Source organism: Nodularia sp. LEGE 04288 (assembly GCF_963896525.1).
Lineage (GTDB): Bacteria > Cyanobacteriota > Cyanobacteriia > Cyanobacteriales > Nostocaceae > Nodularia.
In genome coordinates this window covers 1-40,919 of sequence record NZ_CAWQOY010000132.1, presented here as the reverse complement: position 1 = coordinate 40,919, position 40,919 = coordinate 1, and the positions used below count along the sequence as shown (strand labels likewise).

The following is a 40,919-nucleotide window of genomic DNA, read 5'->3' as shown; positions in this document are numbered from 1 at the left end:
GGGGAGCAGGGAGCAGGGAGCGGGGAGCAGGGGGGAGAAGACGGTCACTTCCCAATGACTAATGACAAAGGAAAAATGACGACCCCCGCCATTTAACTTTATTTACGCCGACCTACTTATCCGTTTATGTCTTAACCTCCTTGGCGGTTGCTATAGTTCACACCTCAGACAAGGAACATATAAAAATTCAGGCATTTTTCAGCCTTTTTTTTCTAAAAGTTCATTCTAATGGTACAAGACAAATAAATAAACAAAGTGTGATGATTTAAGAATAGAGCAATGTAAATTATAGATGCTGCTAAAACTATTGCTAGTTTCAATTGCATCGGCTCTAGTTTTCAATTTGATATTTAAAACAGGAAATAGAATATTATGACACAGGAAAAAACTGCCCAACTTTTGGAAGCTGTTAAACAAGACCAAGCATTACAAGCAAGACTCAAAGCTACAGATCATCCAGAAGCTTTCATCAAGATTGCTAAAGAGAGTGGCTATGACTTTACAATTGAAGAATTGGAAGATGAAATTAGTCAATTGTCGGATGAAGATTTAGCAGCTATTGTCAATCCAGGCTGGGGAACTAGACGGCACATTCATCCTCGATAATGCTGATAGCGTTTCCAGGTATAATAGGTACTATAGGACTCCTATTTGATTTCTGTTGGCGTAGCCTGCGCTTTGCGCTTACAACTCAAAAAGTTGTTTCCTACTCCCCACCTATGCAAGTAAGTATGGCTACGCCACGCAAGCTATCAAAAATCAAAGCGGATTACTATAGAATTTCGGGGCTTGCCCGCTGTTGAGTTATTGGTCATGACTTTTGCGGCTGAGTTTTAATTATCAAATAATTGGGTTGAAAAACCCGTGCTTGCAGCACGGCTTGAATTTACTAGAGAAAATAGTGCTAGTAAATATGTGGTAGAATAGTGAAATGCTAACCATGAATTACCGCTATCGAATCTACCCGACTATCACCCAAGAACAGACACTTCTTGAGTGGATGGATATTTGTCGCGTTGCCTACAACTATGGGTTGCGGGAAATTAAGGACTGGTGCAATAGTCGTAAGTGCATGGTTGACAGATGTTCGATTAGTCATGAATATATCATAGCTGCGGACGTTCCTTTCCCTAGCGAAGTGCGCCAACTTAATGCTTTACCAAAAGCTAAAAAAGTATTTCCCCGATTAAGCGAAGTACCAAGTCAGGTTTTGCAGCAGGCACTCAAACAATTGCACCGAGCATGGGAGGGATTTCAGAAAGTTGGGCATGGGTTTCCCAGATTTAAAAAGTTTGGGCAATTCAAATCTTTGTTGTTTCCCCAGTTCAAAGAAAATCCTGTAGTTGGATTAAACATAAAACTCCCTAAACTTGGGTTGATTCCAATTAACTTACATCGCCCAATTCCAAATGGATTTGTGGTGAAGCAAGTTCGGATAATTAATAAAGCTAATGTTTGGTACGCTTCTATCAACATCCAATGTGATGTTAATGTTCCTAGTCCAATGCCGCATGGTCATCCGATTGGGGTAGATGTAGGACTGGAAAAGTTTTTAGCAACCAGTGATGGTGTTCTCATAAAATCGCCCAAATTCCTGAAAGTGATGCAAAGCCAGCTGAAATTGCTGCAACGCAGGCTGTCTCGGAAAAAGAAGCGTTCTAAAAATTACGAGAAACAACGCATCAAGGTTGCTAGACTTCACCACAGGATTGATAACACCCGCAAAGATTACCATTTCAAACAAGCTCATGCTCTTTGTGATGCTGGTGATATGGTCTTCATGGAAGACTTGGATTACCGGACTTTGGCAAAAGGAATGCTTGGGTTACAGATGCTTGACGCTGGGTTTGGACAATTCCGAACCATCACCAAGTATGTGTGTTGGAAACGTGGTAAATTCTTTGCTGAAGTTAGCGCTAGGGGAACTTCTATCGAGTGTCCTGAATGTGGTGCAGAAGTTAGAAAAGACTTGAGCGTTAGAGTGCATCATTGTCCTAGTTGCAATTACACGACTGATAGAGATGTTGCTAGTGGTCAAGTAATTAGAAACAGAGGAATCAAATTGATTAGTACCGATGGGCAGTCGGGAATCCAAAACGCCTATGCAGACGGTTTGCCGGGGATTGAAGAAACTCAGTCTAGGTCAAAGTCGAAAACCCGTAAGACTCGCCTTGAGCGCCGTCCAAAGGAAGCAACTAGGAAAACTAAGAAGTGATTCTTAGAAGCTCCGTACCTAAAGGTCGGAGTCATGTCACCGTCGTTACGATACATACAAAACGCCCCTGAAAGATTCATCGCCATGCTTCAGTACCCGAATCTCGAACAAGCGCTAAAACATAACTTTGGTTACGACCAATTTCGCCCCGGACAGAGGCAAATTATTGAAGATGCGCTACAAAATCGGGATTTGCTGGTGGTGATGCCCACTGGTGGGGGGAAATCTCTGTGCTTTCAGTTACCAGCATTGATCAAACCAGGCTTAACGGTAGTGGTTTCACCGTTAATCGCTTTGATGCAAGACCAAGTGGAATCACTACGAAATAATAATATTTCTGCCACATTTCTGAATAGTAGTCTGAATCCCCATAAAGTGCGATCGCGCGAAGAAGCCATCCGCAATGGTAAAATTAGACTCCTCTACGTTGCCCCAGAACGGCTGTTAAGTGAAAGATTTCTGCCATTCCTAGATTTAGTACATCACCAAATCGGCATTTCCACCTTCGCCATTGACGAAGCCCATTGTGTTTCTGAGTGGGGACACGACTTTCGTCCAGAATACCGCCAGTTGAAATCTCTGCGAAAGCGCTACCCAGATGTTCCCACCATCGCCCTCACCGCTACAGCCACAGATCGCGTCCGTGGTGATATCATTCAACAATTAGGGCTAAAGCAACCTAGTATTCACCTCGCTAGCTTTAACCGTCAAAATCTTTATTACGAAGTTCGTCCTAAATCGAAGTCTGCTTACGCCGAAATCTTAGAACTGATTCGCGAAACTGATGGTTCAACCATTATCTATTGTTTAACTCGTAAAAAAGTCGATGAACTCACATTTAAACTGCAAAACGATAAAGTTGTGGCTTTATCTTATCATGCTGGTTTAAGTGATGAAGAACGCTCGAAAAATCAAACGCGATTTATTCGAGATGATGTGCGAGTCATGGTGGCAACAATTGCCTTTGGGATGGGAATTAATAAGCCAGATGTGCGGTTAGTTGTTCACTTTGATTTACCCCGAAATTTAGAAAGTTATTATCAAGAATCGGGGCGGGCGGGTAGAGATAGCGAACCCTCCCGGTGTACGATGTTTTTTAGTTTCAGTGATATTAAAACTATTGAATGGAGTATTAACCAAAAAACTGATCCTCAAGAACAATTAATTGCCAAGCAACAGCTACGTCAGGTAATTGATTATGCTGAAGGTACAGATTGTCGGCGGACAATTCAGTTAGGTTATTTTGGGGAACGGTTTCCGGGTAATTGCGGTAACTGTGATAATTGCCGTTATCCCAAACCTGTACAAGATTGGACAATTGAAGCCATGAAGTTTTTATCTTGTGTGGCGCGTTGTCAGGAAAAATATGGGATGCTGCACATTATTGATGTGTTGCGCGGATCTAAAAGTCAAAAAATTACACAGAATAAACACGATAAACTTTCAACCTACGGTATCGGTAAAGATAAAACTTTGGATGAATGGCGAATGTTGGGGCGTTCTCTGTTACATCAAGGCTTGTTAGAACAAACCAACGATGGTTACTCGGTTTTAAAACTGAATCCTTTGAGTTGGGAAGTCATGAAGCGACAGCGCACAGTTTCTATTGCTGTTCCTGTGGCGCAAAAATTGAGTTTAGTCGGGGAGAGTGACAAAGCTGTTGAGGCAGAAATATTATTACAGAGATTGCGATCGCTCCGCAAAGAACTGGCTGATGAACAGTCTGTACCGCCCTACGTTGTCTTTCAGGATTCTACCCTGAAGTTAATGGCACAAGCCCAACCACAAACTTTAGCCGACTTTGCCAAACTTTCCGGGGTAGGTAGTCACAAACTAGCTCAGTATGGCAAAAAGTTCCTCGCAGAAATCACCGCCTACCGTCAAGAAAAAGGTGTCCCAGCCCAACAAAATTATTATCCAGGTTCTCTAGCTGGTAATAATTCACCGAATGATAGCGAATTGGTGACATTAAGGTTGCATCAAGAAGGTTTGAGTATTCCCGAAATTGCCCACAAACGCAATCTTAGCCCCTCGACAATTCTCACGCATCTTTCTAAATTAATGGCGAAAAATCAGCCTGTAGATTTAAATCAGTTAGTCCCCCTAGAACATCAACAAAAAATTTGGCAAGTGTTAGAAATTCTGGGTGATATTTCCCTGACTCCAGTTAGAGAACAATTGGGTGATAACTATACTTTTGATGAGATTCGCCTAGTCAGGGAAAAGTGGCGACGCGAAAAACGTAATTGATGGCGGAGATGTCACCGCCCGTACTCACAGCCGAGTCTTGAATTGCTGATGGCGATCGCTTAAAATCGTACAGTAAAGTTTTGCTAAGAATGAGTGATTTTTTGGACATTTATGCTCATTCTCAACGTAGATGAAAATCTTGCAGCAGCGCTGATTGCCCTAGAATAGATAGCCTGAATTGACAATGATTAAGCCACATCCATAAGACCGGAAATTTCGCCGCTAGACTCAGGCGATTCAATAGCAGGCGTTGATGGTTCCTGACTTTCGCTTTTAGCAGTTATTACAGATATTACTTTCGGCAGGGCAATACAGACAACAGTATTTAACAGTGTCATCAATAGACCATCCATCAAATTCATATATTATCCTCTTATCGAAAATTAGTTTTTACTATTTCTTAGTTTGACTCATAATTGGGTCATCATTTATATATATAATTTTGCTGATCTTCTCAACTGTATAAGTCAGATAAATATATTGACTAATTTATATACTAAGTATCAAAGTAAGTGGGACTTGGAAAAACCAAACTATATTACGAACAGTAAACATCCATGAAACCCTTACCAATGATCAATGACGATCCCCGCCAGTTAACTTTATTTACGCTTACTTACTAATTTATGTCTAAACTAAATAGTCAATGGAAATCATACCATAATTCTGATGTGTTTAGTCATCTAACTACAGTAGTAAAAAACCGTCAACCTCTAACCCCAAAGCGGTAAGTTGCAGGTAGTCTTTTCTTAACGGCACATCATCCAGTTGTTTGAGAGTTGCAAGTTTTAAGAAAACTTAGTCAGTAATCCTAATAATCGTTTCGATGTTGGTGTTAATAAAGTCCGGCGATAAGCGTCTGCGGCTTTTTTAATTGCTTCAGCTTGAGTTGGGTAAGGATGAATCACAGCAGATAACCCATTTAAACCAACTTTATTCACAATTGCTGTAGTTATTTCACTAATTGTTTCTCCAGCATGACGGGAGACAATTGTTGCTCCTAAAATTTGAGCTGAACCTTTTTTGTGGATAATTTTCACAAATCCATCCTCTTCGCCATCTGTAATCGCTCGGTCTACACTACTAAAAGGAATTTTGATTGTATTGATATCAATACCCTTTTTTTGAGCCTCCTGCTCATACATTCCCACATGGGCAATTTCTGGGTCAGTATATGTTACCCAAGGCATTACTAAATTACTAAGTTTAGATCGTCCTAAGCCAAAGGGAGAAAATAGAGTATTTTTAATCACAATTCGCGCTGCTGCATCCGCCGCATGAGTAAACTTCCAGTTCATGCAGATATCACCAGATGCATAAATTTTGGGGTTTGTTGTCTGGAGATAATCATTAACTTTCACTCCCTGACGCTGATCGAATTCTACCCCAACAGCTTCTAAATTTAAGCCTTCCACATTCGGTGCGCGTCCCACACCAACTAAAATCTGATCAACAACAATTGACATTTGAGAACCATTGCTGAGGAAGTTGATCAGCTTTCCTTCTGGGGTTTGTTCTACACTTTGGATTTGGCTATTCAAAACCAAATATATATTTTCCTGGATAAAACGATTTTGAATAATTTCTGCGGCTTCGCTATCTTCTTTATTTAAAATGTGAGAATCCTTATGAAACAAGATGACTTGAGAACCCAAACGCTGGAAAGCTTGAGCCAATTCACAACCAATAGGTCCACCACCAATTACAGCTAGACGTTGAGGAAGCTCTGTGAGAGAAAAGACTGTTTCATTAGTCAAAAATCCAGCTTTTTCCAATCCCTTAATCGATGGTCGCACGGCTCTAGCACCAGTAGCAATCACAGCTTTTTTAAAGCGAAGTTTTTGACTACCAACTTCAATGATATTCTCGCCCTCAAACCGACCACTCCCCAAGAAAATATCCACTCCCAGATCCTGAAACCGATGAGCAGAATCGTGATGGCTAATACCTGACCTTAAACGGCGCATCCGTTCCATCACAGCCGAAAAATCAACGTCTATTTTTTCTGGGGGATTAATTCCCAAAGCCTTCGCTTCCCACATTTCGCCCACAACGCGAGATGAACGAATAATACATTTTGAGGGGACACAACCGACATTTAAACAATCCCCACCCATTAAATATTTTTCAATTAAAGCAACTTTTAATCCCACATCTAGACCTGCTGCACCTGCGGCTACAACTAATCCCGCCGTACCAGCACCAATGACTACTAAATCATAACAATCAGCAGGTTGAGGATTTACCCAATCTGGTGGATGAACATAGGAAATTAATTTTTGGTTATACTCGTCCATTGGTGGAAGAGTAACTTGATCAGATGCAGAATTTGACATTAATAAACTCCTTCAACGATTAATATTTGATTTAGACATTTACTTTGTAGCACTTTGCGATCGCATCGTCTCAAATTAGTAATCAGTGCAGCTTTAATTCAGGTTAATTGGTGTATTTTTATCATTGTCTGTAGATTCTACAACTTCATCTTCTAAAGCCTTACGAGCAACTTTAGTAACATAAACCGTCACTGCAACTGTAGCAATAAAACCAATGATGCGAATTGCCCACTGTACACCGGGGTTATCGGGTTGAGCCTCAGTACCGATTGTGGCAATACTACCAGCCAAGGAACCAATATAAACATACATAATTGTGCCGGGAATCATGCCAACGGAACCAAGAAAGTAGTCCTTGAGGGAAACGCCTGTCACGCCATAAGCATAGTTCAAGAAGTTGAAGGGGAAAATAGGAGAGAGTCGCGTGAGCAGGACAATTTTTAATCCTTCCCTACCCACGGCTTCATCAATCGCCCGAAATTTGTGATTACCTGCGATTTTCTTAGCCACCCAACCCCTAGCCAAATAACGTCCCACGAGGAAGGCGGCGGTAGCTCCGATGGTTGCACCAATGAAGACATAAATCGAACCCATAACCACGCCAAAAACAACACCCGCACCGAGTGTGAGAATTGACCCTGGTAGGAAGGCGACAGTAGCAACGATATAAAGTAGGATAAATGCCAATGCTCCTACAGCACCAAGACTATCAATCCACTGCAAAGCATTTCGCAACCAGATTTGGGGATTAAATCCTGAAGCATTTTGAGCCGATTCTTGTCCCCAAGCTGGTTCGGCGGTAAATATCAAAGCAACGCTAAATGCTATCAGCATGAGGAAAGCAAATTTAACCAGCCTTTGCCAATTCTTCGTCGTTAGGATATCTGCAATAGTTGGCTTTTCACGTTGGGGAAGGATCAAATTAGTGATTGCAGGTTGTAACATAAGTAATTTTTCTCTATAAAATGATTGTGTTTACAGCTTTCTGGGCTAGGTGTGCTAATACCATTTAGGATTATTCTCAATCATCCTTGATACTACATCCAGATACAAGTAAGGTTTCTTGAAATATCTGCCAATGAATTTGAATTTGGGTATGATTAAATACACGATCCTGCATTGTTTGGGAAGCTCGCAGGCGATCGCGTCTCACCAGTAAATGCACCTGACGAGCATATTTAGTGAGATACAGAGCTTCTTCCACAGCCGAATCACCGCCAACCACAGCAATGTCTGCATTGGCAAACAAAGGATTTGCCCCAGCACTGAAACCTTCAAATACCAAAGGCTAGAGTTGAGCGCGTCCCGCATAGATAGCGGCAGTATAACCCGCAGGGACAGAACCAATAATCACCAGATTCTCGACCATGACTAACCTCCTACAAACCATTGAGTCCCTGTAAATAGGTAATATGCCCCAGTGAAAATGAGCGCCAGACTGCCAAAGCGGATAATGCCCTCGGAATGTTTTAACAATTGCTTACTTTGTTTAGCCAGCCCCGTAAATAAACTGGCGAGAAAAATTAGGAGAGTATAACCCAGCCCATAGCTAACCATCGTCAGCGTACCCAATACCTGGGAACCTGTAGCAGCGGCCGCAGCCAGCACAGCAAACAGCACCGGACTAGCACAGGGGGAACTCACCAGGGCAAAAGTCAAACCCACCCCATAAGGGCCAGCAGCCTGGGGAAGATTTACATTTATCTGCGGTAGTGGCAGTTGTACCACCCCCATCAACCACAGACCCATCACAGCCATAATCACTCCCACGACAATATTAATATAGCCCCGGTAATCCACCATCACGGCTCCGGCGAAGGATGAGACTAAGCCAAACAGACTTAAAATAGTCACTGCTCCCAGGACAAACAAACCAGCCTTACTAAAAGCATCCCAACGGGAGTTAATTTTTAATGTGCCAATGTAACTGAGGTTGACTGGTAAAAGTGCCAAAATACAGGGAGATATACTAGCAAGTACCCCACCAATAAACGCCAAAGGCATCAATACCAAGGGATTTGTTGTGTTTTGTTGGTCAAACCACTGTTGATAACGGTTTTCCACAATGGAAATTACCCGTTCAACAGGGTGACTAATTACAGAACCCAGGGTAATCACCAGAATCAAAGAGAGCAATCCTAATCCACCGTAAACTAGCCATTTTTTCGATATTTTAGAACGCCGAGGAGCTTTCTCCTCAGTGGAAGACTGAGATATCTGTTTCATTTTTCGTTGATTTATTGAGTCAAAGCAGTATCAAGAACCGTTTTGTAATCTGCTAAATTCGGATTATTGCGGTGCTGTGCTAAGATTTTCCCGGTTTTAGGCTCAACGATGGTCAACATTCCTGTTTGAGACTTATTGGCAGATAAAAATTCGCTTAGTCCTAGTTCTTTTGCTTTCGCTTCTGCTTGTGCTGTGGTGGCTTTATCGCTAACATCCAAAACTACAAAATGGACTTTTCCTTCATAATCTTTTTCCAGTTGTGATAATGTCGGGGCAATATTCTTGCAGGCGGAACACCAGCTAGCAAACACATCTACTAATACTGGTTTATCCTGAATTTCTTGGGCTAGGGGACCTCCTACAGTTTTGGCTTTAGCAGCACAGGGGTTTTTAGACGCGCAGGGATTTGACTGAGCAACATCTGTAGTGGATGGGGAGGCTTGATTTTGAGAAATATTATCTGGGTTCGTTGCGCTGCATGATACTGTCAAAACCAGTCCACTCAAACACAGTAGACTTAAGAAAAATTTGCTCGATTTATACATTGTTCTTTTCCTCACACTTGAATGGTATTGTTCTGCCACAATGCGCCTTAGTCCTCATTTCCGGTTGTTTCCCTGAATTTAGGGATGGAAACTGTGAATTGTGGCGCATCTGTTTATAAGACGTGTGAGGATCAGAATTGGATTTATTAAATTTAAAAATTCAGCAATCCGATCGCATGACACTAGTCGTCATCAGAATAGATGGTATTTTTCAGAGGAAATGGAGAGAGGTGATGGAACAAAGATTATCACTCACTGGCTCCGATATCTGTTCAGACCTGTTTTTAACACAGCATGGAGCCTAAACTTCCCCAGCCAAATTCCAAAGAACTTTCATCTGCTACAGATGAAGCTTTATTTGTGGCGCTCAAAAATGGCGATTCCTCAGCATTAAGCATTTTGTTTAATCGTCATGGTCGTTTGGTATATGGATTAGCGTTGAAAATATTGGCTAATTCCCAAGAAGCTGAAGATTTAACTCAAGAAATTTTTCTGACGTTGTGGCGAAAAGCATCTAGTAATCCAGATTGTCGCTTTTTTGTACGTTATCTGGTAACTGTAACGCGATCGCGCGCCATTGATAAATTACGCGATCGCCACAGACAACTCAAACTTGTGGAACGGTGGGGACAAACAATGTCGAGTCAAGCAACACCTTCTCCAACCCCTGTTGAGCAAGCAACCTTTGCAGAGAGATCAGGGCGAATTTACAATGCTCTGAAACAACTCCCCGAAAAACAACGCCAAGTAATTGAACTGGCTTATAACCAAGGATTAAGTCAGTCAGAAATTGCCAAACAAATTGACATCCCTCTAGGTACAGTCAAAACCTGCACCCGTCAAGGATTACTAAAACTCAAACGCATCTTACTAGATTCGGATTTATCAATATATGAATAAATCTTTCGATCCCGAATACATCAAAAACCTAGCTGCGGGGTTTGTCGTAGATGATCTCACCCCGGAAGAAATGGCAGAGTTTCGGCTGTTGCTGGATCAAAATCCAGAACTTATCGCTGAAGTGGAGGATTTGCAGGAAGTTCTGCGACAAGTTGTAGATGGTTTCACCGAAGTAGAAACACCAGCCCATTTATTACCAAAAATTCTGGAACAAGCTGAAAATTCCACCAAAAAAGCTACTGTGATTCAAGGACACTTTTCAGGAGTCGCTACGCGAAACTCCCCAGGAGTCGCTACGCGATCGCCTCAAAGGTGGATAAAAATTGCTGGTAGTATAGCAGCGTTGTTTGTGGTAGTTCTAGGAGTTGATAACTATCGGTTGCGGCAAAATCTGGGTGTGATCACCGCAGATAACCAGCGTTTACGCCAAGATTTTACCCAATCTCAAATGGTTAAAAGCCTACTCCAAAATTCGCAAACGCGATTATTTACTTTTGAAGCTGTCAACTCCACAGATAACAGTTCAGGAAGCGTGATTATCAATCCTGAGCAAGAAAAAGCGGTGATGGTTTTCCAAAATCTTCCCGCCCCTCCTCCAGGATATTTTTACTTTTTGTGGACAGTTGTTGCCAACAAAAAGTTACCCTGTGGTCAAGTCAAGCCTTATTCTTGGGGAACTGCTTCCCATGAATTACCATTTACTCCTCAAATGTACAAAGAATTTTATGACCCACAATTTTCCGGGCTAGTTGTCACCTTGGAGACAGACCCAAATGTCTCTCGTCCTACAGGAACTGTGGTGATGCAAAGTTCACAAATCTAAGCAAAAACTTGCTCAATTCATCTGATTTCGCTACACAAGGGCGGACAGGGTTAATTAACAGCTTGCAGTCATCAAAAATTTTTCGCAATTGAGGTAACTGGATCGAATTCAAATCGCTGTTGATAGTTGGTTTCGCCATACAAATTAAAGCTAATGGTCGGTTGATCACCGAGTGCTTCAACATGATGAATAGCATCAGGCATAAAGCCGATAATTTCTCCTGGAGTGAGAATAATCTCTCCGGCTTTTTCAATGCTATCTTGATGATTAGTCCGTCTCCAAAGCGTATTTTTTTCTTCTCCACTAATCAGTGCTACAACTCCCCAAGTAGCATGGTTATGAATCGGTGAAACTTTTCCTGGTAACCAGGCCACTGTCTGCACCGTCAAGGGAAAATCTGGCTCATCATATAGGGTCAGGACTGACCAGCCTGTTTGTGGGTCTGGTTCGAGATATTCACCTTGCAACCACTGCGAACTGGTCAATAATCGCCGTACTAGGGGACAAATCCTTTGGAGTCGATGGCGATAGCTGCGCTCTCTTCGAGACGCTCCGCGAACGCCGGAGGCATCGCTCTTTAATTGATGGAGAATATCTTCGAGATCCGTTAAAAATCGATAAAGCCGATATTGACCTATAGATAATTCTAGATGATCTGCCGACTCTTCCCAGGCTTCACACTGGCCATCGTCTGTGACTAACCAATCTTGACTTAACATATATTTTTATTTTAAGGATTGTCAAATCTGGGAAACCGCACACCTAAAGCTAGAGCCAATTTAAATTGCTCTTCTTCAGCATATCCGGCTATTTAAGGAGTAATTTTAGCTGGAAATAAAAAATTTGCTCTCGGCTGATCTACTGCTGGTATAGTAACTGCAAAAGCTTGAATTCACCTAAAAAGCAGCACAACTGCCTGAGTTCTGTGCCGCATAGTTTTTACATGATTTGAGTGAATGTGTTCTGGTTGCCAGCTAAGTAAAAAATCGGTACGAATTATGCAGAGATTAGTACCTTTACACAGTATATTAGTTCGGGGAACACTTGGAACAGAATTGAGGTCTGAATTTACAGAATTGGCTACCTGTCAAGTCGTAAGTCGTACAATAGGGAAAACTAGTATTTTCTATTCTGGCTTTTGGAGATGTTGAATCTTTTGCCAATGGTTGACTAAGTTGGGATTTACGAGCCAGGACTTTCGAGACTAATTTGGGCAATGCTAGGCAGGCAGCCGCATTGATTAAAGTCAGCAATAAAGCATCCACTAAATTGATAGGTAATCACCCCCGTTGAAAAATAGGTGGTCTCTGTGTTTTTATGCCAACAAAACTAAAGCAACTGATTATTAAAATCGATTGCTTTTAGTTTATATAAATTAACTTTAACATAAATTTTTATCAATACAACCGTTGAAGTAGTGAAATAGCTTACACAGTAGGGTATGTAGTTATTGACTAGAAGTAATATAGCTTAATAGCAGAAGAATCTGGACAACAGCCGTTAACTAAATTTAGGAAATGTGTTATGACAAACATCCAAGCTGCGCCTTCTTATTTATCTCAGATCACCAAGCGAGAAAGCCAAGAATTACAGCGTATGGCCGATTATACCAATGTGGTTTTACTACCAGAAATTTGGCCATTGGCGGCAAAACAATTTGGTGATATTGTTGCCCTGTCCAATCCCAATAGTAACCCAGAAGTCAAAATTACCTATGCCCAGATGGCAGAGCAAATTCAAAAATTTGCAGCAGGGTTGCAAGCTTCAGGAGTCCAAGCAGGCGATCGCATTTCTTTAATAGCCGATAACAGTCCCCGCTGGTTTATTGCCGATCAAGGCATGATGACGGCAGGTGCAGTGAATGCGGTGCGTAGTTCTCAAGCCGAACGAGAAGAACTACTATTTATAGTGGGCAATAGTGGCAGCACAACCTTAGTAGTCCAGGATTTAAACACACTCAACAAACTCCGCGATCGCCTGAATGATCTACCCATTCAACTGATCATCTTACTCTCAGATGAAACCCCACCAGCAGACACCCCCAAAGTCTTGAACTTTTCCCAATTACTAGAAATTGGTGCCAATCATCCCCTGAAGCGGGTGCAGCAGACAGGGGATACCCTAGCTACTCTGATTTATACTTCCGGCACCACAGGCAAACCCAAAGGTGTCATGCTCTCCCATAACAATTTATTACACCAAGTCAAAACCCTGGGTACAGTAGTGCAACCACAGCCAGGAGATATCATTCTCAGTATTTTACCCTCTTGGCACAGTTACGAACGCAGTGGCGAGTATTTCTTACTGTCTCAAGGTTGTACACAAATTTATACCAACTTGCGTTCTGTCAAACAGGATTTGAAGAAATTTAAACCTCATTACATGATCGCAGTTCCGCGCCTGTGGGAATCGATTCATGAAGGAGTGCTAAAGCAGTTTCGCGAACAACCAGCCAACAAGCAACGCCTGATTAACTTTTTGCTGGGAATGAGTGAAACTTATATCCAAAAACAACGCATTGCCCAAGGATTGAGTTTAAATCATCTTCACGCCTCAAGCTTGGAGAGATTCACTGCAAAAATAGTAGCACTTGCCTTGTTACCCTTTCATGCCTTGGGAGAACGCTTAGTTTATGCCAAAGTCCGCGAAGCCGTAGGTGGACGCATGAAGCACGTTATTACCGGTGGTGGTGCATTACCGAAGCACATAGATAACTTTTTTGAAATTATTGGTGTGGAGATTTTGCAGGGTTACGGGTTAACAGAAACCTCTCCTGTCGCCAACGCCCGTCGTCCTTGGCATAATGTGCGTGGTTCATCCGGACAGCCCATCGCCGGCACAGAAGTAAAAATTGTCGATCCTGAAACTAAAGTGCCTTTAGCCGTTGGTCAACGAGGTTTAGTGCTATTGAAAGGGCCGCAAATTATGCAAGGCTATTACCAAAACCCGGAAGCAACGGCTAAGGTAATTGATGCCGATGGATGGTTTAATAGCGGTGATTTGGGTTGGGTGACACCAGAAAATGACTTGGTGCTGACTGGCAGGGCAAAAGATACAATTGTCTTGACCAATGGGGAAAATATCGAACCGCAACCAATTGAAGATGCTTGTTTGCGATCGCCCTACGTTGATCAAATAATGCTGGTGGGACAAGACCAGCGCAGCATCGGGGCTTTAATTGTCCCCAATACCGAAGCCCTAGAAAAATGGGCAGCCAGTCAAAATCTCCAACTGCGGCTAGCAGAAGAAAACTCTTCAGAACTCAGCAAATCTATTGATCTGGAGAGTAAAATGATCCAGGACTTGTTTCGACAAGAATTGAATCGGGAAGTGCAGAACCGTCCAGGATATCGTGCGGATGACCGCATTGGCCCCTTCAGGCTGATTCTCGAACCTTTTTCTATAGAAAATGGCTTGATGACCCAAACCCTGAAAATCCGGCGGCACGTAGTCGCGGAACGCTATCGCGATATTATTGACGGAATGTATACCCGATAAACATTCCACCTGCTAACTCTAGAGTGAACGTGAATTTATGGATGTCTCCAACCCTAACTTACTGCTGAAGCGCGTTGTTAATGTCAAAGTGATTGTTACTCCTCTGTGGAAAGACGAAGTACAACAGCAACTGCAAGCGCAAATCAATCAAAGTGACCAGCAACTGCAACAGCTCGATGCGGAAGGACAAAGAGCAATCTCGGCGATTCAAAAACAGAGTCTACAACCACCAGGACCCCAAACCCTCCAACAAATTGACGGTATCCAAGGACAAGTCAATCAAAAGAAAACTGAACTGCTAGAGCAAAAAAATCAACTGCTCCAAAATCTCCAGCAAGTACAGTTTCTGGAATTGGATCAAGAAGTCAATCAATTCCAAATTGAAGGCTTTTTCCGCGTTGAAAAGGGTGATAATTTGATTAGAAAAATGCAGGTAGAAATCCTGTTACGCGATGGCGTTGTCGAAGATATTCGCGGCGACATTTAACATTGAGTAGATAACCCCCTGCTGATATAGCCGGGGGTAGTTGACAACTCCTCAGCCAAGATACAATTTCATCTCCCAAAAGCTGTTAAAGTCCATAAACCATAGATTCTGATACCACCCTATGAGCATTCACGAAGTATTTATGCCGGCGCTGAGTTCCACCATGACTGAAGGAAAAATCGTTTCCTGGGTGAAATCGCCGGGCGATAAAGTGGAAAAAGGTGAAACCGTGGTGGTGGTCGAGTCAGATAAGGCAGATATGGATGTGGAAACCTTCTATGAAGGATATCTAGCCCACATCATCGTCCCAGCTGGTGACACCGCACCCGTAGGATCGGCGATCGCCTACGTAGTCGAAACAGAAGCCGAAATCGCTACCGCCAAGACCTTGGCTAACTCCGGGTCAGCTGCGGCGACTTCCACCACCACCCCCAAACCAGTTGCAGCCACAGCCGCAGTGGAAATACCTGCCTTGGCTACTCAAAACGGGTCTAACCACCGCGAAGGCAGAATCGTAGTTTCACCCCGCGCCCGCAAATTAGCCAAAGAACTCAAAGTTGATTTGACAACTCTCAAAGGAAGTGGCCCTTATGGTCGCATCGTCGCCGAGGATGTCGAATCATCTGTGAACAAAAGCCAGCCAGCAGCCACACCAGCTATACCAGCCACACCAAAACCCACCTACACCCCAGCGCCCGCACCCGCACCCGCACCAGTGGTTCCCGGTCAAACAGTTCCTCTGACGACCTTCCAACAAGCCGTAGTCCGGAACATGGTAGCCAGCCTCGCTGTACCCGTTTTCCGTGTCGGTTACACAATTAGCACCGATGGCTTAGATAAACTTTACAAACAAATTAAATCCAAAGGCGTAACCATGACAGCGCTATTGGCCAAAGCCGTAGCGGTGACATTACAAAAACATCCATTATTAAATGCCAGCTATTCAGACCAGGGAATTGTTTATCATTCTGGTATTAACATTGCCGTAGCCGTAGCAATGGATGATGGCGGATTGATTACACCAGTGTTGCAAAATGCAGACATGGTAGATATTTATTCCCTCTCCCGGACGTGGAAATCTTTGGTAGAAAAAGCTAAAGCCAAACAACTGCAACCCGAAGAATACAACAGTGGCACATTTACCCTGTCTAACTTGGGAATGTTTGGCGTAGACACATTTGATGCTATTTTGCCCCCCGGACAAGGTTCAATCTTAGCCATTGGTGCATCCCGTCCCCAAGTTGTAGCCACAGGCGACGGTTTATTTGGCGTGCGTCAACAAATGCAAGTCAACATCACTTCTGACCACCGGATTATTTACGGCGCTGACGCTGCGGCCTTCCTCAAAGATTTAGCAAAATTGATTGAAACCAATTCTCAATCTTTGACGATGTAGAGACATTCCAAAAAATGTAGAGACGTTCCATGGAACGTCTCTACAAAGGTTATATATTTCTCAGCATACCTTTGCGCTAACCTCCGCGCACCTCTGCGTTTAACCCTTCACACAAACAACCTGCTTCAAAGTAGCGACAACCTCCACCAAATCAGCTTGATTAGCCATCACCTGATCTATGGATTTATAAGCCCCAGGAATTTCATCCAAAACTCCCGTGTCCTTACGGCATTCTACACCCTTTGTTTGCTCAATCAAATCATCAAGTGTATAGGTATTTTTAGCCTTATTTCTCGACATTAACCGCCCCGCACCGTGAGAACAAGAACAAAAGCTGTGAGCATTACCTTTACCCTTGACAATGAAAGATTTTGCTCCCATTGAACCGGGGATAATCCCATAATCTTCAGCTTGGGCGCGAACTGCACCCTTACGAGTTACATAAACATCCTCGTCAAAATGCACTTCTTTTTCGGCGTAATTGTGATGACAATTGACCTGTAATAAAGGTTTAGTCACCTTTCCGCCCGCCAGATATTTCTCAATGATGTGCTTAAAACGCGCCATCATCACATCACGGTTGAAACGTGCGTAGTCTTGCGCCCACTGTAAATCATGCCAGTATGCTTGAAATTCAGGCGTACCAGCGATGAAATAGGACAAATCAGGGTCAGGTAATTTATTCCCCGCCATTTTGCCTAACTCTTTGGCTGTACTAATATGACACTGTGCTAGCTGATTCCCAATGTTACGTGAACCAGAATGCAACATTAGCCAAACTTGGTTTTCTGTATCGAGGCAGACTTCAATAAAGTGATTACCTCCCCCCAGAGAACCCATTTGTTTCATCGCTCTACTTTGCAGGTCTTGAACACCTGGATGTAACTCGGAAAATTCACGCCACCGTTGCCAATTAGCCGCAGATTTTTCGACATCTTTATTGGCATTTGAACCAGTAGGAATTGCCGCTTCAATATCTAAGCGAATTTTCTTGAGTTTGCCTTCAATTTGTTCAGCAGTAAATGGCATTTTAATAGCGCTCATCCCGCAGTTATGAACAAATACCCCAGCTTTCAGGGCGAAGTTGTGGTATTCAGGAACTGTAAGACAGTAAACATTTTCCGTGTAATTTAAGGGAACTACAGCGACAACTTTGTGATTGCATTGATGTTCTTTGCGGCGATGGTTATGCAGTCCAATGGGAGTTTTGACTTCTGCACCACAAATATCACAGGTATAGTATCGGTTAGCAATCTCCTGAGATTTTGCTCTTCCTTTTTCGCTCTGGTTGTATTCAACTAAATATTGCTTACCTCGAAGACCATTACCTGCAACGGCATTTCTAAAATGTTCTGGTTGCTGCTGCATATATTGAAGAATGTTCTTAGTTCCTCGTTCTGCATAGTATTTGTGTCCTTCTGGAGTTTGTGCTTTTTGAACCAGAGCCGCAATTCTTTTTTCTTCAAATTCGGGAGACTGCCAGTGTTGATTACATTCTACTAGAGAGCGATGATAAGCAGAATGATCGCGATCGCCCATGAACTCAAGATTATCTGGTCGATTATCAAATTGATTGAAGTTGCGATGGTGAATGATCGTTCTTTGCCCTTCAAATTTGGGAATTTTGCCGAGTAAACCAGACCTAGCAATTATCCAATGTGCTTTTTGCCATCTGCTAGAGTATGGTTGAGAAATTAAGGTATAACCATCTTTATCAGTCCTAGAATAGAAGGGCATTAAAGAAGTCCCGGTTGAAAGCAACTGAGCTTCTTGATAAGAGCCATCCCGAAGCATGAATTGGTGGTCGGGAGTACAAATAATTTCTTCGCCATTATCCAAAATCACTTTCACGAGAGCAGCATTCTGTCTCGTTAATTTAGCAGTCGCTGGAGCTACTACAATTTTTCCTGTTGGGGTACAAGCATACACAAGAAAGGCTTTTTCCCAATCTGTTAGCTCTTTGAGGCTATAGGAATGACCATTGACTAAAGGAATTAGGGTATCTCCCACAAAGCAACCAATATCTACACCCACAGCCGCAGGAATAATTGCTTCTTTGGTGGCGATTACAGAACCGACTAAAGCACCTTTTCCTAAGTGAACATCTGGCATCAAAGCTACGTGCTTAAACACAAATGGTAGCGATGCCACATTTTTCGCCATCTTGGTTTCATCAGACCCTAAAGGGTGATTTGCCCAAGATAAAACGGGGGCTGGTGTACTAATTTCTAACTCTTCGTAGGGCATAATTTTATTTAATTGAAAATGTTTTAGTTCTTGGAACATTTAACGCGAAGTTTTGCGTTTTTTATAGAGATAGTAGTGGTTATTTTATTTGTATATTTCATTGTATTTGCTAATAAATAATTTTATACTACTACTGTATTACATAGTAATTCAGATGTCAACGTGGGCGGAGCGCGATCGCCTGAGAAAAAAAGCAGCAGATCACAGCTAGAATTAGTTAAAATTTGTGAAGATTTAAACTAATCCGTTACATCTGGGTAAATCCTATGGCTACGCGTCAAGATACGATTTGGGAAAAATTTCTCTCCCCTGTAGTGCGGGCGTTCATTGATGAAGAAGGTTTGCAGCGCTACTCTGATAGTATCAATTGGGAGCAAGAATGCGATCGCCTGCGACAATCTGATGTCATAATCCCCCCATACTACAGCCAGCAAAACTTTCATGGCATTGAAGGCGGATATCTCAACTCCAGCGCCGCAGTTTCCTACGATGCGATTACTCAATACGTTGTACCACCGAAGGAAACTGTAGTTCGTCAAGCCTTAATGGATGCGATCAAAGTGCAACCACGACGTATACTTGATTTAGGCTGCGGTACAGGTTCCACAACCTTGATGTTAAAACAGGCATTTCCCCAAGCCGAAGTCATCGGTTTAGATTTATCTGCTTATATGCTAGTTAGAGCCGAAGATAAAGCTAAAAATGCTGGTTTAGATATACACTGGCAACATGGGAATGCGGAAACCACCAATTTTCCAGAGGCTCATTTTGATTTAGTAACAGCTTCTTTGTTATTTCATGAAACACCGAGTGTCGTCTGCCAGGCTATACTGCGGGAAAGCTTCCGGTTATTGGTGACTGGTGGGCAAGTATTAATCCTCGATGGTAATCAGCATACCTTACGTCAGTTGCATTGGCTGAATGATATTTTTGAAGAACCATATATTCGTGAGTATGCGGCTGATAACTTAGACGCACGCATGGGCGCAGCTGGGTTTGAAGCGGTGCGAACTCAGGATGTGTGGTGGATAAATCAGGTAACTAGCGGGATTAAACCGATTTTTGTAGCAGATGCAAATATGCCAAATCAAGCCCGTCAGTACATCCCCACACCAAGAGATACCACAATAGATAATAATGATTTGGAGGACTTTGGATCTCCAGCGTTTGGCATAAGGGCATGAGTTTAAAGGCAGTTTTATTTGATTTTAATGGTGTGATCATTAACGATGAGCGCATCCATCTACAACTAATAGACGAGATTCTGATTTCGGAAAATCTGCAACCCCAAAAGGTGAATGAACGCCAAGCTTCTCTGGGGCGGAGCGATCGCGCTTATTTGCAAGAGTTGCTGAGAAATCGTGGTAGAGTAGATACTGAAGAGTATGTCACTAAACTACTGCACCGGAAAGCTCAAGCTTATGTGCAGGAACTCGCAAAAATCGAAAAACTGCCTTTGTATCCAGGTGTAGAAGACTTAATATATCAGGTGCGATCGCGCAAAATTGCCCCAGATAATCCGCGGAGTGTGAAACTCGCCTTAGTTAGTGATGCAATTCGCCCAGAAATAGAACTAGTACTGGAACGCGCCAAGATGGCGGAATATTTTGCGGTAATTGTCGCCGGTGATGATGTTACCACCAGTAAGCCTCAACCCGATGGTTATCTGCTAGCTGTAGAACGTCTCAACCAAGAATATCCTGATTTGGATCTCAAACCCCAAGAATGTCTAGCAATTGAAGATACTCCCGCTGGTATTCAAGCAGCCAAACAAGCACAAATGCAGGTGGTTGGTGTAGCGAATACCTACCCGTTTCATATGCTTCAGCGTTGCTGTAACTGGACTGTGGATTATCTCATCGATTTAGAGTTAGAACGGGTACAGGAAGTTTTTTCACAAAAAGATGTGAAACTTGCTGTGCCTGAGTGCTAATATATGATATGTGTGTTAGAGTTTGTAATTCTACATTCATCCGGGGAATTAGCTCAGTTGGTAGAGTGCTGCGATCGCACCGCAGAGGTCAGGGGTTCGAGTCTCCTATTCTCCATTTATTTTTACCTTGCCAGATACCTTTAAACTTGTCCTAGACTGTCCCAAGTGTGTCCTAAGCTTAAGCCATTTACTAGCTATGTGCAAGGGGTTCTGAGGTTATCCGACTGACCACGTTTGCGTTACGGTTCTTAAAGTATTCCTGTAATGCTTCTCGAATAATCTCAGCCTTAGTCATGCGCTTTTGTTCCCCTAACTGTGCAATGTCATCTTTTAGGTCTGCGGGAATCCTAATCGTTATCTGGTCATCTTGTCGTTTCATAGTTGCCTTGCTTTTGTCTTGCCCTTATATACTAATAGAAGTTTGGTGTTTCCCGAAGGTTCCCGGATATCGAGAAAGTTTTAAAAAGAACTTGGGAGGCAAGAATAATGTTCCATCTGCTTTATCATTTTCCTTAAAGAAGAAACAAGCAGCCGGAACATCTCAAGGCACACTATGCAGTAAATAACCCCACAGATGTCTTTGGTTCCTTAAATGACTAACTAAGGGTGTAATGACATTCTGATTGACCCTTATGAACTCTACCGACCTTTGTAGCTTCTACTATGTCTCAGGCGCTGGTGGATACCTTGGTGTTTCCAGTAGCATAAATACACGTATAGCCCCCCAGGTGCGTTGTTCATCTCCCTGGGTTTTTTGTAGGACATCTTAAAATGGCTGAAGTAGTTACTCAGACTTGTTTTATAAATGAATGGTTACAGCTTATACTGAGACACTTTAGGGATAACTATTGGGCGGAATCGAACCTAAAACGATGCTGAAAAATGTTGCGAAACCCTAGCACAAAAATGCACAACAAGTACCTCGATATTCTATATTGTATACTATATTTGTTTGTTGCATTACTTAACGTGAACTTTCGTTGATTATGTATTTTATATTCAAGCATTAGCGCAAATATAGACTAACAAGGGATTTGAATAAAGTATGCTATGGTTGTTTTTATTAAAGGACACAAAGCTAGTTATAAAATATACTTATTTAATATTTTGTATTCAGTATAATAACTGTTGTCTATTTATGTTATAGCATCAATACTATATTAATGACTAAAACAAAGGGAGACAAGATAAAGAAAGTCCAGAAAGGTAGCTAAGAATATTTTTTAACCAAAAATAATGAGCAGTGTATTCCTCCCAAATATTCTGCCCACTTTGTGCTGAAAAAGCTTGCATCAGAAAAGAATAAGTGCTAAGATCCCCATATCGGGAAAAACTAAAAGCCTTGACTCGTTATTGAAAAAGTCAAGGCTTCTGTTGTATCCTGTGCATTTTCAAGTTCCGTCGTCCAAAGAAAGAACTTGCAAATGGGATCACACTCAAATAAAGGAATGATAGATGTTAAAAAACATCCGTTTGCTTCAGCTTATCAAAAAATATGGAGTTACTGCAACCGTAACTTTACTGGTATTTTTGGGGGGTGGTGTAACACTTAGCGAATGCGGCGGTTTTGTCAGCATAAAAATGTCTGATTCTGCTAATGAGTTCTTAGTGGACAAGCGCAACTGCAAAGCTCCCAGTGATTCAGAGGAATCAGAAAAATCCTTTGAACCTGACCAACCCAATGATAGCACAGAAGAACAGCCCCGGATTGACTAACTAAGGACACGGCAGTTCCTCCTACTGTCCTCCTAGCCATATAAAAACCCCTGAACCATTGCGGCTACAGGGTTTTTTTGTTTGAACTATAGGCGATAAACCCAGCCGTGCTTAGAATTATTGACTCCTTGAGAGGTTATGTCTAAAGAAATATGAAGCAAAAAACACAAATGGATCTTTTCATTTGAGGATATATGAATGGAGAAAAACCATTATTGACAAACAGCCTCTGATAAAGATACTTTTGCTTTTGTGCCTCATCTTAGATTTTTAAACTTGAAGATAAAATTTCTTTTTTCCCCTTTTGGTTGCTAACTCTTGTTGCTAACTCTTATTTCTTGTGAGAGAAAAACATTAATATGTTCAATAAATTATCACTCGTTGCTGTTAGTTCTCTGATCATCGCTTTGGGAATGGGAGAAACTGCAATAGGCGCACAATTTATAAGTAGCGTTGTTGCTGATGGTTTGGACAATCCTCGTGGTCTGGCTTTTGGACTTGATGGCGCACTCTATGTCACAGAGTCCGGTTTGGGTGGAACAGGAGCATCTATAGTCTTAAGTGATGGAGAAACGGTACAATATGGCTCCACCGGTGCGATCACTAAAATTCAGAATGGGCAACAAACACGCATAATTACAGGTTTACCATCTTTAGCACCATCTAATGGTGAAGGAAGTGTTGGACCAAGTAGCATAGCATTTGATAGCAATGGCAAGGCTTACGTGATCACAGGTTTGGGTGCTAATCCAGACCCTAGCTACTTTGATCCTTTGACATTTCCCGACTTTGGCAAACTCTTGGAAGTTGACTTTAATACCAACTCTTGGACAACTGTGGCTGATCTGGGAGCTTTTGAGGCTGCTAACAATCCTGATGGCAGCGATTTAAATAGCAACCCTTATGGGCTATTAATCCAAAATGATATAGCTTATGTCACAGATGCAGGAGGTAATGATTTACTCCAAGTAAATACAGATGGCAGTAATCTGAGTGTACGGGCTGTGTTTCCTAGCAGTTTAGGAACAAACCCATTTACAGGTCAAACCATTCCTGTACAGTCAGTACCTACAGCGATTACCGCAGCGGGTAGCGGTGAATTATTTGTTGGACAACTAACCGGATTTCCTTTTACTCCTGGTGCAGCTAACGTATACAAAATTTCTGCTGGTCTTCCTCCCGAAATTTATGCAGGTGGTTTTACAGCTATCACTGGTTTAGCTTTTGACCCGCAAGGCAGTTTGTACGTTTTACAATTTGCTAGTGAAGGAATTTTGAGTGGTAATGGTGCTTTAATCAAAATTGATCCTGACGGTACTCGTACTACCATCGCTAGTGATGGACTAATTGCTCCTACTGGTCTTGCCATTGGAACTGATGGTAGTATCTATGTGTCAAACAAAAGTGTTTTGCCAGGACAAGGCGAAGTTTTAAAATTTGTTGCTCAACCTGTACCAGACAATAGCTCCCCAATGTTAGGACTGATAGCTTTAGGTGCTATTTCTGCTGTGTCTCAAATCCGAAAAAATAAATTCAACTAACCATCGCCCCATTCCCCACAGTCCCCCCAAAATCAAACCGCGTCCCACAGAGTAAACAGAGTAAAAAGTGGGGTGCGGTTTTTGAGTTTTACCCTGCCAGGGCAGAAGTAAAGTTATGATTTCCGGTCGGGTTATAATGTTTGTAATACTTGTAATTCAATGTAACTTGTCCCAATTGAAAGTTAAAATTTCTTAAATTTTTCCTGACGATACCAGCTGCGAATGCGTTCAGGTGAAACACCGAGAAAATAAGCAATAATGACTATTTGATTAAGTAGAGTGGTTTGAAATACGCCTTTTTGCAACCATCTACGCGGTGACGTAATCACTGGTACAGGAATAAGAGCAATTTTGCCAGTGCGTTTTAACCGCTGGATGAGTTCAAAGTCTTCCATGATGGGCAAATCAGGAAAGTTGCCAATTTGTTGAAATACTTCTTTGGTTAAAAATATTGCTTGATCACCGTAGGGCATTTGCCAAAAATGCGATCGCCAGTTTACTCCTTTTTCTACCCATCGCAACTTCCAATGGTCAGCATCAATCTGCAAGGAGAAGGCACCAGCTACTGTTTTCGGCTGTTGTAGGGCGCTGCGAACCATACTATCAAACCCAGAAGGTAAGCGGGTATCTGCATGAAGAAACAGCAGGATGTCGCCTCTTGCCGCCATAGCACCAGCGTTCATTTGAGCCGCACGACCAGGAGCAGATAAGATAACTTTAACACCTAATGATTTGGCGATGCTGAGAGTATCATCTTGTGAGCCACCATCCACCACAATCAATTCTACATTTGTACTGGGTTGAGTAGAAGCGATCGCATTCTCAATATTTGCCGCTTCGTTGAAAGTGGGGATAATAATCGAAATTGTGTTATTCACTGCTCAATTAAGGATTTATTGCACGCAAAGGCGCAGAGGCGCAAAGGAAGAGAGAAATACAGATATCAGCGTGTGGTCTAAATACATGAAAACTGCTGTAATTTAAAACCCCCTTCCGCTTGAATTATAGGAAGAGGGTTTAATTACGAATTACGAATTACGAATTACGAATTATCCTAATATCCGCCTTCTTCTTCGTATTCTGGCTGTCTTTCTTTAACTTTCTTAGGAATGTTCACAGGTTTTGGTGCATCTTCCCAAGCGTCGCTTTCTAAATCGTCGTAGTCGTCGTAGTCGTCGGCAGAAGGCTTGCTGTAAGGTTGGGGTTCATATCTGGGTGGTGGTTCTTGATATCTATCCCTACCCGTGGCTTCACTCCAGTTATCTTCTTCCTCGTCTTCTTCGTATTGAATGGGTTCGTACTGTCTCGCTCGCATGACTTGACGCTGTGGAATTTCTTCTTCCACATAGTCTTCTGTCCATTCTTCCTCAACTACAGGTTCGGGAGCGCGAACTCTGGTTCTGGGTGGTTGTAATGGGACTCCACTGGGTAGCTGATTGGCTGGTGACACTGTGCGCGGAGTATAGCCATATTCTTCTTCGGCTTCTCTCTCCCACGGGGCTTTGCCTATGCCTAAGCGTTCTAGTACACCAACTGTTAACTGGTTAACTCGTTCTTCGGCTCCCTCAAAGACAATCAACCGGCTGGGGCCAGTGCTGACGATTTCATCCACTGAGAATTCGTAGGTGCTGAGAAATTGGTCGGGAATTTGGGGTAATCCTAAAGAAGCGATGACTATGGTCTGAATTTTGCCAGTTTCGCCATTGAACTTGAAGCCCCGCACTCTGCCTAATACTTCACCTGTTTCTGTAATTACTTCCCAGTTAATCAGGTTACTTAAAGTTTCAATTTCGATGTCTTCAATGGCATCTTCATTGTCAACGAGAATTACATCACCGATTTGGTTGACGGTGTTGAGGTACATATATCGTGGCAGACCCGAAATAGAGATCAGGCTGTCTCGCAAACCAACTGCCACAACCTCTCTTTGATCAATATCCACCCAAAGCTGATTGACGACACCGAGCCGTTTGCCGTTGTCGCGAGTAATCACCTGGGTGTTTAATATGTCGGAACGCCTAATTGTCTGTTCAGAGGTCATTCTATACCGAGTCCTGATCTCGAATCCGGTTTATCTATACACTATTATTAACAAAAACTCAAGCAGATGTATTGGATGATTTTAATTTAATACCCAAAACTTGAGTGTAAGCTCCTCGTGCTTGAGTAACGCCAATGGTGCGTTCGGCTGATTCTATCATCGGACGACGCAAACTCACAACTATAAATTGCGCTTGTTGGGCTTCTTGTTTAATCATTCTAGCTAATCGCTCGACGTTTGCTCCATCTAAAAACATATCTACTTCGTCAAAGGCATAAAATGGCGAGGGGCGATAGCGTTGGAGGGCAAAGATAAAACTCAAGGCTGTGAGTGATTTTTCGCCCCCGGACATGGAAGCGAGACGCTGTACTGGTTTACCTTTGGGGTGGGCGACTAAATTTAATCCACTGTTAAAGATATCTTCAGGATTTTCTAGTTGTAAATAGCCGTCACCGTCGGAAAGAATCGCAAAAATCGATTGAAAGTTTTCGTTGACCGCATCGAAGGCTTCTTTAAAAGCTCGTTGGCGCAATGTGGTAAAGTTTTCAATTCGTAATAGTAATTCGGTGCGTTCCCCTTCTAAGGTTTGCAATTTTTCCGTTAGTTCCTGGAGACGGTTGTTGGTGCGTTCATATTCTTCCAAAGCCAACATATTCACGGGTTCCATCGCCTGTAAGCGTTTGGCTAGGCTTCTCAGTTCTTTTTGCAATTCCTCTAAATCGACTTTATCGGGAACTTCTGGTAAAGGATTGGGTAATTCTGCGCCAGTTTCTCGCAGTTGGTTTTGCAATGCTGTCAAGTCTTCTCGCCGCTTTGTTTGGGTTTCTTGGAGTTTTTGGATTTCCCATTGCAGTTGTTGTTGTTTGAGAAGTTGCGATCGCACTTCCTGTTCTGTTGCGTCGCGTTTTTGCTTTTCTGCCCCCAAATTCTGCTCCATTTGACTCAAATTCGCCTGGATTTCGCTGATTTGAGTGTTGAGTTCTGAATGCTGAGTATTAAGGGAATTGAGTTGATTTTGTTGGCTGGCTTGCTGTTCATGATATTGGTGAATCTTAGCTTCAGCTTCTTGGATTTTCTCTTGCGATCGCAATTGCTGAATTTCCAAATTTTTTAATCTTTGCTGGGCATCCCTTAATTGTCCCTCTCGTTGTTGCAATTGTTGCTCTTGACTTTTAATAGTTACTTGGATTTCTTGCCATTCACTAGGAGTTTGAGAGTCTTCTAACTCGGCTAAAGCTTGTCGCAATTGTTGCAATTCACTTTGTTGTCCTGGTAATTCCCGATCCAAAACTGATAAACGGGACTGGGCGACGGTGATTTTTTCGCTGTTTTGGGTAAGTTGCGATCGCGTCCCCTCTAATTGCGCTGTTAAACCCTGAATATCCTTTTGCAGCTGTGACAACTGTAACTGCTGTTCTCGTCGCCCCTGTCTGGCTTCTGTGAGGGCTTGGGTAAGTTCTTTGGTTCTGGCGGATAAAGTAGCGATCGCTTCGGTACAACGTTCTATAATCCGTTCAATATCTGCCAAACGACTCTTTAAAGCCACAGTTTCCTGAGATTCCGCCGATTCCCCCTGACCAAATCGCAACGAGGAACGCTGATTACTACTTCCCCCAGTCATCGCGCCGCTAGTTTCTAACAATTCCCCATCTAAGGTGACAATGCGATACAGTCCGATATTGGGGCGCGCCTGTTGGATATTTGTAAAAACTACGGTGTTACCGAATACATAGCTAAAGACATCTTGAAAACGGCGATCGCACTCCACTAAATTCACCGCATAGTCAACAAAACCATTGGCATAACGCAAAGTGGCATCCTGCGTAAACTTACTAGCCCGAATCTTAGTTAAAGGTAAAAAAGTAGCCCTACCAGCGCGTTTCTGTTTCAGTAATTCAATCCCGGCTGCGGCTACACTGTCATCTTCCACGACAATATGCCCCAAACGCCCACCAGCAGCGATTTCCAAGGCTAACTGATAGCGAGAATCCACCTTACCTAATTGGACAACCAAACCGCAAAGCCCCGGCAATCCAGATTGTAATATAACTTTACTTGCTTGGGTTCCTTGGACTTCCTGTTGGGCTTGGGCTTGGGCTTCGATTTTATCCAACTGGCGTTGTTTTTCCCGTTGTTCTTGGAGAAGTCGCTTTTGGGTTTCCTGTTGGATTTGTAATTCTTGTTCTGTCGCTGAGAGATTTTCGGCTAAATTTTGGATAGGTTCACTAGAAGCGTTAAACTCCGTTTCCACCCGATTACATTCAGTTTCCTTAGCGGCTAATTCTGGTTCTAAAGTCGCAATTAACTGAGTTTGTTCTGTAATTAATTGCTGTAACTGATCATGGCGTTCCCTGAGTTGGGCTTGTTCTGTACGCTGGGGTTCGAGAGTTTGCAGTAAAGCTTCAATTTGACGATTGAAAGCCGTTTGTTGCTGTACCCAAGCTTCCGAAGCTGAGGCGATTTCAGCTGCTGCGGCGCGAGAAGCATCTAAAGCCTGTTGTGCTTCATCCCGTTGTTGCTGACAGGAGAGAATAGATTGTTGTTCTAAAACCTGAGTTTGGGAAAATTCCGTTAAAGAACGCTGATATTGTGTAACTTCCTGCTGAGTTTGCGCCAACCGCTTCACAGTTTCCTGAATAGCCGTGTTTAACTCAGTTTGTCGGCGTTGGAGTTGTTTGCGTTCCGCCTCTTGAGTCGCCAGAGTTGATTGTACCGCCAAAAGTTCCTCTTCACCCAAAGCCTTGACACGAGCATTGAGTTCTTCTAATTCGGTAGATTTCTGAGAAATTTGGGAATTGAGAGTTGTGAGTTGAGAATTTAATTCAGTAGAAGTGCGATCGCCTGCTTGAATTTCCCCAATTAACTTTTCTTGTTGTGCTTGAAGCGATCGCCAAGAGAGAACCGCCTCCCAAGACTGTTTAGCCAAAAATTCCGTCCGCAGTTTTTGATACTTTTCCGCCTTCGCCCGATCTTGAGACAAGCGATCGCGCTGAGTAGTCAACTCCGTCTCAATAATCCGACAACTATCTTCCTTATCCTTCACCTCATCCAGAGTCTTCTTCGCTTGAATAATCTTGCGATCGTAAGCCGAAACCCCAGCCAACTCATCAATAATTTCCCGACGTTCCTTAGCATTCATCGAGATAATGCTAGTAACATCCCCCTGAAGCACAACATTATACCCCTCTGGATAAATGCGGAGATTATTCAACTCCTCATGTAATTCCGTCAGAGTACAAGCCACACCATTCATATAATAATTCGACGTATAACTCCCGTGATGAGTCACCCGCAACCGCCGAGTCACACTCCATTCAAGAGGGGAGTGGGGAGTTACTTCGACTTCGCTCAGTAACCGGGGGACTGGGGACTGGGGAATCTCTTCATTTCCTTCCTCACTTTGCGCCTCTGCGCCTCTGCGTGAGACATCCTCCTCATCCTCCTCCCTGCGCGCCTCTACGCCTCTGCGTGAGACATCCTCCCCCGACAAATCAAAAGTCACCGTCACACTAGCCTCAATCGAAGCCCGTCCCCTAGAAGTTTGATTATTATTTACCAAATCCGGTAATCTATCCGCCCGCATTCCCTTAGAACTAGAAAGTCCCAAGCAAAACAGCAAAGCATCGAGAATATTAGATTTACCCGAACCATTCGGCCCAGAAATGACAGTAAACCCCGGTAGTAGAGGGACTGAGGTAGTACCACCGAAGGATTTGAAGTTGGTAAGTTCCACGCGCTTAACGTGTACCATAGGCGCTGTTTAACTGGGCTGATGGCTAATGAAGAACAAGTGTATCAATTAATTAAGGTTTCGCAACAGGGTAGAAGAATTTTATCGAACCGCAGAGGCGCAGAGGACACAGAGGTTTCATAATGGGGGGAGGAGTTATACAGGACTGTTTTCTAATGTATCAAACTGATCCACCTCTTTCTCCAGAAGAAGTTTTACCCACTATGTATGATCTCGTGAGTGAAGATCCAGAGGAACCTGGTTTGCCTGATCATTTTCATTTATTACAACCGCGTTTGTTAGACGAAAGTTTTAACTCGCCTAGCTATCCTAGCGACAAGATATTTACTGCTAGTGATATGAATCTTTATTATGACCCCCATCATCCGACATGGTACAAAAGACCAGATTGGTTTGTGGCTGTGGATGTTTCGCTGCTTTATAAAAATGGTGATTTACGGCTGAGTTATGTGGTTTGGCAAGAGGGAATTAGTCCGTTTATTATTGTGGAATTACTCTCACCTGGAACGGAAAAGGAAGACTTAGGACAAACTTTGCGAGATTTAGCAAAACCGCCGACAAAATGGGAAGTTTATGAACAGATTTTAAGGATTCCTTATTATGCAATTTTTGACCGTTATAAATATGAATTTAAAATGTTTAAATTAGATGGCGGTCGTTATGCGGAAGTTATTTTATCAGATTCCCGTTTTTGGATTCCTGAAATAGAGTTAGGTTTGGGTGTTTGGGAAGGAAGTTATCATAATATTCAGCAGTCTTGGTTGCGTTGGTATGATAGTACAGGTAATTGGGTTTTGACTCCCACGGAAGCGGAAAGACGGCAGAAAGAACGGTTAATTGAACAATTGCGGGCTTTGGGTGTAGAACCTGATTTAGAGTAAAGATTATTAGTTAAGAGTGCTACCAAGTACTTATAATCTTTCTAATTTGCTGCATAGAGTCTTGATAATATTTTTCATGTCCTTCTTTTTTATATATACCTGCGGCAGTTTTAAAATCTTCAATTGCAGCTTGGTCATATCCTAACTTAGAGCGAGACAACCCCCTTTTGTAGTAAAATTTAGCATAATTGGGGTCAATGTTAATAGCTTGAGTATAATCTTCAATTGCACCGTTGTGATCGTCCAAGAAATAACGAGCTACCCCTCGTCCACAGTAAGCTTGAGCATTGTTTGGTTGTAGTAGCAATGCTTGATTACAATGAGCAAGCGCACCTGTATAATCTCTCTTACTAAAGCATTTTTCAGCCAAATTAAAATATTTAACAAAATCCACAGATTTCAAAGCATCTAAATAGCCATGTAACCCACCAGCATAAAGCAATTCATTTACTTTTACTGAAGCAATAGCACCAGTGACAGGAATCATATCAGTTGGTAAAAACCCTGCTAAAATAAGATGATATTCTGTTTCTGCAACACTCACCTCTTCTTGAATTAAAATACAAACCAGAACTTTATTTTTGGTAATTTCTTCTCGGCTAATTGACCATTTAACTTCCTGAAAATTGCCATGTTTAGCTTTAATCTGAATACCAACAGATGAGTCAGAAGTTAAGGTAAAATCAACTTTTTCATTTCCGCAAATGGGTTGTTTATAGTCAACCTCAGTTACAAAGTCAGCTAACCGGATTTTGACCACTTCCTCACCCAGTTGTGTTTTCATACTCTTGATAAAGATATTAACAATAGGTTCTAAACCAGTTAGTGTATATATTTCAGCCATCTCCCAGCAAAAATCCCGTAATTGCTTTAACTTCTCACCGGAGATGACAGTTATCTCACTATGCTTTCCTTCTTTGTCACAATGTAGTAAATCACCAGATTCTAGTCTGGCGATAAAATCTGTCTGTTGTGCTTTAAGTATTGTTTTCCAGTCCATTCGTCAAAATTTGCCTTCATTTGACAAAGAATATTAATTTTAGTATTCCACATCTAGTTAGAAAAATGACTAACGGAAGTGGGATTATTTGGTTAACGAACCTAACTCTTTATCAAAATCATTTTTTTTAACGAACCGCCAAGTACGCCAAGTACGCCAAGTCAAGAAAGAAAAGGAAGAAATTTTTAGCTAAACCATATTGGGATTAGTGCAAGATTAGTAATAAAATTAAGTAAATCGGCGGGGACATAATCAGGATCACTTATGCTTATACAAGTTTAGAAAAACAAACATCAGTTTGGGGTTTAACTACCAACGGTATGGATTACCAATTTGTTTATATACAGCCAGGAAATCCTCCCATTTATCAATTATTACCAAAACTAGATATAACTCGTTTAGAATCTGCAATTGAGTTGCTGCAAATTCTCAAATCTATCTGTATATCATAGCCCCCTCCTCACTTGCGGGTTGGGGGTTGGGGGTGGGGTTCTTCTATTCACCTATTTAGTAATAAATTAAGTTCTCTTTGTGCATCTTTAAGACTATTTCTTTCCCCATTTTCTCGGAAGAGTTTAATAGCTTGTTGGAAATCCGCGATCGCACCTTGTCGATTTTTCTGTTTCGCGCGAGTTACACCCCTGTTATAATAAGCTAAAGCATATTTAGGATTAATGGCGATCGCCTGAGTGTAATCTTCATTAGCAGCTTTGAGATGCCACAGTTGAGAATTAGCATTACCACGGTTATTGTAAGCCGCAGCATCCTGAGAATTGAGTGAAATTGCTTGACTATGGTCTTCAATTGCGCCTTTGTAATCTCCGAAGGAAAAGCGGTGAATACCTCGGTGATTATAACCTGCACCCCATTGAGGATTTAGTTTTAAAACTGTGTTGTAATCTTCGGCGGCTTCCAATCTATACCCCAATTCACTCTTTATATCCCCCCGTTGGAGATAAGCTAATGTGTAATTGGCATTACGATTAATTGCTTCAGTATATTCCCTAATCGCCGCATAATTTTGATTATTGCTAGCGTGAATTAAACCTTTTTGATAATAAGGTCTAGCATCAGCGGCATTAATATTAATAATAGCATCAAAATCCTGGATTGCTGTGTGGTAAATTTTGAGGCGACGGCGGAGAATACCCCGTTGTAAATAGGCTTCAATATAATCAGGTTGCAGTCTGATTGCTGTGCTAAAATCTTCACTAGCCTCTTTATTTTCCTGCATCTGCACCAGGGCTAGACCCCGCCCATGATAAGCGTAAGCATTACGAGGATTTAATTCAATTGCTTTGGTGTAGTCAGAAATTGCTTCTTTGTATTTGCCTAATTCATAGAATGCAAATCCTCGATCATAATAAGCACCGGCATTTTGAGGATTTAATTCAATTGCTTTACTCGTATCTATCTTGGCTTGCTGATAGTCGCCTAATTGATAATAGGCATTACCTCGTTTATTGTAAGCCAGAGCATTTTCTGAATCCAGTGCAATGACCTGAGTAAAATCCTCAATTGCAGCTTCATAGTTTCCTGCTTGATATTTTTTTAATCCCTCCTGGTATAACTGCTGAAAATTAACATCATTTACATTTCTTGTTGATTGAAATAACCATGTTGTTGTGACAATTCCAAAAAAAGTGGCTATCCCGGCTAAGATTAACCAAAATTTTAGCTGAGGCTGTTTTTGTGGTGTATATTGATGACTTTTCACCTGTTGTATATCTTTTAAAACTTCAGTTACAGATTGGTAGCGGTGACGGTAATCAAAGCGCACCATTTTATCGATAATTTTTGTTAGTTGTTTACTGATTTTTATATTTTTGGTACGCCAAATAATCTCTCCTGTTAGGAGACTTTTCTGATTTTGTAACCTAGATATTTCGTTGGCTGGTAAACCGATAAGTGCGGCGATCGCAACTATTCCTAAAGCATATATATCACTGTTATACTGGGGGTCACCCCGCAATTGTTCCACCGGCACATATTCAAGGTTACCAACAATAGTCGTAACAACTTCCTGAACAGCACCAAAGTCAACCAAAACTAACTTTTTATCTGACTCTCGACGAATGATATTTGCTGGTTTAATGTCCTGGTGAATTATTCCCCGACTATGAACAAATACCAAAATTTCTAATACTTCTGATAAAACAGTAATTACCTGTTCTTCTTGCAGAGGTGTTCCCCGAAAAAGTTCTGCGGTTAAGTTATTCCCAATAATGTATTCTTGAACAAGATAAAATTCTGCATTATCTTCAAAATAGTTAACTAATTTTTGGATTTGTTCGTGTGACTCTCCTAGCTGCTGTAACTTTTTTGCTTCATCTGTAAATAACTCTCGCCGAATTGTTAAATCTTGGAGATTATCACTACCAGGATGTAGCTGCTTGACTACCAATTGGCTACCCGGAAGGATCGCATCTTCGACTAAATAAGTTTGTACTACTTCTTCTACATTCAGAACGCTGAGAATTTGATAACGTGCATCTAAAATTTGACCATTCATAAATTCCCCAGTGATTCCACTTGTAATATTCTCGCCATATTCGTTAACAGAATTGTAGTCTGAATCACTGAGAAGTTGGGGAGAAGAGGCAGGGGGGCAGGGTGCAGGGTGCAGGGGAGAAGAGGAAAGATTGTAACTTCCCAATGACTAATTAAGCTGGGATGACAAATTTTTCGCTACCTGCTAACCCAAAGGCGGCGTGAATTACTTGCAAAGCTTTCACACCTTCTTCTTGTGCTACGACACAGCTAATTTTGATTTCCGAGGTAGCAATCATTTGAATATTGATTTGGTTTTGGGCTAAAGCCTCAAACATTTTAGCCGCAATACCTGGTTGTCCGACCATCCCAGCACCGACAATACTCACCTTAGCGATCGCATTATCTAAGACAACTTCACCCCAGCCTAATTCGGACGCGACTTGAGTCAGCATTTTTTGTGTATTTTCCCCATCTATCCGCGAAACTGTAAAAGCAATATCTCGTTTGGGAACACCTTCCACGATGCGACAGCGCTGTGATTGAATAATCATGTCAACACTGACATTGTGCTGTGCTAATAGTCCAAACAATTTCGCCGCCATCCCCGGCCGATCGGGTACTTGACGAATTGCTAGACGTGCTTGGTTCATATCTAAGGCGACACCACGTACAGGAGGGGGAGTGGGGAGTGGGGAATCGGAAATTTTTTCTTGTTCCTTTATCCCGTTGTTTTCTTCAATTTCAAAAGCCTGACGAAGTGCAGCCACAGCGCGATCGCATTCTGTTGCATCGACGACACAACTAACTTTGACTTCACTGGTGGAAATCATTTGGATGTTCACTTGCGCTTCAGCTAAGGTGGCGAACATTTTAGCCGCTACCCCAGGACGGCCAATCATTCCTGCACCAGCAATGCTGACTTTGGCAATATTTTGTTCTACCATCACTTCCGCTTCGTCAGAGTTGGGGTGAGATTGATTTCTCAATGCTGGGGCGATGGCTGCTGCTACGGCTTCAGCGCGTTTTAATATTGGTGCTGTGACAGTAAAAGCAATGTCATTACTATTACCTTCATGTATAGACTGAATAATTAAATCTACATCGACATTTTGCCGAGAGATTTCCCCAAATAACCGCGCCGCTACCCCTGGTTTATCCGGTACGCGCAACAATGCGACTTTTGCTTGGTCGGTGTCAAATTCGACATGATCTACAGGACGAGCAATTTCTAAGTTGACAAGCGATCGCCCTTGAGGTTTCGGCGATATCACCCAAGTCCCAGGATCATCAGACCAACTAGATTTCACCACCAGAGGAACACCATAGTTCCGGGCAATTTCCACAGCACGCGGATGTAAAACTTTTGCCCCCAAGCTGGCGAGTTCCAGCATTTCATTGCAGGTAATTTCGTCCATTAACTGGGCTTCAGCCACCAAGCGGGGATCTGTAGTTAAAATACCGGGAACATCCGTATAAATCTCACAAAAATTCGCTCCTATTGCCGCTGCGATCGCTACGGCGGAAGTGTCAGAACCCCCACGACCCAAAGTCGTAATTTCCATATCTCTCAGGCTAGATATCCCCTGAAATCCAGCTACTACAACCACTTTACCTTGAGCAATATGATCACTCAGCCGTTGGGTTTCAATATGCAAAATCCGGGCGCGGGTGTGTTCAGCTTCGGTAACAATTCCCACTTGAGCGCCAGTCATCGAAATAGCTGGCTGTCCGATTTCTTGCAATGCCATACTGACTAAAGCAATCGTCACTTGCTCACCAGTAGAAAGCAGCATATCCATTTCCCGGCGGTTGGGATTGCGAGAAATTTCGTTGGCTATTTTCACCAGTCCATCAGTGGTTTTCCCCATCGCCGAAACCACTACGACTACAGAGTTTCCCGCCTTCACAGTCTTGTAAACACGCTGTGCAACAGCTTGAATACGTTCTACCGAACCAACAGATGTACCACCGTATTTTTGAACTATCAGCGCCATAAGTTTATCTTATATCAATTTTGCCTACTGTCTTCAATGCCCCGCAACTTCGGGAAACCTGGAAAGTATTGCCAGTTGTTTAGTTTATTAATTAATATCAGAATCAGTGCCGACAAAAAACCTGTATTTTAGGTTCCTGAGTGACTTTTTCAACAATGTATCTAAAAATTACTGAAAATTTCCCTCTGCTGAGAGCCATAGTAAAGGTAAGACCATAGTATACTGCGTCAGCCTCGCCATTAAATTAATCGATTTACCCACTCTGTGAAATTAGCCACTAGAGGCAGAGAATAAATTATTACTGAATCCGCGATAAAATTGTAGTGATTATTTTGTAATTAATCATCACTTGCCGCACAGATAAAACCAAACTTCCCATAACTTCTTGAAACAGTGGAATTTGTGAGATTATCTTTGGGCTTTTTGATGCCTGACAGTCGCTTCTGTCACAACCATTGTGATAAATTGACCCATTTGTTTTATAATATTTAAACATCAGCATAATTTTTTTTACTAATCTGTAGCGGACAACAGCTATATATGTGAGGAGCTGTTCCCGGGCTGTAATACAGTAAAATTGAGGAATGCAAAATGTCAAATAGCCCAGGGTTGTATATTCTGCTAGTCAGCGTTCACGGCTTAATTCGTGGTAAAAATTTAGAACTAGGACGAGATGCTGACACGGGTGGACAAATTAAATATGCTCTAGAACTCGCTCAAGCTTTAGCAGCAAACCCACAAGTAGAACGAGTAGACCTGGTAACCCGTTTAGTCAATGATCCCAAAGTTAGTTCCGATTATGCTCAACCTGTAGAAGTTCTCAGTGACAAAGCCCAAATTATTCGTTTGAACTGCGGGCCACGTCGCTATCTCCGCAAAGAAGTTCTCTGGCCGCATTTAGATAATTTTGCCGATGAATTACTCAAGCACTTGCGCCAAGTGGGAAAATTACCCCATGTGATTCATAGCCATTACGCCGATGCGGGATATGTGGGTTGTCGAGTTGCAGGTTGGTTAGGTGTACCACTTGTGCATACTGGTCACTCCCTCGGACGGGTTAAACAACAAAGACTTTTAGAGCATGGTACTAAAAAAGAAACCATTGAAAGCACTTATCACATTAGTACACGCATTGAAGCCGAGGAAACGACCTTGGCGAGTGCTGCATTAGTCATCGCTAGTACCAATCAAGAGGTGACACAGCAGTACGGTATTTACGACCACTATCAACCAAATAGAATGGTTGTAATTCCGCCTGGGGTAGCACTGAAAGAATTTTACCCGGTTCCGGAAAATTGGCAGGAACCACCTATTTATCAGGATTTAAAACGATTTCTGAATAATCCGGAAAAGCCCATGATTATGGCGCTTTCTCGTCCAGCTATTCGCAAAAATGTTGCGACTCTGGTCAAAGCCTATGGTGAAGATCCAGAATTGCGTAATTTAGCAAATTTAGTCCTGATTTTAGGAAATCGAGATGACATCACCACGATGGAATCAGGGCCACGCCAGGTACTGACCGAAATTTTTCAGTTAATCGATCGCTACGACCTTTACGGATACGTCGCCTATCCCAAACACCACCGTTCTGATGAAGTCGCTGAACTCTATCGATTGTTGGCGAAAACACGGGGAGTTTTTATCAATCCGGCATTAACTGAGCCTTTTGGTCTCACCTTAATTGAAGCTACAGCCTGCGGTGTGCCAATTATCGCTACCTCAGATGGTGGACCGCGAGATATCCTGGAAGCTTGCGAAAATGGGATGTTAATTGACCCTCTTGATATTAAACAGATTCAGGATGGTCTGCGAACAGCACTCACAAATCGGGAACAATGGGAAACTTGGTCTAAAAATGGATTAGATCGAGTTCGAGAAAATTTTTCTTGGCAAAGTCACGTAGAACGTTATCTCGAACAAGTGCAGCAGTTACCGCAACGACGAGTCCAATCGCTGCTGAGTCCTTTACCAAAAGCTTTAGCAACTGACCTTCCTGATTGGAACATTCCCGATCAAAACCGCTTACCAACCGCAGATCGTTTTCTCGTTTGTGAAATCGATAACACCTTATTAGGTGACCAGGAAGCTTTACACAAACTCATTGAACGACTGCATAACGAAGGTCACTCCACTGGAGTGGGAATTGCTACCGGGCGCAACTTGGAAAGTTCCTTACAAATGTTAGAAGAATGGCATTTTCCCAGACCAGACTTGCTGATTGTCTCCGCAGGTAGTGAAATCTATTATGGGCCGCAGGTAGTCCCAGATACGAACTGGCAAAGACACATTGGCTACCATTGGAACGCTAACGCTGTTCGTCAAGCAATGGAAGAACTACCCGGAGTCGGGCTGCAACCTCCGGAAGCTCAAGGTAAGTTTAAACTCAGCTACTTTATTGATGAAACCAAATCCTTAAGCTTCAAGGAAATTATGCGTCATCTGCGACGGCGTAGGCTCCATGTCAAAGGAATTTACAGCCATAATATGTATCTTGATTTGTTACCCATCCGGGCTTCTAAAGGTGATGCTATTCGTTATTGTGCCTTGAAGTGGGGATTACCTATTAAACGATTCTTAGTCGCAGGTGCATCTGGTAATGATGAATCAATGCTGTCTGGGAATACCCTAGCTGTGATTGTGGGTAACTACAGCGCCGAACTGGAAAAGTTGCGTGGCTATCCCCAAATTTACTTTGCCGAAGGACATTATGCTTGGGGAATCTTGGAAGCACTAGATAGCTATGACTTTTTTGGTACTCTGTCTCAGGCAGAACCGGAAATGACAGCAGTTTGACCGCAGAGGCTGAGGATCGGGGGGATTTGCAACTCCCCTGACTGCTCAAAGGGTTTGTTATTCAATTTTGAGGACAACTAATGTCATATCATCGGTGTTTTGCTTTTCAGCACCGATAAATTGCAAAACTTGGTCAAATAGATAATCCACAATTTCCTGTGGGCTAGTGTAATACCTGCAAGCGGCATTAAAGGCAGCAACGAAATTTTCTTCGTCGAAGCGATCGCCACTAGCAGCCGCCGCATCAGTCAAACCATCTGTATAATAAATTACTGTGTCCCCAGGTTCTAACTGTGCCTGGGCATCTTCATATTGGCTATTGTGATCTAACCCAATCAGCATTCCCAACGTATCCAAGCGAGTAATAGTTTTCGTGGCGGCGTGCCACCATAAAGGAGGATTGTGTGCCGCATTACTATAAGATAAAACTCGATTAAAGGGATTATATTCTGAGTAAAACAGCGTCACAAAACGGTGGGAATTTTCTAAATCCGCATACATAACGCGATTCAAATTTTGCAGAATTATACATGGGGAATTACCATGTAACACCTCTCCGCGCAGCATTCCCCGCATCATCGTCATAATTAGTCCGGCTGGGACACCTTTACCCATAACATCGCCAATTACCAAACCCCAGCGCCCATTTTCCTGAGCAGTTTTGCCATTTAGCTGCACCTGATTGCTATTGGTGGGGATAAAATCGTAGTAATCTCCACCGACACGATTAGCCGGTTTACAACGTGCAGCTAGAGTTGCACCAGGAATATACGGACATTGACGCGGTAAGAGTCGCCGTTGAATTTCTGCGCCAATTTCTAGTTCTTGATCTAGGCGTTCTTTTTTTCTCAGTTCTACTGCTAGTTCGTCGTTTTCAATAGCTACAGCCGTTTGGTCTGCTACCAGTCTGACTAACTTTTGTCTGGTTTCCGTCCAGCTATATTCCGGGTCACGGCTGAGGACGTAAAGCCACCCCCGTTCTGTATGCTTCACCAAAATCGCTGTGCCAAAGATTTGCACATCTGGCCCCAAGTGGCGATGCATTTGGTCATCCAAAATCCCCGTAGCTGTTGCTAAAGGAGATGTCTTAGACAGAAGTGTGATTTGACTACTAGCCGTTTCTAAGGCTTTGCGGATGTTCTTCCGCTGGCGGCTATCCTGCCAGTGTAGCTGCTCTAACCTAATTTGACCGTTAGGTTTATGCAGGAACAAAGCACTACCATCAGCATCTGTGACTCTGGTGGCCATTAACGGGATCAGCTCCAAAAACTGGTTCAAATTATTGAAGCTTCTCAGGGCAAATCCTAAAGAACTGAGTAAATCTTGGATTTTATTCTGTTCTCGGTGCAGCCGGGCCACGAGTTCTTTGAGTGCCACCACTGGCGTGACATCCGTCGCAGCACTACTATTACTATCAGTGGGTTGAGAGGGCAGTTGAGACACAGGTAAAGGTATTATTGCACTTGATATAGATAGAGTTGAGATTACTTATAAATAAAGTAAGTTGCTGGAGAATTGCTAAATTATATTGGGACAAGACTTATGACTTTAGCAAGAGTAAAAAGACGTAAGACATAGCTGGAGATAAGTATTATATTTGCTTATTACATCTATGGCTAAATATAGATGTATGTTAAATCAAAAATGACTCAGTAAAAATCAGCAAATTCTGTCATCACCTATAAAGCCTTGATTTTTTCCAGAACTTAATTAGCAAATCATACATCTTTAGACCCAAAAAAATACCTTGTCAACAAAATAATTTTGTGAGGTTTTCTGATTTTCTCCTGGAACTGTGAAGTCTAAGGTCTGAAGTGCCACAGAAAGGCAGGGGTAGGGGGGCAGGGGAGCAG

General features: G+C 42.5%; 30 protein-coding genes, 1 tRNA gene and 1 pseudogene. 15 read left to right on the top strand and 17 right to left on the bottom strand.

The genetic code is table 11. From position 1 onward, the window contains the following. Nucleotides 1-372 precede the first annotated feature (372 nt). From AACX33_RS18265 to recQ, 3 genes are all read left to right on the top strand, one after another. Entirely contained in the window at nucleotides 373-606 is a 234-nt protein-coding gene (locus AACX33_RS18265; RefSeq protein ID WP_194002674.1) for a Nif11-like leader peptide family natural product precursor, read from the top strand. A 334-nt stretch (nucleotides 607-940) separates the two neighbouring features. Beyond that, a complete protein-coding gene (locus tag AACX33_RS18260) occupies nucleotides 941-2,215 on the top strand; it encodes an RNA-guided endonuclease InsQ/TnpB family protein (RefSeq protein WP_227789166.1) in 1,275 nt (424 codons plus the stop codon). Nucleotides 2,216-2,299: 84 nt separating this feature from the next. Beyond that, nucleotides 2,300-4,465: a DNA helicase RecQ gene (gene recQ, locus AACX33_RS18255; protein ID WP_194002678.1), complete on the top strand. Its 2,166-nt coding sequence runs from the start codon at nucleotides 2,300-2,302 to the stop codon at nucleotides 4,463-4,465. On the opposite strand, the gene AACX33_RS18250 is transcribed toward recQ, so the two are convergent. From AACX33_RS18250 to AACX33_RS18220, 7 genes and pseudogenes are all read right to left on the bottom strand, one after another. Next, nucleotides 4,431-4,574, bottom strand: coding sequence for a hypothetical protein (locus AACX33_RS18250; protein WP_194002680.1), 144 nt, complete (start codon nucleotides 4,572-4,574; stop codon nucleotides 4,431-4,433). The two genes, recQ and AACX33_RS18250, sit on opposite strands and share 35 nt — an antisense overlap. A gap of 79 nt (nucleotides 4,575-4,653) precedes the next feature. Next, nucleotides 4,654-4,803: a hypothetical protein gene (locus AACX33_RS18245; protein ID WP_194002839.1), complete on the bottom strand. Its 150-nt coding sequence runs from the start codon at nucleotides 4,801-4,803 to the stop codon at nucleotides 4,654-4,656. Nucleotides 4,804-5,253: 450 nt separating this feature from the next. Further along, on the bottom strand, nucleotides 5,254-6,801 hold the full coding sequence (locus AACX33_RS18240; protein ID WP_194002682.1) for a mercuric reductase: 1,548 nt from the start codon (nucleotides 6,799-6,801) through the stop codon (nucleotides 5,254-5,256). A 93-nt stretch (nucleotides 6,802-6,894) separates the two neighbouring features. Further along, on the bottom strand, nucleotides 6,895-7,746 hold the full coding sequence (locus AACX33_RS18235) for a TVP38/TMEM64 family protein (RefSeq protein ID WP_194002684.1): 852 nt from the start codon (nucleotides 7,744-7,746) through the stop codon (nucleotides 6,895-6,897). Nucleotides 7,747-7,876: 130 nt separating this feature from the next. Then, nucleotides 7,877-8,191 (bottom strand): annotated as a pseudogene (locus AACX33_RS18230) (NAD(P)/FAD-dependent oxidoreductase); the annotation flags it as partial. Continuing rightward, entirely contained in the window at nucleotides 8,173-9,027 is an 855-nt protein-coding gene (locus AACX33_RS18225; RefSeq protein WP_194002686.1) for a cytochrome c biogenesis CcdA family protein, read from the bottom strand. The pseudogene AACX33_RS18230 and the gene AACX33_RS18225, both read right to left, overlap by 19 nt. An 11-nt stretch (nucleotides 9,028-9,038) precedes the next feature. Further along, entirely contained in the window at nucleotides 9,039-9,572 is a 534-nt protein-coding gene (locus tag AACX33_RS18220) for a TlpA family protein disulfide reductase (RefSeq protein WP_194002688.1), read from the bottom strand. Between the two features lie 294 nt (nucleotides 9,573-9,866). Between AACX33_RS18220 and AACX33_RS18215 the strand changes: the two genes are divergently transcribed. Then, complete coding sequence (locus AACX33_RS18215; RefSeq protein ID WP_194002690.1) at nucleotides 9,867-10,472, top strand: sigma-70 family RNA polymerase sigma factor; 606 nt, start codon at nucleotides 9,867-9,869, stop codon at nucleotides 10,470-10,472. Next, complete coding sequence (locus AACX33_RS18210; RefSeq protein ID WP_194002692.1) at nucleotides 10,465-11,295, top strand: anti-sigma factor; 831 nt, start codon at nucleotides 10,465-10,467, stop codon at nucleotides 11,293-11,295. Before AACX33_RS18215 ends, AACX33_RS18210 begins: the two co-directional genes overlap by 8 nt. 71 nt (nucleotides 11,296-11,366) lie before the next feature. Here AACX33_RS18210 and AACX33_RS18205 read toward each other — a convergent pair whose 3' ends face one another. Further along, a complete protein-coding gene (locus AACX33_RS18205) occupies nucleotides 11,367-12,014 on the bottom strand; it encodes a cysteine dioxygenase family protein (RefSeq protein ID WP_194002694.1) in 648 nt (215 codons plus the stop codon). An 805-nt stretch (nucleotides 12,015-12,819) separates the two neighbouring features. Here AACX33_RS18205 and AACX33_RS18200 point away from each other — a divergent pair. The 3 genes from AACX33_RS18200 (at nucleotide 12,820) to AACX33_RS18190 (ending at nucleotide 16,676) form a co-directional block, all read left to right on the top strand. Then, entirely contained in the window at nucleotides 12,820-14,793 is a 1,974-nt protein-coding gene (locus AACX33_RS18200; protein WP_194002696.1) for an AMP-dependent synthetase/ligase, read from the top strand. A 37-nt stretch (nucleotides 14,794-14,830) separates the two neighbouring features. Continuing rightward, nucleotides 14,831-15,280: a YlqD family protein gene (locus AACX33_RS18195; RefSeq protein ID WP_194002698.1), complete on the top strand. Its 450-nt coding sequence runs from the start codon at nucleotides 14,831-14,833 to the stop codon at nucleotides 15,278-15,280. 121 nt (nucleotides 15,281-15,401) lie between these two features. Then, nucleotides 15,402-16,676, top strand: a complete 1,275-nt coding sequence (locus tag AACX33_RS18190) for a dihydrolipoamide acetyltransferase family protein (protein WP_194002700.1) — start codon at nucleotides 15,402-15,404, stop codon at nucleotides 16,674-16,676. Between the two features lie 99 nt (nucleotides 16,677-16,775). On the opposite strand, the gene AACX33_RS18185 is transcribed toward AACX33_RS18190, so the two are convergent. After that, entirely contained in the window at nucleotides 16,776-18,923 is a 2,148-nt protein-coding gene (locus AACX33_RS18185) for an RtcB family protein (RefSeq protein ID WP_194002832.1), read from the bottom strand. A gap of 266 nt (nucleotides 18,924-19,189) precedes the next feature. Here AACX33_RS18185 and AACX33_RS18175 point away from each other — a divergent pair, with 266 nt between their 5' ends. The 3 genes from AACX33_RS18175 to AACX33_RS18165 all read left to right on the top strand — a co-directional run bounded on the left by AACX33_RS18175 (nucleotide 19,190) and on the right by AACX33_RS18165 (nucleotide 20,971). Further along, nucleotides 19,190-20,107 (top strand): class I SAM-dependent methyltransferase, encoded by a 918-nt coding sequence (locus tag AACX33_RS18175; RefSeq protein ID WP_194002702.1) that lies wholly within the window; start codon nucleotides 19,190-19,192, stop codon nucleotides 20,105-20,107. Continuing rightward, nucleotides 20,104-20,856: an HAD family hydrolase gene (locus AACX33_RS18170; RefSeq protein WP_194002704.1), complete on the top strand. Its 753-nt coding sequence runs from the start codon at nucleotides 20,104-20,106 to the stop codon at nucleotides 20,854-20,856. Before AACX33_RS18175 ends, AACX33_RS18170 begins: the two co-directional genes overlap by 4 nt. A 42-nt stretch (nucleotides 20,857-20,898) precedes the next feature. Further along, nucleotides 20,899-20,971, top strand: a tRNA-Ala gene (locus tag AACX33_RS18165). A 75-nt stretch (nucleotides 20,972-21,046) separates the two neighbouring features. Here the strand turns inward: AACX33_RS18165 and AACX33_RS18160 are convergent. Further along, nucleotides 21,047-21,235, bottom strand: a complete 189-nt coding sequence (locus AACX33_RS18160) for a ribbon-helix-helix domain-containing protein (protein ID WP_194002706.1) — start codon at nucleotides 21,233-21,235, stop codon at nucleotides 21,047-21,049. A 1,076-nt stretch (nucleotides 21,236-22,311) separates the two neighbouring features. On the opposite strand from AACX33_RS18160, the gene AACX33_RS18155 reads away from it, so the two are divergent. Continuing rightward, nucleotides 22,312-22,572, top strand: coding sequence for a hypothetical protein (locus tag AACX33_RS18155; protein WP_194002709.1), 261 nt, complete (start codon nucleotides 22,312-22,314; stop codon nucleotides 22,570-22,572). 359 nt (nucleotides 22,573-22,931) lie between these two features. Next, nucleotides 22,932-24,113, top strand: a complete 1,182-nt coding sequence (locus tag AACX33_RS18150; protein ID WP_194002711.1) for a ScyD/ScyE family protein — start codon at nucleotides 22,932-22,934, stop codon at nucleotides 24,111-24,113. 182 nt (nucleotides 24,114-24,295) lie between these two features. On the opposite strand, the gene AACX33_RS18145 is transcribed toward AACX33_RS18150, so the two are convergent. The 3 genes from AACX33_RS18145 to smc form a co-directional block, all read right to left on the bottom strand. After that, nucleotides 24,296-24,991, bottom strand: a complete 696-nt coding sequence (locus AACX33_RS18145) for a TIGR04283 family arsenosugar biosynthesis glycosyltransferase (protein ID WP_194002712.1) — start codon at nucleotides 24,989-24,991, stop codon at nucleotides 24,296-24,298. Nucleotides 24,992-25,167: 176 nt separating this feature from the next. Further along, nucleotides 25,168-26,154 carry a PRC-barrel domain-containing protein gene (locus tag AACX33_RS18140; protein WP_194002713.1) on the bottom strand — a complete coding sequence of 329 codons (987 nt, stop codon included), beginning with the start codon at nucleotides 26,152-26,154 and terminating at the stop codon, nucleotides 25,168-25,170. A gap of 58 nt (nucleotides 26,155-26,212) precedes the next feature. Beyond that, nucleotides 26,213-29,905 (bottom strand): chromosome segregation protein SMC, encoded by a 3,693-nt coding sequence (gene smc / locus AACX33_RS18135; RefSeq protein WP_194002714.1) that lies wholly within the window; start codon nucleotides 29,903-29,905, stop codon nucleotides 26,213-26,215. A 155-nt stretch (nucleotides 29,906-30,060) separates the two neighbouring features. Between smc and AACX33_RS18130 the strand changes: the two genes are divergently transcribed. Beyond that, the gene (locus AACX33_RS18130) at nucleotides 30,061-30,786 is read left to right on the top strand and encodes a Uma2 family endonuclease (protein ID WP_194002715.1); all 726 of its coding nucleotides are present in this window, start codon (nucleotides 30,061-30,063) and stop codon (nucleotides 30,784-30,786) included. A 19-nt stretch (nucleotides 30,787-30,805) separates the two neighbouring features. On the opposite strand, the gene AACX33_RS18125 is transcribed toward AACX33_RS18130, so the two are convergent. From AACX33_RS18125 to AACX33_RS18115, 3 genes are all read right to left on the bottom strand, one after another. Beyond that, nucleotides 30,806-31,786, bottom strand: a complete 981-nt coding sequence (locus tag AACX33_RS18125; protein ID WP_194002716.1) for a tetratricopeptide repeat protein — start codon at nucleotides 31,784-31,786, stop codon at nucleotides 30,806-30,808. Nucleotides 31,787-32,285: 499 nt separating this feature from the next. Next, nucleotides 32,286-34,298 (bottom strand): serine/threonine-protein kinase, encoded by a 2,013-nt coding sequence (locus AACX33_RS18120; RefSeq protein WP_194002717.1) that lies wholly within the window; start codon nucleotides 34,296-34,298, stop codon nucleotides 32,286-32,288. A gap of 151 nt (nucleotides 34,299-34,449) precedes the next feature. Then, nucleotides 34,450-36,273 (bottom strand): aspartate kinase, encoded by a 1,824-nt coding sequence (locus AACX33_RS18115; RefSeq protein ID WP_194002719.1) that lies wholly within the window; start codon nucleotides 36,271-36,273, stop codon nucleotides 34,450-34,452. Nucleotides 36,274-36,864: 591 nt separating this feature from the next. Between AACX33_RS18115 and AACX33_RS18110 the strand changes: the two genes are divergently transcribed. After that, nucleotides 36,865-39,066, top strand: coding sequence for an HAD-IIB family hydrolase (locus AACX33_RS18110; RefSeq protein WP_194002721.1), 2,202 nt, complete (start codon nucleotides 36,865-36,867; stop codon nucleotides 39,064-39,066). A 57-nt stretch (nucleotides 39,067-39,123) separates the two neighbouring features. Here the strand turns inward: AACX33_RS18110 and AACX33_RS18105 are convergent, their stop codons facing one another. Beyond that, nucleotides 39,124-40,509, bottom strand: coding sequence for a SpoIIE family protein phosphatase (locus AACX33_RS18105; RefSeq protein ID WP_194002723.1), 1,386 nt, complete (start codon nucleotides 40,507-40,509; stop codon nucleotides 39,124-39,126). Nucleotides 40,510-40,919: the final 410 nt, after the last annotated feature.

What these genes read in the sequence shown, in the direction of transcription:
- AACX33_RS18170 (WP_194002704.1), top strand. Translation starts at nt 20,104, where the DNA reads ATGAGTTTAAAGGCAGTTTTATTTGATTTTAATGGTGTGATCATTAAC.
- AACX33_RS18265 (WP_194002674.1), top strand. Translation starts at nt 373, where the DNA reads ATGACACAGGAAAAAACTGCCCAACTTTTGGAAGCTGTTAAACAAGAC.
- AACX33_RS18130 (WP_194002715.1), top strand. Translation starts at nt 30,061, where the DNA reads ATGTATCAAACTGATCCACCTCTTTCTCCAGAAGAAGTTTTACCCACT.
- AACX33_RS18250 (WP_194002680.1), bottom strand. Translation starts at nt 4,574, where the DNA reads ATGTCCAAAAAATCACTCATTCTTAGCAAAACTTTACTGTACGATTTT.
- AACX33_RS18200 (WP_194002696.1), top strand. Translation starts at nt 12,820, where the DNA reads ATGACAAACATCCAAGCTGCGCCTTCTTATTTATCTCAGATCACCAAG.
- AACX33_RS18110 (WP_194002721.1), top strand. Translation starts at nt 36,865, where the DNA reads ATGTCAAATAGCCCAGGGTTGTATATTCTGCTAGTCAGCGTTCACGGC.
- AACX33_RS18115 (WP_194002719.1), bottom strand. Translation starts at nt 36,273, where the DNA reads ATGGCGCTGATAGTTCAAAAATACGGTGGTACATCTGTTGGTTCGGTA.
- AACX33_RS18215 (WP_194002690.1), top strand. Translation starts at nt 9,867, where the DNA reads ATGGAGCCTAAACTTCCCCAGCCAAATTCCAAAGAACTTTCATCTGCT.
- AACX33_RS18235 (WP_194002684.1), bottom strand. Translation starts at nt 7,746, where the DNA reads ATGTTACAACCTGCAATCACTAATTTGATCCTTCCCCAACGTGAAAAG.
- AACX33_RS18225 (WP_194002686.1), bottom strand. Translation starts at nt 9,027, where the DNA reads ATGAAACAGATATCTCAGTCTTCCACTGAGGAGAAAGCTCCTCGGCGT.
- smc (WP_194002714.1), bottom strand. Translation starts at nt 29,905, where the DNA reads ATGGTACACGTTAAGCGCGTGGAACTTACCAACTTCAAATCCTTCGGT.
- AACX33_RS18185 (WP_194002832.1), bottom strand. Translation starts at nt 18,923, where the DNA reads ATGCCCTACGAAGAGTTAGAAATTAGTACACCAGCCCCCGTTTTATCT.
- AACX33_RS18220 (WP_194002688.1), bottom strand. Translation starts at nt 9,572, where the DNA reads ATGTATAAATCGAGCAAATTTTTCTTAAGTCTACTGTGTTTGAGTGGA.
- AACX33_RS18260 (WP_227789166.1), top strand. Translation starts at nt 941, where the DNA reads ATGAATTACCGCTATCGAATCTACCCGACTATCACCCAAGAACAGACA.
- AACX33_RS18175 (WP_194002702.1), top strand. Translation starts at nt 19,190, where the DNA reads ATGGCTACGCGTCAAGATACGATTTGGGAAAAATTTCTCTCCCCTGTA.
- AACX33_RS18190 (WP_194002700.1), top strand. Translation starts at nt 15,402, where the DNA reads ATGAGCATTCACGAAGTATTTATGCCGGCGCTGAGTTCCACCATGACT.
- AACX33_RS18240 (WP_194002682.1), bottom strand. Translation starts at nt 6,801, where the DNA reads ATGTCAAATTCTGCATCTGATCAAGTTACTCTTCCACCAATGGACGAG.
- AACX33_RS18195 (WP_194002698.1), top strand. Translation starts at nt 14,831, where the DNA reads ATGGATGTCTCCAACCCTAACTTACTGCTGAAGCGCGTTGTTAATGTC.
- AACX33_RS18205 (WP_194002694.1), bottom strand. Translation starts at nt 12,014, where the DNA reads ATGTTAAGTCAAGATTGGTTAGTCACAGACGATGGCCAGTGTGAAGCC.
- AACX33_RS18155 (WP_194002709.1), top strand. Translation starts at nt 22,312, where the DNA reads ATGTTAAAAAACATCCGTTTGCTTCAGCTTATCAAAAAATATGGAGTT.
- AACX33_RS18125 (WP_194002716.1), bottom strand. Translation starts at nt 31,786, where the DNA reads ATGGACTGGAAAACAATACTTAAAGCACAACAGACAGATTTTATCGCC.
- AACX33_RS18245 (WP_194002839.1), bottom strand. Translation starts at nt 4,803, where the DNA reads ATGACACTGTTAAATACTGTTGTCTGTATTGCCCTGCCGAAAGTAATA.
- AACX33_RS18150 (WP_194002711.1), top strand. Translation starts at nt 22,932, where the DNA reads ATGTTCAATAAATTATCACTCGTTGCTGTTAGTTCTCTGATCATCGCT.
- AACX33_RS18140 (WP_194002713.1), bottom strand. Translation starts at nt 26,154, where the DNA reads ATGACCTCTGAACAGACAATTAGGCGTTCCGACATATTAAACACCCAG.
- AACX33_RS18210 (WP_194002692.1), top strand. Translation starts at nt 10,465, where the DNA reads ATGAATAAATCTTTCGATCCCGAATACATCAAAAACCTAGCTGCGGGG.
- AACX33_RS18120 (WP_194002717.1), bottom strand. Translation starts at nt 34,298, where the DNA reads ATGAATGGTCAAATTTTAGATGCACGTTATCAAATTCTCAGCGTTCTG.
- recQ (WP_194002678.1), top strand. Translation starts at nt 2,300, where the DNA reads ATGCTTCAGTACCCGAATCTCGAACAAGCGCTAAAACATAACTTTGGT.
- AACX33_RS18160 (WP_194002706.1), bottom strand. Translation starts at nt 21,235, where the DNA reads ATGAAACGACAAGATGACCAGATAACGATTAGGATTCCCGCAGACCTA.